The organism is Atopostipes suicloacalis DSM 15692, assembly GCF_900129085.1.
GTDB classification, from domain to species: Bacteria; Bacillota; Bacilli; order Lactobacillales; family Carnobacteriaceae_A; genus Atopostipes; species Atopostipes suicloacalis.
In genome coordinates, this window is record NZ_FQUF01000005.1 from 1 (window position 1) to 57,671 (window position 57,671).

Here is a 57,671-nt window from a genome sequence, read left to right on the forward strand (position 1 = left end):
CACGGAATTTCCCGTCCAGTCAACTGTGTTCTGAGTGTGGCTATCAAAATAAAGCCGTTAAGAATCTCACTATTCGTGAATGGAAATGTCCAGAGTGCCATACTCATCAGGACAGGGATATTAACGCAAGCATAAATCTGAAACAGGAAGCCTTAAGAGTTTTAGCTTCCAAGACCGTAGGGACTACGGGGTTAGCCTAATCAAAATCCGACCAGTAGGTTGGAGTTCTTAGGAATCTCCATCTTCAAAATCCAAAGGATTTAAGGTGGAGTAGTTCAAACTAGGGGTATGATATGAATGGGATCAGCAGAATGAAGGAAATTAAAATGACAGAAAATATTAATACAATATATGAAGACATCAACAATAAATTAAAACGATCAGGTTATCGATTAACACCTCAACGCCAGGTCACTGTTGAAACGTTAATTGAAAACAACAATGAATTATTGATTGCTGAAGAAATATTTATTAAAGTCAAAAATAGAAATCCATCTATTGGCTTAGCTACGGTTTATCGTACCTTAGATATGTTACAGGAATTAGATATTGTTAAAAAAATCCCTTATCGCGATGGGATGAGTCGTTTTGATTTAGTAAAAAGTTCTAACGAGTATCAAACATTTTATCTGCTCTGTCAAAATTGTGGGAAAATCGAAGAAATTCAAGAACCTATTTTAACAGATACAGAGAAAAGAATTGAACAAGAATATCGATTTAAAATTATGACTCGACAATTAACCTTTCATGGAATATGCCAAAAGTGCTTGAAAAAAGAAGGGTATCGAAGTGGCGAATAAAAAAATAGATCAAGAACCTTTAGCAGAATATTTAGTTCATATAAAAATCGAAAGAGACTTAGCTGAAAATTCAGTCAAAAGTTATCAAAGAGACATTCAACAATATATTCAGTTTTTGGAAGAACAGGGCATTTATGATTGGAATAAAATTGATCGTTATGATATTATCTTATTTTTACAAAAGCTAAAAGAACAAGGTAAATCTGATAATTCTATTATTCGAATGACATCTAGTCTACGTCAATACCACCAATTTATTCGGCAAGAAAAGATTACAAAAAATGATCCCATGCAATATGTAGAAACTCCCAAAAAAGCAGAAGTTCTACCGAAAGTATTGTCGTTAAATGAGGTTGAACAATTATTAGAAACCCCAGATGTTGAAACCTTTATTGGTTTGCGAGATCGAGCAATTCTTGAAGTCATGTATGCATCCGGTCTTCGTATTTCAGAATTGGTTCATTTGCGAATGGACGAATTGCATTTAACTATGGGCTTTATTCAAACGGTTGGGAAGGGAAATAAGGAGCGAATTATTCCAATTGGAGATGAAGCTAAAAATTGGCTCAATGAATATCTTGAAGATAGTCGCCCTATATTTGCAAGTAAGGTTTCAGAAGAATCACCATTTGTGTTTTTAAATGCGCGTGGTAGAGGATTAACTCGTCAAGGGGTTTGGAAAAATTTAAAACAGATTGTTCAAAAAGCTGGGATCAAGCAAAATGTCACTCCTCATATGTTGCGACATTCTTTCGCAACGCATTTATTAGAAAATGGTGCAGATTTGCGAATTGTTCAAGAATTATTAGGTCATTCAGATATATCAACGACCCAAATCTATACCCATATTACGAAGACCCGCATGAGAAATGTATATGAACAGTATCACCCTAGAGCTTTAAAGGAAGACTAAAAATATAAATTGAAAAGGTGGAAAAAATATGTATAAAAGAATTCATCTCGTCGTTTTAGATTCTGTAGGAATTGGAGAAGCTCCAGATGCGAAAGAATTTGGCGACGAAGGAGCAAACACATTGGGACATATTGCAGAAGTTGCAGGACTATCTGTGCCTAATATGCAAAAAATGGGATTAGGAAATATTGCTCCCTTAACAGGCATTGATCCAGTAGAAACTCCAAAAGCGTATTATACGAAATTAGAAGAACAATCTGTAGGTAAAGATACAATGACCGGTCACTGGGAAATTTCTGGCTTACGTATTGATACACCTTTTCGTGTTTTCCCAAATGGATTTCCAGAAGAGCTCATCCAGCAAATTGAAGACCATACTGGCCGGAAGGTAGTTGCTAATAAACCAGCTTCAGGAACAGCTATCATTGACGAATATGGAAAACATCAAATGGAGACAGGAGATCTGATTGTTTATACTTCAGCAGATCCTGTTTTACAAATTGCAGCACATGAAGAAATTATACCGATTGAAGAACTATATGAAATTTGTGAGTATGTCCGAGAAATAACTAAAGATGAACCTTACATGATAGGTCGTATTATTGCCCGTCCTTATGTCGGTCAGCCAGGAAACTTTACCCGTACAAGTAATCGTCATGACTACGCCTTAGATCCTTTTGGAGAAACTATGTTGGATCATTTACAAGAATCCAATTATGATGTGATTGGGGTTGGGAAAATACATGATATTTTCAATGGGCAAGGGCTCACCGATTATGTTCGCACAGAATCAAATATGGATGGCGTCGATAAATTATTAAAACGAATAAAAAATGAAGATTTTACAGGACTTAGCTTTACCAACTTAGTTGATTTTGATGCTTTATATGGTCATCGTAGAAATCCTGAAGGGTATCGCGATGCTTTAGAAGATTTTGATCAACGTCTTCCAGAACTATTAGAAGCTCTCCATGAAGATGATTTGTTAATGATCACTGCGGACCATGGAAATGATCCGATCCATGAAGGGACGGATCATACTAGAGAATTTGTTCCTTTGTTGGTCTATAATAAAAACTTTGAAACGTCTGGTCCACTTGACCAAGGATATTTTGCAGATATATCTGCAACAATTTTAGAAAATTTTGAGTTAAAACCGATGGAAAATGGTTCAAGCTTTTTAAATCAATTAAAATAAATGGAGGATTCCATATGGAAGAAATGCAGAAGAATGTCTTTACAAAAGCTAGAGAAGCAACAACTTATATAGAAGAAAAAGGTGTAAATCGAGTGGATGTGGGTCTGATTTTGGGCTCAGGATTAGGGGAATTAGCGGATGAAATTGAAAATCCTATTGTGATTCCTTATGAGGAAATCCCATCTTTTCCAGTTTCAACTGTTGCAGGACACGCTGGGCAATTAGTCTACGGGACGTTAGGAGATAAACAAGTTCTTGCTTTACAAGGACGTTTCCATTATTACGAAGGCTACGAGATGAATGAAGTAACTTTCCCAGTGCGTGTGATGAGCATGTTAGGCACTAAATCTTTAATTGTTACTAACGCAGCTGGAGGAGTTAATAAAAACTTCACTCCTGGCGATTTGATGTTGATTACAGATCATATTAATTCATTTGGAACAAACCCATTAATAGGACCAAATGATGATAAATACGGGCCTCGTTTTCCAGACTTAACTCAAGCGTATGATTTAGAATATCAACAATTAGTTAAAGAGGTTGCTTCTGAGCTAAATCTTACTTTACAAGAAGGAACGTATTATGGAACGACTGGTCCTACATACGAAACTCCAGCTGAAGTCCGTATGATTCAAACGGTTGGAGGAGATGCTGTAGGGATGTCGACTGTTCCTGAAGTAATTGTCGCTCGTCATGCAGGTATGCGTGTAATCGGAATTAGTTGTATTTCAAATCTTGCTGCTGGCATGGGAGAAGAATTGAACCATGAAGACGTCATAGCGATTACGACGAAAATTCGTTCATCTTTTAAACAACTTATTATCAATATTTTACAGAGAGTCTAATTTAAAAATAAAAAGCAATTTATTTTAAGGGGAGAAAGATGTCCTGAATAAATTGCTTTTTTTATTCGAAATATAAACTCAGAAATTTCATCTTTTTCAAGAGTAGACTTGATATTTACTCGGGTTTGTACTTATAATGGTAAATCGTGTATAATACTATATTGTAACTTAATGAAAAGAGGGCTAAGTTTGGGAAACAAAGATGAATTAGCAAAATTTACAGCTAGAGACACGATCCATATTAATGCTCGGAATCATTTAGAAATAGCAGGTGTAGATACCATTGAGTTGACTAAAAAATATGGAACACCTCTAGTGATATATGATATCCAGACAGTTCGAAAAAACATTCGCGAATTAAAAGAGGGGCTTGCAGATTACAAAGGGCAAACAGAAATTTCTTATGCAAGTAAAGCCTTTTCTTCTGTAGCCTTCTATCAAATTATCCATCAGGAAAACATATCAATTGATGTGGTTTCAGGAGGAGAACTCTATCTTGCAAAACAAGCTGGTTTTCCAGCGAAAAAGATAAATTTTCATGGAAATAATAAATCCTTACAAGAACTGACCGATGCACTAGACTATAATATAGGAAATATCATTGTTGATAATTTTCATGAATTAGAAATATTAAAACAGTTAACAGAACAGCGTCAACAAATGACAAATATTCTATTAAGAATTACCCCAGGAGTTTCTGCAGACACTCACCAATACATTATGACAGGCCAAGCTGATTCGAAATTTGGATTTGATCTCCAAAATGGACAGGCAGAAAAAGCTTTAGCAGAAGCTTTAGATGCCTCGTATTTAAATGTAGCAGGTTTACATATGCATATTGGTTCGCAAATTTTTGATACAGAAAGTTATACGGTATCTATGCATCAGATTCTAAACCATGTAAATAAGTGGCAGAATAAATATGATTTTCAACTAAAAGTCTTTAATATGGGAGGCGGCTTTGGGGTTCAGCATACCGTTGAAGAGGCAGAAAATTCGCCTGAAAATCAATTAAAAATGATTAGCCAGCAGTTTATGAATTTATTAGATGAATATGGCATGCCTTATCCAGAATTATGGATAGAACCAGGACGTAGTATTGTAGGAGAAGCCGGTTCAACGATTTATGAAATAGGCAGTCAAAAGAAATTACCCAATATACGTCATTACGTCTCAATTAATGGGGGGATGAGTGACAATATTCGACCAGCATTTTATGATGCTAAGTACACTGGTTTTGTCGCGAATCGAATGAATGACGAAGCAAACACAACGGTTTCCATTGCGGGTAAAGCCTGTGAATCAGGGGATATGCTAATCTTTGATTTACCTTTACCTGAAGTAGAAGCAGGAGATTTATTAGCGGTCATTAATACTGGAGATTATACTTTTGCGATGGCGAGTAATTATAATCGAATTCCACGTCCGGCTGTTGTGTTTGTCGAAGAGGGCAAAGATTTCTTAGCTATCCGTCGAGAAACGCCAGAAGACTTTATGCGATTTGAAAATGGCTTACCTGAGTATAATAATTGACAATAAAATAAATAGTAAGATTTATGAATCGTCAGTTAGGAGGGATTAAATGCTTGTTTCATTTAATAGTGATTATGAGAAAATTACAATGGGTTTATTTTCTTATATTTCTGATCTAAAAGATCCATCACGATTAGAAGAAGAGCTTAATTGGTATAATGCACAAGATAATCGTCAAATTTATCTGTGGCAAAGCGAAGAAACAGAAAATTTGATAGGTTTAATAGGGGTTGAAGAGGAAGAAGATATTGTTTTATTAAGACATATTGCAGTAGACCCATCGTTTAGAAATGAAGGATTAACTTATCGAATGCTGGATGAATTACAAAAGAAATATGATTCAAAAAATATTGTCGCTACGCTTGATACAGCCACAGTAATCTCCAAATGGCAAAAAAGACTCACAGATAAATAAAATTTTAAAAATGGGATATGGAAGAGAGGGATAAGATGAGTGAAGATATTCATTCGGAAGATAAATTACAAATAGAATTAGATAATTTTGAAGGCCCTCTAGATTTATTGCTTCATTTAATAAATCAATTAGAAATTGATATTTATGATATCCCGATTGCAAAAATTACGGATCAATATATGCGCTATTTGGAACATATGAAAGCTGAACAAATAGATGTCGCCAGTGAATATTTTGTAATGGCGGCTACATTAATGCGGATTAAAAGCGAAATGCTTGTTCCTCGAAATGAAAATCAAGCAGATTTAGAAGAAGATTTTTATGAAGAGGATGACCCGAGAAAACCTTTGATGGAATTGCTTCTTGAATACAAGCAAATCAAAGAAATTATTCCTGAATTCGAAGAGCGACAAACAGATCGGGCTGATTATTTTGGAAAGGATCCCTCAAATATTTCAGACTATAGTCAAACAATTGAATTGAAAGATCAGGGCTTAGAGGTATCTGATTTATCCACCATTTTTTTAGAAGTTTTGCAAAGACATGAATTACAAACCCCTCAACCAACAACAATTGAAACAGATGAAGTAACGGTTGTTGAAAAAATGAAGGATATTCACAGTAGAATTCTAACAAATGGCAACTATAAAGTACGATTTTCAGAACTTCTGCTGAAAACAACCAGGCAAGAAATTGTAGTCACCTTTCTTGCAATGTTGGAGCTGATTAAAGACCATCGGATATTTGTTGAACAAGATTCCATTCAATCAGATATTTCGATATCTATTGTTGAAGAAAATGAAGGACTAGAAAAGCAGGGATCAAATGAATGATATAGCAATAATTGAGGCATTATTATTTGTTGCGGGAGATGATGGTTTGTCTTTGGAGGAACTCGCTAAACTAACAGACAATCCATTAGATGTCATAGCGGCTAAGATACAAACTATTGCGGAAAAATATGATGCTGATGAAACAAGTGGCCTGAAAATTATTGAAACAGCCAATACTTATCAGATTGTTACAAAAAGAGAAGTGGCAGAGTATATTAAAAGGTATGCTCAATCTCCCTTTTCACAATTACTTAGCCGTCCTTTGTTGGAGACACTAGCTATTATTGCTTACAAGCAGCCAATTACTCGGGTTGAAATAGAAGAAATCCGAGGAGTGCAAGTGACGGGTAACTTACAAAAATTACGTTCCCGACAATTAATTGAGGAAGTAGGACGTCTAGATAGACCTGGAAAACCCTTATTGTATGGAACCACTGCTTTCTTTTTAGATTACTTTGGAATTAATTCAATCGAAGAATTACCTCCTCTGGCGGAAGAAAATAGTGATCAAGAAATGACGGATTTATTCTTTAAGAACTTTCAACAATCTTTTGATGATATTGAACAAGAAAATTTTTAACATTAAAATAACTTAAAAAAGGAGGCTGATGAAATGGAACGCTTACAAAAAGTAATGGCACATGCGGGGGTTGCTTCTCGTCGAAAGTCTGAAGAAATTATTGAACAAGGCCGCGTTAAAGTGAATGGTGAAGTCGTTAAAGAATTAGGAACAAAAGTTTCAAAAAACGATTCAATTACCGTCGACGATGTTCTTATTGAACGCGAACAATATGTCTATGTTCTATTAAATAAACCACGAGAAACAATTTCTACGACGGATGATCCCAAAAATCGGGAGACAGTTGTTGAGCTGATTCAAGGCGTTGAAGAACGTATTTATCCTGTCGGTAGATTGGATTGGGATACAACGGGAGCTTTATTATTAACAAATGATGGAGAACTCTCCCATAAATTAACTCACCCAAGTTTTGAATTTCCAAAAACCTATGTCGTAAAGACAAAAGGACGTATCACTAAAAAGTTAGGAAACGAACTTGCTCAAGGGGTTATGCTAGATGGACAAAAAACAGCACCTGCTAAAGTAAATATTTTGAGTTATGACCGACCATCAGATACAACGATAGCTCGAATTACACTTCACGAAGGTAGAAACCATCAAGTAAAGAATATGTTTGAAAGTATTGGGCATCCAGTAGAAAAGTTAACACGAGAGCGTTTTGGGTTTCTTTCTACAGATGGTTTGCAATCTGGAGAATGGCGCTTTTTAACTCCTCACGAAGTAAAACAACTTGAACAAATGGTTAATGACTAAAAGAATGAGGATATATTCTAAATACTTGCAAAACATTAAAAAAAAGATATAATAGATTTAAATAAAAAACGATTCGTCTTCAGGGGCAGGGTGTAAATCCCGACCGGTGGTAAAGTCCACGACCTGTATTTAAACGTACAGCTGAACTGGTGTAAATCCAGTACCGACAGTATAGTCTGGAATGAAGAAGATGGAGCTTTATACGTTTGTGCTTTTAATGTACATTTGTAGCTCTATTTATTATCCTGTAGATAATAAATGGAGTTTTTTTATTAGCTCTACCTCAATAGATGAATCCTTTTTAATTCAAACTGATTTTTAATCAGTAAAAATTATAGGAGGATTTTCAATGATTGAACAAAGAACGAAGAAGGTAACAATGATTGGTATATTGGCAGCTGTAGCGTGGGTGATCTCTCAATTTTCTTTTCCAATATTGTATTGGGCGCCATTTTTAAAAATTGACTTTAGTGATATCCCTATTTTATTAGGAATGTATGTTTTTGGTCCCCTTTCTGGTGTCGCCATTGCAGCCATCCGATCTTTACTTTCATATATTACCTCTGGAGGGGAAGCAGGCTTTCCAATCGGAGATACAACAGCTTTTATTGGTACATTATCTCTAACACTTCCGATATATTATGCGATTAAAAATAAAGGTTCAAACAAGAAAAAATCTATTTTAGCTGGAAGTATAGCAACAGTATCTTTAACGATAACGATGACTATTCTTAATTGGTTAGTTGTTGCTCCTTTATATATGAAAGTGATGGGATTTAGTGTAGGACCCATGCGTGAATATCTAACGCTTTCTGTTATTCCATTTAACCTGGTTAAAGGAATACTCGTTTCGCTTATATTCTTCATCGTATTTTATCAAATACAGGGTTATTTAAATAAGCTAAAAAATAAAAATAATCCAATTGATTTAAATATTTCAGAAATAAAATAATCAACGATTAAGAAGACTGGCTACCTTAGCTGGTCTTTTTTGTTTGGTTTTGATGTTGGTATTCCTGCTTGAGTGTTGTAAAATAAATGAAAGAATCATAAGAAAGAGGGAGAGGACTTGAAAGACAATTATTTATTCTATTATATATTAAGTTATTTTGATTTAGAAAACGTGGTCACTCTCTCGCAAATTCTTCATGTGTTTCATGCGAAAAGAACACCTTCCATGTTTTATTTGGTAGAGATTAATGATTGGCACCATGGTTTTTCTCTCGCACAACAAATGACACGAGAATACCTATCAAAAATCATTCAAAAGCTTTTAAATCAAGAATATCTTGTCGAAGAGGGAAAGGGTTATCTTTTAACTAATAAGGGACAAATAGTTTGCGAGGAATATTTTAATGAACATTACTATCCCAAAAAAATAGAAAGTTTTACCTATACGAATGTTAGGGCACCTTTCTGGAATAGTTATCAATTGTTGACACAGGTTTTTTCTGAACTTAGCTATCAGAACAATAAATATATTCCCATTGTTAAACATCCTTCTCATCAAGAAAATGTTCGACAATTGTTCCAACCGTTTCAGTCAAATAAAAAGAAACTTTTAGGCCATTGGTTCAAAGAACAAGAATTTTTATTCAATCAAATGGATGAAAATTCTGCAGATGTATTAGCTAACCAACTTACAGGCCATGAATTTATCGGTAAGACAAGAATGCAGCTCTCGCAAAATTATGAAATGACAGCTCTTGAATTCGATTTTTATTTTAAAGATATATTAGAAGAGGCTTTACAAATCATCTATACAAATAAAAAAGATTTTCCTTTAAATAATGAAATACTAAAAAAACTTCATCAAGAAACTCATTATGGACTTTCAGCAAGTACCTACGAAACCTACAAGTTATTGGAAAAAGGAAGGACTATCATGGCGATTGCGAACCAAAGAGCTATCAAAGAAAATACTGTAAGAGAACATATCTTAGAAATAGCCTTTGTTTTTGAATCTTTTCCATATAAAGCATTTATTCCTTCAAATATTTATGAAAAACTCCATCAAGGATTTGATCAAGGAGAAAATTTTACTTATCAAGAGGCGATGAACGGAATTGAACAATTGGAATTTATGCATTATCGATTAGTGGAATTAGAAAGGATGCGATTGAAATGAGTACTCAAATAATGCAAATTTTGCATGAAAAATTTGCATACTCATCCTTTCGAACAGGACAAAGAGAAGCGATAGAATCTGTTTTAGATAAAAAGGATACATTAGTAATGCTACCCACCGGCTCTGGGAAATCATTATGTTATCAACTACCTACCTACTTAACAGATGGGGTCACATTAATTATTTCACCGCTACTTTCTTTAATGCAAGATCAAGTCGAACAGCTTCATTTAAGGGGAGAAAAAAGGGCGGTTGCTTTAAATAGTCTCACTTCTTTTTCTGAGAGAAAACGAATTTTTAGACAAATCAAGCAGTATAAATTTATTTATACTTCCCCGGAAATGTTGCAAAATCAGCAAGTTCTTGAGGTTTTGAAAAAAGCTCATATCCAGTTATTTGTTGTAGATGAAGCGCATTGTATTTCTCATTGGGGAACAGATTTTAGACCAGATTATTTAGCTTTGGCTAATATTCGAAAAAGTCTAGGTTCTCCTACGACTATGGCTTTAACAGCGACGGCTACAAAGCAAGTCAGAGATGAAATTATTCATTTTTTAGGATTAGATATTAAAGAGACAAATCAAATCATTGAGTCCGTTGATCGAAAAGAAATTAAATTTTTTGTGGAAATTTGTGAAGGAAATAAAAACGAAAAGTTAATTGAAATAGTAAAGAAAATGACCGGTGCTGGGATTATTTATTTTACAAGTAAAAAAATGGCGGATGAATGGGCAAATAATTTAAGTAATGAATATGGGCTCAGAGCAAGCAGTTATCATTCGGACTTAGAAGCAGATGATAAAATAAAAATCCAACAACAATTCTTAAATAATGATTTACAAATTATTTGCGCAACAAGTGCATTTGGAATGGGATTTAATAAAAAAGATATACGTTTTATCATTCACTACCATCTTCCAAGTTCCCCTGAAATGTACCTACAAGAAGTAGGGCGTGCTAGTCGAGATGGCAAACTAGGGTTAGCTATTTTATTGTACCAGCCTGGGGATGAATATATTCAACAACGATTCATTGAAACATCCCTACCTTCCAAAGAGATTCTGACTGCTGTTTATAAAAGAAAACAAACACAATTATCGGAGTCGGATGCTATGGTTAAACTTGCCTATTATTTTAAAGAAACTTCAATAAATTTAAACGATGCCCTGCAAGCTATTGAAAAAAGAAAGAAAATAAAATATCAACAACTTTCTTTTATGATGCAATATGTATATCAAGAGGATTGCAAACGGAGTTATTTATTGAACTATTTTTGTGAGAATAAAAAAAGTTCCCTTAATGAATGTTGTTCAAGTTGCGGTTTAGATCAAGAGGAATTGATCGCTAAATTAAATAAGATGACTCAATCTTACAAAGAAGAAGAAGCAAGAAAGAGAGTTTTACCTTGGAAAGAAGTCTATAACAATTTGTACAATAATCTTTAATAATGAGTAACGACTCATTAAAATATATGCTACAATGATATAGATAGCACAGATGGAAGGAAGAAGCTTATGAGTAAAAGAAACCGGTCATCAGATGAGAAAATTTGGTCTAAACAGTTTAGCGAAGACTATGATGATTTAGAATACGTTTCAAGAAGTGAACGTTCTAGAAGTGAAAAAAATCGGAATAATGATGGGGTTTCACCCATGCTAACAGGAACAGTGATATTCCTTGCCTTACTTATTCTTGCAATGATTTTTTATTATCTTTGGTACTCAAATCGACCAATTGAAGAGCAAAAAGTTTCAAAAGATTCTGATGTTGAAAATGTAATAGATATGAGTAAAGAAGAAAAAGAGGAAGAACCTGAAGAAGAACCCGAAAAAGAAGAAGAACCGGAGCCAGAGCCTGAACCGGAGCCAGAGCCCGAACCAGAACCAGAACCTGAGCCTGAACCAGAGCCAGAGCCTGAACCAGAGCCCGAACCAGAACCAGAGCCGGCACCGGAGCCCGAACCGGAACCCGAACCAGAAGTTCCAGTAGAAAGTGGCTCGACTTATACCGTTCAAGCTGGAGATAATATGTATCGGATTGCACTAAATCATGGGATGACTACGGATGAATTAATGGCATTAAATAATTTGTCTAGCGAAACAGTTTATGAGGGCCAAGTTCTAAAAGTAAAATAAAAGTTGACTAAATAAAGGTAGGATAAATATTGAAGGATAATAGAATACAAATTGCAATTGATGGTCCCGCCTCTTCAGGGAAAAGCACTATTGCAAAATTATTAGCGGACAAGTATCATCTTGTCTATGTCGATACAGGCGCCATGTATCGAACATTGACCTATTTAGCATTAAAAAATAATATAAACATAGATAATGAACGAGATCTTACAGCGCTTTTAAAAGAAATAAAGATTACATTTAAACGAAAACAAGATGGACAAGATGTCTTCGCAAATGGAGAAAATATTACAGATAAAATTAGACAACATAACGTAACAAATAATGTGTCGATTGTTTCTTCATTTCCAAAAGTTCGTGAAGAGTTGGTCCGCAGACAACAAGCACTAGCAGAAAAATCGGATGTAGTAATGGACGGAAGAGATATTGGAACCGTCGTATTACCAAATGCGGATGTCAAGATTTTTCTTATAGCAAGTGTTGAAGAACGTGCAGAACGCCGTTATTTAGAAAATCAACAAAAAGGGATAGAAACAGATTTTGCACGCTTAAAAGAAGAAATCGTTGCCCGGGATGAATATGATTCAAATCGAAAAGAATCCCCTTTAAAGCAAGCTGAAGATGCAATTTGTGTAGATACGACAGGTTTATCTATTTCAGAAGTTGTAAATAAATGTATGGAATTAATCAATAAAAAAATAAAAAATTAATATATATATGAATATTTTTAGCTATATTTATATAAAAATGACAACAAAATGAGAGATGTCTGTTTTAATTAATCGAAAATGTAGTTTTATCATGTAATATATAGTAGAATATGTTAAGATGTATATATTGATTGGTATTGGGAGGCACAGGAAATATGTCAGAAAAAGAAAACAAAGATTTAGAAGTAAATGGTGAAGTTGAAGAGACTATGGATGATACAGTAGAAACTGAAGAAACTGAAGAAACTGTAGAAGACACACCTGAAGAAGTTGTAGAAGATACAACTGAGGAAACTGAAGAAACATCAGAAGACATGCCAGATGAAGATAATGATATGGAAAGTATGTCTGAAGCTCTAGATGCATCAGTAGAAATTAAACCTGGTGACATTGTTGAAGGAGTTGTTTTAGCTTTTGATGAAGATAAAAATGTTATCGTAGGACTTGATACAGGGCATGAAGGATATATTCCAATCCGTGAACTATCTACTAGCCGTGTAGAAGACCCTTCAGAAGAAGTGGAAGTAAACGATAAAATTCGTGTAACAGTTCTTCGTGTAGTAAGCGACAAAGAACAAGGTAGCTACATTTTATCAAAAAAACGTGTAGACCAACGTGAAGTTTGGAACGAACTACAAGAAAAATTTGACAATGGTGAAACAGTTGAAGCTGAAGTAAACCGTGTGGTCAAAGGTGGAGTTACCGTTGATTTAGGTGTGCGTGGTTTTGTACCAGCATCACAATTAGATACTCGTTTTGTTCGTGATTTATCTCAATTTGAAGGCAATACGTATGAATTTAAAATCATCGAAATTGACCCTCAAAACAGACAACTTATTTTATCACGTCGTGAGTTGTTAGAATCTGAAGAAGAAGACAAACGTGCTCAAGCATTAGAAAATCTTGAAGAAGGAAGCACAGTTACAGGTACAGTCGTACGTCTAACAAACTTTGGTGCTTTCGTTGATTTAGGTGGAATTGATGGCTTAGTACATATTTCAGAAATCGCACATGAACATATTGATCATCCAGAAGATAAACTTTCTGTTGGCGATGAAATTGAAGTTAAAGTATTAAGTGTGGATAAAGAACGTGAACGCGTTTCATTATCTATCAAAGATTTACTCTTAGGTCCTTGGGATACTGTGGATGAAGAATTCCCAGCAGGTTCGGTTACAACAGGTATAGTCAAACGAATTGTTGACTTTGGTGCATTTGTTGAATTAAAACCTGGTGTTGAAGGCTTAGTTCACATTTCAGAAATGGCACACCGTCATGTTGAAACACCACATGAGGTTGTTAGCGAAGATGAAGAAGTTGAAGTTAAAGTATTAAACGTTGATCAAGAAGAACAACGTGTATCTTTAAGTATCAAAGCTTTAGAAGAAGCACCTGAAAGAGATGAACAAGAACAACCAGCTACTCAAAAACCAAAGCGTAAAGAACCTCGTCAATCTGTTCGTCAACCTTCACTAAGAGATGACGATGATGATTCGGCATTTACAATTGGTGACCAATTAGGAGACCAATTAAAAGGATTATTCGAAGACGATGAAGACGAAGAATAATTTACGTTAGGATTTTTTGAATATAATTAAAAGCACCCAACTTATTGGAATAGCCAAAAAAGTTGGGTGTCTATTATTGTATAGGAACAAATGATCATTAAAATTAAAAGAAAGATGGTGAAAAAATGTCAAAACCTATTGTAGCCATAGTGGGTCGCCCAAATATTGGGAAATCGACCATTTTTAATCGAATTGTCGGAGAAAGGATCTCCATCGTTGAAGATGATCCTGGAGTGACTAGAGACCGTATTTATGGGCAAACAGAATGGTTAGGAAAAGAGTTCTCGCTTATTGATACAGGAGGGATAACTCTTGAGGATTATCCTCTAGATGTCGAGATTAGAAGCCAAGCAGAGATAGCGATTGAAGAAGCGGATGTTATTGTTTTTATGGTAGATATCCGTAGTGGGATTACTTCTTTAGATGAAAATATTGCTAAAATATTATACCGATCCAATAAACCGGTTGTTTTAGCGTTAAATAAAGCAGATAACCCGGAACAACGCGAACGATTTTATGAGTTCTATTCATTAGGCTTAGGAGATCCTTTTCCAATTTCTGGTTCACACGGCCTAGGGTTAGGTGATTTACTGGATGAGGTTGTCTCACATTTCGAGGATGATTCTTTAAGTATATATGATGATTCGATTATTAAATTTAGTTTAATTGGACGCCCAAATGTTGGGAAATCTAGTTTAGTGAACAAAATTTTAGGTGAGCAGCGAGTGATTGTATCGGATATTGAAGGAACTACCCGTGATGCTATTGACACCCCCTTTGTAGATGAAGAAGGGCAAGAATATGTCATTATAGATACGGCTGGAATTCGCAAGAGTGGTCGTGTTTATGAAAATACAGAAAAATATAGCGTTTTAAGGGCCCTTAGTGCCATTGAGCGTTCGGATGTAGTCCTTTGTGTGATTAACGCAGAAGAAGGGATTAGAGAGCAAGATTCACGTGTTTTCAGTCATGCTCATGACGAAGGTAAAAGTATTATTCTCTTAGTTAATAAATGGGACGCAATTGAAAAAGATACTCATACTATGCAAGAGTTCGAACAAGATATCCGTACGCGATTTAGATTTTTAGACTATGCGCCTATTTTATTTGTCTCGGCTGAAACTGGGGAAAGGTTACAAAAGCTGCCTGAGTTGATTAAAAAGATCTATGAGAGCCGTATGCAACGCGTACAGTCTTCAATATTGAATGATGTCTTAATGGATGCTTTGGCGATGAATCCAACGCCTACAGTTAATAATAAACGATTAAAAGTCTTTTATATGACACAAGTAGCAGTGGGTCCACCGACTTTTATTGTTTTTGTAAATGATACGGAATTATTGCATTTTTCTTATCAGCGGTTTTTAGAAAATCAATTGCGTAAAAACTTTGATTTCCAAGGAACCCCAATTAAGATAATTCCTAGAAAAAGATCTTAAAATTATTGAATAAAAATATGATTATTTTATTATTTTTATTCAAAAAAGATTGCAGTTATAAGGGTTATGTGTTATCTTTTAAAATGAAATGTCTAAGTAATTGACAATTTCACCTATTTATTCTCAATAATGGGATTATAAAAGTGGAAGCTAGTATTATGCTAGAAGAAACTTTTTCGGGAGGTGTAGAATTATGGCAAATAAAGCAGATTTAATTGAGGGCGTTGTTACAAAAACAGATTTAACTAAAAAAGATGCAACTGCCGCAGTTGAAGCTCTTTTTGACGTCGTAACAGAAACTTTAGCAGATGGTGAACGTGTACAAGTTATCGGTTTCGGTAGCTTTGAAGTTCGTGATCGTGCTGCTCGTAAAGGACGTAATCCTCAAACAGGGGACGAAATTGAGATTCCTGCAACAAAAGTTCCAGCATTTAAAGCTGGTAAAGGATTAAAAGACGCAGTTAAAAACTAAACACTGTATTTTTTAATAAACATATGCAATATTTCATTGCGAAATAACCGATTGTTCCTGCTTTAACGCAGAAACAATCGGTTTTTTAGTTTTACTGGTGGCTAAACTGTTTTGAGACCAATATTTCAAATTTATTGGTGCGTAATCGTTTTTGGCACCAGTATTTTAATTTTATTGGTGCGTAATCGTTTTTGGCACCAGTATTTTATTTTTATTGGTGCGTAATCGTTTTTGGCACCAGTATTTTAATTTTATTGGTGCGTAATCGTTTTTGGCACCAGTATTTTAATTTTACTGGTGCGTAATTGATTTAGGCACCAGTATTTTAGTTTTATTGGTGCGTAATTGATTTAGGCACCAGTATTTTAGTTTTATTGGTGCGTAATTGATTTAGGCACTAGTATTTCACATTTATGGATGCGTAACTGATTTAAAACAATGACATCGGTTTATTAGCATTCAATTTATTTTATATCGTTAAACTTATATTTCATCGTAGTTAGAAATTTCGACAAAATGATAATTTTAAATGAATGCAATATATTTTATTATGTACTAAAATAAAATAAGAGTAGAGAGGGTTTTCATCGGAAGAATCATACTAAAAAGGAAAGGGAATCATGGCTAAATTAAAAAGAAAAAAATTTAAGCGATCAACAGGAGTTAAACATGACATTATTATAAAGATTGGTAATTTTGAATTGTATTTTGAAAATATCTATTCCATCTATTCTTTAATTAACGATCTGCTTATTGGTATTTTATTTATTGGTGGTAGCTTGGTTAGTCTATTAGATGGACCAGCTCTACTTGGACAAATTCTATACTTTATTGGCTCGATTGCTTTGATTTTGCGTCCCTTAATTAAAATTATTCAAAATACTCATGTGTACAGGCAACGTAATGAAGATAAAAAATCTCAAATAGAAGAAGAAATATCCAAAAAAATAAAAGAAGAAGAAAAAGAAGAAGAATGAGAAGAATTATTTTTTGTCTCCACAAAACTTTTTACGACTAATGAATGCTGATGACTCTTTTTAATTCATCAGCATTTTTTTAATTGTGCTCCCGCCCTTATTCATAATCAAAAACAAAATCAAAAGCATAATCATAATCAATTCATATTCATATTCATAGTCATAATCATAATCAAGACTCGTACTGTACGACTCGTACGGTACGAGTCGTGTAAGACGAATCGAGTAACGAGTCGTAAACAAATGAAAACACTTAAAATGTGCACAAGATTGGGCATTTATCGCTTTAAAAGTATGTTAAAATAAGATCAACAACAAATATAAAAATATATTAGACTCAAAAAGAACTAGAAAAACCAATGAACACTTAATTGCTACATACATAAATGATATAATAAAAATAATTCATGAAATTGAAACCAAAAATTGCTTTTGGATAAACAAACTAAATATTAAAATTTAATACATACTCAGGAGGAATTGAATTGCCAATTAATTCAGCAGATTTAGGTTTTGAAAAGAAAATCTGGAAAGTAGCCGATAAGTTACGAGGGAATATGGATGCTTCAGAATATAAACATGTAGTCTTAGGGTTAATATTTTTAAAATATATTTCAGATAGTTTTGAAGAGAAATACATAGAACTTGTAGAAGAAGGAGCAGGGTTTGAAGAAGAGAAGGATGAGTACCTAGCTGAGAACATATTTTACGTTCCCGAAGAAGCTCGTTGGTCTTATATTTCTAAACATGCAAATCAACAAGAAATTGGACAAATAATTGATAATGCTATGGTTGCGATTGAAAGGGAAAACACTCGTTTAGCGGGAATTTTACCAAAAACTTTTGCACGACCTGAATTAGATAAAAGACGACTTGGAGAAGTTGTCGATTTATTTACAAATATACCAATGGTTGATTATCGAGACAAAAAAGATATTTTAGGGCGTACATATGAATATTGTCTAGCCATGTTTGCAGAACAAGAGGGAAGAAGAGCGGGAGAGTTCTATACACCTTCAAGCATTGTTAAAACATTAGTTGAAATATTAGAACCATATAACGGTAGAGTTTATGACCCAGCAAGTGGCGCGGGCGGTATGTTTGTTCAGTCTGCTAAGTTTGTAGAGAATCATCATGGAAATATCCAGGATTTATCTGTTTTTGGACAAGAAGCTAACCCAACAACTTGGAAGTTAGCTCAGATGAATTTAGCCATTCGTGGGATAGAAGCTGATTTAGGAGAAGCTCATGCGGATACTTTCTTCAATGATCAACATCCAACTCTCCGAGCTGATTTCGTATTAGCAAACCCACCTTTCAACATGTCAGACTGGGGTGGAGACCAGTTAGTGGATGATAAGCGTTGGAGATATGGGACACCACCAAAAGGTAATGCAAACTTTGCATGGATGCAACACATGATTCATCATCTTTCACCAAAAGGAAAGATAGGATTGGTTCTTGCGAATGGATCTTTATCCAGTCAAACAAGTAATGAAGGCGAAATACGTAAAAATATTATTGAAGATGATTTAGTTGAAAGTATTATTGCAATGCCTAGTCAATTATTCTATTCAACAGGAATCCCAGTATCACTTTGGATTTTAAATAAAGACAAGAAACAAAAAGGAAAAACATTGTTTATTGATGCACGTAATATGGGGGATATGGTAACTCGAGCACATCGAGAACTGAAAGAAGAAGATATCAATAAAATCGCTAATACCTATAAAGACTTTGTAAGTGGGGAGCTTGAGGAAGTGGATGGTTATTCTGCTTCAGCTACCATAAAAGAGATTAAAGGAAATGACTATATCTTAACACCTGGACGTTATGTGGGAATTGAAGCAATAGAAGATGATGGCATCCCATTTGAAGAAAAAATGGAAGATTTAACAATGGAGCTTTCTGAATCATTCCAAGAAAGTTATGAATTAGAAGATGAAATTAGAGATAGATTGCAGGTGATTGGTTATGAGTTATAAATTACCTGAAGGTTGGGAAGAAACCAGTCTAGGAGAAATATTTGACTATAGATCAGGTTTGTCTAAAGGAAGAAAATATTTCGGATCTGGATATCCATTTTTAGGTTTCAAAGACATATTTAATAATTTTTTTGTACCAGAAAATCTCAATGAATTTGTAGAGAGCACAGAAAAAGAAAGAGATAATATGTCAATAGAAGAAGGGGATGTATTTTTAACAAGAACAAGTGAAACTTTTAATGAGTTGGGTATGAGTGCGGTTGCTTTAAGGGATTATAACAATGCCACATTTAATGGATTTACAAAAAGGTTAAGACCAAAAGATAAAGAGATTTTATATCCTAAGTTTTCAGCTTATTATTTTAGAAGTAATATATTTAGGAATCAAGTAGATGCAATTGCAACTATGACTACAAGAGCCAGTTTAAACAATTCCATGTTAGATAGTATGTCTATAATAATACCTCCTTTACCAGAACAAAAATCTGTAGCAGATACCCTGTCAATCTTAGACGATAAGATAGAGCTAAATAATAAAATAAACAAAAATTTAGAAGAGCAAGCTCAATTATTATTTAAACATTGGTTTGGAGATTTTGAATTTCCTAATGAAGAAGGATTACCCTATAAATCAAATGGCGGAGAAATGATCGATTCAGAATTAGGAATGATACCTAAAGGTTGGGAAGTAAATAGTTTAGGAAAAAGTAATTTAGGAAAATTAAAAACTTCAGGAATTGAAGAATTTGAAGGAGAAAAAATCTATTTAGCGACGGCTGATATATCAGATACTCGAATCGTAAATGAAAGCACAAAAGTTACCCTAAATGATAAGCCTAGTAGAGCCAATATGCAGCCTACACCAAATACAGTCTGGTTCGCAAAAATGAAAGATAGTAGAAAACTTATATTAGTAGATGAGAATGATTACAGATTACAAAACAGATATATATTATCAACAGGGTTTGCTGGGATTCAAGCTACGAAATTATCAGTTTATTATTTATGGACCTACATTCAAAGCGAAGCTTTTGATGAAATTAAAAACTTATATAGTACTGGTACCACTATGCAAGCAATTAATAATAAGAATATCAACCAAATAAAAATTCCTATTCCAAATGATGAAATATTGAAACAGTTTAGTCAGGTAGTAGAGCCAATGTATAAAAAGATAATAAACAGTCGAATACAAAATCAAAAATTATCTGAGATACGAAATACATTATTACCAAAACTAATGAGTGGAGAGGTTCGAATACCTTTAGATTAACCAGAAAGGAGGGCTAGGATGCAAATTACAGAAGATGTTTATGAAGAATCTGTTTTAGAGGTTATTGAAGAGCTAGGTTATACTTTTATTTCTGCGGGAGATATTGAAAGAAAAACGTATAAAGATCCCTTATTTATTGAAGATTTAGCGGAGAGTTTAAATCGCATCAATCCAGATTTATCTTTTGACGTAATTGATAAAGCCATTTTTAATTTGCAAAATATTGATGTGGGTAGTTTAATTCAGAGGAATAAACAGTTTACCGACTGGCTTCAAAATGGTATGGAGATTAGCTATATGGAGCTAGGAGAAGAGAAAACGTCAATTGTTTATTTAATGGATTATGAAGAGATTGATAATAATTCTTTTGTAGTAACTAATCAGTGGACAGTCACTGGAAAAGACCAAAATCGAAGACCGGATATCGTAGTATTTGTAAATGGTCTTCCTTTAATTGTCATTGAATTAAAGTCAGCTTCTTCTGCATCAGCAGATATTTCTTCCGCATACCGCCAAATCCGAAATTATCAAAAAGATATCGAAGAATTATTTGTTTATAATGCATTTAATATTATTTCCGATCATACATATTCCAAAGTTGGAACAATTTCTTCGAATGAAGAGTGGTATAAAGAATGGAAAACAATAGACGGGTCTTATGAAGATACACGCTTTGCAGCTTATGATGTTTTATTTAAAGGCATATTAGAAAAAAATCGTTTATTGGATTTAATTCAGAATTTTATTATGTTTGAAAGCAATACACCAGAAGATATTAAGATTATGGCACAGTATCATCAATATTATGCAGTAAGAAAAGCAGTAACTTCCACCTTAAAAGCAACAGAAACGGATGGTCGGGGAGGCGTATTCTGGCATACTCAAGGTTCTGGTAAATCTCTTTCAATGGTTTTTTATGTGCAACTATTGAACCGATACTTAGATAATCCAACTTATGTCATTATTACAGACCGAAATGACCTAGATGAGCAGTTATATGGTCAGTTTTCTCGTGTCCAACATTTTCTAAGACAATCTCCGCAACAAGCTGAATCAAGAGCTCACCTGCGAGAAATCCTTGAAGGACGACAAGCAAATGGTATTTTCTTCACTACAATGCAGAAATTTTCAGAAGCTGACACACATTTGAGTGATCGAAAGGATATTATTGTCATTGCGGATGAAGCTCATCGTAGTCAATATGGGTTAAAAGAAACGATGAGAGAAGATGGTTCTATTCGTGTAGGAATGGCACGAATTATTCGAGATTCATTACCTTGCGCCACATATATTGGTTTTACAGGCACACCAATCAGTTCAACAGATAAAGATACTCAAGAAGTTTTCGGTAGTTATATTGATGTTTATGATATGACTCAAGCTGTGGCAGATGGGGCAACAAAACCAATCTATTATGAAAATCGAGTAATTAATTTAGGTTTGAATGAAAGTATTCTAGATGAAATAGATGAAGCTTATGAAAAACTCTCACAAAAAGCTAGTGAAGAAGATATTACCAAAAGTAAAAGACAGTTAAGCCAACTAGAAACTGTTTTAGGCTCGGAACCGGTTCTCGATGCCTTAGTTAAAGATATCGTACACCATTATAAAAATGAGAGAGCACATTTACTAACAGGAAAAGCAATGATTGTTGCTTATAATAGAAATATTGCAATGCAAATCTATCAAAAGATTTTAGAGCTAGAACCATCCTGGGATGAAAAAGTTCATGTAGTAATGACAGGGAACAACAACGACCCTGAAGAGTGGAAAGATATCATTGGCAATTATCAACATAAAAGAGAATTAGGGACTCGCTTTAAAGATAATGATGACCCGATGAAGATTGCGATAGTTGTTGATATGTGGCTAACAGGGTTTGACGTTCCGAGTTTGGCGACAATGTATGTGTATAAACCAATGAAAGAACATAATCTAATGCAGGCAATCGCTCGAGTAAATCGTGTCTTTGAAGATAAAGAAGGCGGTTTAATTGTTGACTATATTGGGATTGCTAAGGCATTAAGAGATGCGATGAATGATTACACTGTTCGAGATCAAGAGAATTTCTCTAATCCTGATATTCGAGAAGAAGTATATCCAACTTTTCTAGAAAAGCTAGAAGTTTGTCGGAATGAGTTCTTCTATAAATTTGATTATTCTAATATTTTAAATGAAAATATTACAGATAGACAACGCTCCGATTTAATTACAGAAGGTATAAATCATATTTATGTATTTAATGAAAATATGCAAGAATCTTTTAAAGAGCAAGCTTATATGCTAAAACAAGCCCATAGTCTATGTTCATCCATCACTTCTAAAGATGAGCAAAGGGAAGCAGCATTTATTGAAGCTGTTCGTATTGGTGTTAGTCGAATTAAACAAGATGGACATTTTTCATTAGCAGAAATTAACGAGCAAATTGAAGAATTACTTCAGAATAGTATTCATTCAGAAGGAATCATTAATCTCTTTTCTGATGCAGATACTGAATTTTCATTATTCAACGAAGAATTCTTAAATTCAATTGCGAATATGAAACAGAAAAATTTAGCTATTGAATTGATGAACAAGTTGCTTAAAGATGAGATTAAATTATATGCAAGAACAAATATCATTAAAGCAGAGGATTTTTCTAAGCGGATGCGACAAATAATGGAAAGATATAGACAGAATCAAATTGATAATGCTGAAAGTTTAGATGAGTTTCTAACTGCGTACCGTGAAGCTGAAGAAGACAAAATTATTTCAGAACTACTTGGCATGGCTAAAGATTTAGTTGATGCAGATAACGAAGAAGCAAGTTTAGGGTTAACTGTTGAAGAATCATCCTTTTATTATGCTATTTCTTCTCCTAAAGAAGTTAAAAATATTTATGAAGATAAACAACTTGTTGAGATAGCAAAGGAATTAACTAAAGAATTAAAGGAAAATGAATCAATAGATTGGCAACATAAACAATCCGGACGAGCAAGAATGAGAACGGCAGTGAGGAGATTACTCAGAAAATATGGCTATCCACCAGAAGAACAAAGAGAAGCTTTGGAGATAGTATTGAAACAATGTGAGCATTGGACCGAAAGGCGACAGTAATAATTAAATAATATTGCTTCATTTCTTGAAGCAGTAGACGAATTAGAAAATCCAGTAAATCGATTGAAATACAGAAGGCTTATCCGCGAGGGCTATAAAGAATTAGTCGAACAGAAAATACTACCGTATTTAGTAGAATAAAGGAAAAAACCAAGTTATTTAACTTGGTTTTTTTGTGATCAAAATAAAGTCGAGTGAAAGAAGGGTTAACACCCAAAGTAAGGATAGAGATATTACCCTACCAAGTAAGCCAACTTTTTTAGTCAACTCGTTAGGATAAAGGGGTTATCCTATTAAGTGAGCTGATTTATACAGTCAACTTGTGAGGATAAAAGGTTTATCATGACAAATTAGCCTATTTTTAATTAAAAAATTGAAGAATATCTTATTTTAGAATGCCCAATAAAAAAGCAGGTAACCTATAAACATAAGGTTAACTGCTTTTTTCGTTATTATCTACGTACCTGGAGGGATTCGAACCCCCGGCCGTTCGCTTAGAAGGCGAATGCTCTATCCTGCTGAGCTACAGGTACATTATCGCAACAGAAATTATTATACCGAGGAAGGATAAATTTGTCAATGCTACAATTTCATTTTAATAAGATTTTTAGGGAAATAAAGCTATAATAAGAAAAATCGACGAAATTTAAAGATTCTATAAGAAATGATAAAAGAATATGTTACAATCTACAGTGAAGTAATAAAAATGTTTTGTTCATTAAGAACATTTATTATAAGCTATTAAATAGTTGCTAAACTTATACTGAAAGTAGGACATAGGTTGATTAAAAAAGAAGACTGGTTTACGATACCAAATATTTTATCTTATCTCAGAATTGCAATGATTCCTTTATATATTTATTTTTATGTTAGAGCGGAAACAATTGAACAGTATTATAGGGCAGCGGGTATTTTAATTTTTTCAGGAATAACAGACTCACTTGATGGGATTATTGCTCGTAAAACCGGGCAAATTACCAATTTAGGTAAAGCGTTGGATCCTTTAGCTGATAAACTAACTCAAATTGCAGTAGTCGGTGCTATGTTAATAGATAGGCCGTACATTTTACCGCTGTTGGTTCTTTTTATAGTTAAGGAACTTTATTTATTAATTAGTAATGTATTATTATATAAAAAAGATATATTTATGGATGGCGCCATGTGGTTTGGGAAATTAGCAACAGCTTTTTTCTATATTAGTATGTTAGTATTAGTGGTATTGCCACATTTAAATCAAAGTGTTAGTCTACTAATTATAAATATAAATATTATGTTACAAATTGTTGCATTTTTAGGTTATGGACGATGGTTCTTTACAAAATTTAAAAAGCATAAAGAAATAAATAAATAGAAGATTATAGAATGGATGGACAAATGATGAAAAGGGAAGAAGAAGCTCTTAGAGTACTAACAATTCTTTTACGTGCTTCGGGCAGTGTTACAAATATGTTGAAGAAAGATATGCTGACATACGGTATGAATCCAACTGAATTTGCCGTATTAGAAGTACTCTTTAGTTTAGGGAAACAGCCCATTCAAATTATAGGAAAAAAAGTTCTTTTAGCATCAAGTAGCACCACGTATGTTATTGATCAACTTGAAAAAAAGGGTCTAGTTGAGCGTGTGCAAAGCGAAGATGATCGACGAGTAACTTTAGTTTCCTTAACGGACGAAGGTCAAGAATTGATGGAAAGTATCTTTCCACAACATAGTCAGGTGATCAAACAATTATTTGAAGAGCTATCGGATGAAGAATTATACGAATTAGGGGAATCTTTAAAAACAGTCGGTTATAAAGCAGTAGATTTGTATGATACGATAGAAGATGAAGCTTAATTATCGCATTATTGTTGTAAATTTGTTATAATAATGAATGACAAAAAATGAAGAGGTTGATAGTGTTGACAGAAGAAAAAATTACACCAAAAATTCAAGAACTTGTAGAGACGGAACTTCGTAAAGGTGCAAGTAACTCACGTATTGCAAATTTATTAGATTTGCCATACAAAGAAGCTGTTGAAATTATCGATACAATTAAAGAAAAAATCCGACCACAAGTAGGAGAAAATATTGCCTTTAAGTTTCGTGGTGAGCACATGGAAGGAACCATCGAAAAACTACTGACAAATAGCGCAATAGTAAATATCGATTGGGACAATTCACCTAAACATCTGTATGATCTTATGGAAGAAAAAACAGTTGTAAACTTTAAAGATATTGATGCATTTCTTAAAACGTTTAATATGGAAGATATGAATATTGAAGATACCGAAGAATAATTTTACGGCCTGCTGCAGTCTATTCTTATAACTGCACAGGTTTTCTTTTTTGTTAATCCATTTATGGAGGTGAAACTAGTGGGAGATAAGATTGACTTTCCATTCAATAATCAAATGTATTTGGCTCAAGCAACAGCCTGCATTGAAAAAAATGATTTTGAACAAGCATTAATTTATATAGAAAAAATATATGCCACAGAGAAAACTTATGCAATAAATTATTTTTATGCATCCATCCTTTTTTCTTTAGAAAGGTATGAAGAAGCTTTAGAAATTGCGGATGAATACAAAGAATCGTATTTAAAAAGCGATGAATATATTCTTATCTATACTTTATTGCTTATTAAAAATCATCAATTCTTAGAAGCAGAAGCGATTATCCAAAAGAAGAAAGATAATCCATTACTCTTCCATGAACAAGAGTGGCAAAATATCCAACAAGAGCTCGAACATGAGCGTAAATCATTTCAGATAGATTTGGATTTGAAAAGGAAAGAAATAAAAAACAAGCTTTTACAGATGGATCATTTCTCTTTAATGGAGCAAGTTCAATTAATCGAAGCCTCTCAAATTTTGGAATTAGAAGATTTACAAGAGGTTGCCGATCAATTACTGAACCATCCATATATTCCAGGACAAATCCAAAGAGGCTTTTTAGAAATTCTTATCAAAAAGGGTGATGAGAAACACTATCCATTTTCTTGGTTTAATCAAATGAAAACAATCTGTCCGAAAGACTTAAAGACATTTAACGAGCTTCCAATTCTTCAAGAAATTGAATCTATTTTAGAAGATAAACTTCAAAAGAATCCGAGTCTGTTTCAAGTGATAAAAACTGAAATTATCAATGATCTTTTAATGATCTATCCCTTTGTTGAAGAAACGATCACAGATACTTCTTACTGGGTAGATTTATATATTGCTTATTTTGGAGATTTAAGCTCATCTGATATAGAAAAATCTCCCATTAATTCTGAACAAGAGAGCTTGAAACAATGGTTTCACCAATTAAATCAAATTGCTCAAAGAAAGTAATGGAAGAATAGAAGTTATATAAAAAGGCGTAAATGAATCTACTTTGATTCATTTACGCCTCATTATTCTATCCCTTTAAGGTTTTCTTTGGCTTCGTAATGATATGCAAGGCTAAACCAGTTAGTAAACTTCCACTTAAGAAATTCGCGATTGTAACAGGGATCTGATTCCACAACCACCAATCAGAAAAACTAATATCAGCTCCAAGCATCATGCCAGTAGGAATAACAAACATATTAACGACGGAGTGTTCAAAACCTTGCGCAAAAAAGATAAAAATTGGCAACCACATAGCTGCAATTTTTCCAATGGTAGATTTTGATGTAAAATTCATGACAACGCCTGTTGTAACCATCCAATTACAAAGAATAGCATTGACAACTAATACAATCATTCCATCTATTCCGTCTGCTTTATAACTTAACGTTTTAGCTTCTGCAACCGCAATAATTTTTTCAATCATTAGCGAATCTGTTACATGGCCGAATTTGGTGACAGAGATGGTATAGAGAACAGCATAAAATAAACAACCAAATAAATTACCGATAAATGCCCATGTTAGATTTCTAAACAGGAGTTGAGTAGTTGTTTTTTCTCGAAATTTAGCAAGCGGTAGAAGAGCAAAAGATCCTGTAACAAGTTCTAAACTTAATAATAAAATCATTACAAAACCAGCGGGAAAAATAAGTGCACCAACAATGTCTAAACCAGTTTGTGTGGACCCAGTATATGCAAGGGTTGTAGCAAAGCTTAAAAATGCGCCGGCTAGTCCACTTTTTATTAATATATTACCAACTGAAAGTTCAGCCTTGCTTTTCCCCGCATTAGCCATTGAATCAACAACATCATTTAAATTTACATAGTCCATTTGAAATCTCCTTATAATATATAATTAGTGATATGAATCACATGACGAGTTAAATTATAGCATAAATGAGTACAATTTGTATAAAATGGTTATTAATCAGATAAAATTTTGTATGGTACTGGGAAAACCTAGAAACTATAGATTATTCATTTACAATTCATAGGAAATATAGTATCCTTACAAGGTATGTAAAGTCTGTATGGGACTTTTTATGAAAATTAATACTTATATATCGGAGGCAAATAATAAATGACAATTAATTTTGAAAAAACAGGGCCAGTTACAGGTGAATTGAAATTCTCCATTGACCGTGAAAATGTAGAAAAAGGTTTAAATAAAACATTTAATCAAGTAAAAGGTTCTCTACAAATTCCAGGGTTTAGAAAAGGACGAGTACCACGTAAATTATTTAACCAAATGTATGGTGAAGAGTCCTTATATGAAGATACATTAAACGATATTTTCCCTACTGCTTATGCAGAAGCATTAGAAGAAGTTGATGAAGAAGTTGTTGGACAACCTTCAATTAAAGATATTTCATGGGAATCTGGAAAAGATTGGGAATTAGAAGTAGAAGTTTCATTGAAGCCTGAAGTTGAACTTGGTCAATATAAAGATTTAGAAGTTACAAAAAATGACCGAGAAGTAACAGATGAAGATGTAGAAGAAAGCTTAGAAAACCGCCGAACACAATTTGCAGAATTAGTTATTAAAGAAGATGCTCCTGCAGAAGAAGGCGATACTGTGGTTATTGATTATGAAGGATCTGTAGATGGTGAAGTATTTGAAGGCGGATCAGCTACAAATTACTCACTTGAATTAGGTTCTGATTCATTTATCCCTGGTTTTGAAGACCAATTGATTGGTGCTGAAACAGGTTCTGAAGTGGAAGTTAAAGTGACTTTCCCAGAAGATTATCAAGCAGAAGAATTAGCTGGAAAAGAAGCTATCTTTAATGTAACGGTTCACGAAATCAAAACAAAAGAATTACCAGAATTAGACGACGAATTTGCTAAAGATGTCGATGATGAAGTAGAAACAATTGATGAATTACGTGAAAATATTCGTGAAGAATTAGAAACGACTCGTCAACAATATGCAGATGAAGCTCGAGATGAAGAAGCTATTCGTAAAGCAGTAGAAAATGCTGAAATTCCTGAAATTCCACATGACATGGTTCATGAAGAAGTTCATCGTCAAATGGATATGTTCTACAATAACTTACAACAACAAGGTATGACACCTGAAATGTACTTTAATATTACACAAACATCAGAAGCTGACTTACATGATCAATTTGAAGTTGGTGCTGAAGATAGTGTACGTACAAACTTAGTTATCGAAGCAATTGTTGAAGCTGAAGGTTTGGCAGCAACTGAAGAAGAACAAGAAAAAGAAATTAACGAACTTGCAGAACAATATAACTTATCTGTTGAACAAGTTCGAGAAGTACTATCACCTGAATTATTAACACGTGATATTGCAATGAAAAAAGCTGTTGACTTAATTAGCTCATCTGCTAAAGAAGTATTAGAACCTGTTGAAGATGAGGACGCATCTGAAGAATAATATAGGTAGCTGTTTACTTTTATAAAATAAAAATTGGTCTGCGAAGTTAGCTGCAGACCAATTTTTGTAGTGTCTAATAATTGATGGAATGTTAATTATTGGTACTGAATTACAACCTATGTTATGATTACTAAACGTCAAGGGAATTAGATAGAAGGTGAATATAAAAATATGTACAACAACGATGAAAATATGAATATATCTTGTTCTTTTTGCGGTAAATCTCAAGACCAAGTGAATAAAATTATTGCTGGTCCAGGAGTATATATTTGTGATGAATGTATTAATCTAAGTAAAGAGATCATTGATAATGAATATATTTCTCAACGAACAGCTGAATTTGATGACATTCCAAAACCTCATGAAATTTATGACGTTCTAAATGATTATGTTATCGGTCAAGAAGCAGCAAAACGTACGTTATCAGTAGCTGTTTATAATCATTATAAACGAGTGAATCATGTCTTACAGGTAAAATCTGAAGAGGATATTCAATTGCAAAAAAGTAATATATTACTAGTGGGACCAACAGGCTCAGGGAAAACATACCTAGCCCAAACGATGGCTAAAATATTGGATGTCCCATTTGCAATAGCAGACGCTACAAACTTAACGGAAGCTGGTTATGTCGGTGAGGATGTAGAAAACATCTTACTAAAATTACTTCAAGCTTCTGAATTTGATGTAGAACGTGCGGAACATGGGATTATTTATATTGATGAAATAGATAAGATTGCTAAAAAATCCGAAAATGTCTCAATCACTCGTGATGTAAGTGGTGAAGGGGTACAACAATCTTTATTAAAGATTTTAGAAGGTTCTGTCGTTAGCGTTCCGCCAAAAGGTGGTCGTAAACATCCACAACAAGAAATGATTCAAATTGACACAACAAATATTTTATTTGTGGTCGGTGGTGCTTTTGCAGGACTTGATGATATTATCAAGAATAGAGTTGGCGAGAGAGTTATTGGTTTTGGTCCATCTAATGAGAAAGATCCAAAAAAAGATATGAAAAATATTATGCAGGAAGTTCTTCCTGATGATTTACAAAAATTTGGATTAATTCCAGAATTTATCGGTCGTTTACCTGTAGTTGCCGTCTTAAATGAATTAGAAGAGTCAGATTTAATTGATATTTTGACGAAACCTAAAAATTCTTTGGTTCGACAATATGAGGTGTTATTAGAGCTTGATAATGTTGAATTAGTATTTGATGAAGAAGCACTTAGTGTGATTGGAAAACGTGCGATTGATCAAGGAACAGGAGCACGTGGCTTAAGAACAATTATTGAAGAAATTATGCTCAATATCATGTTTGATATTCCAAGTCGTGATGACATTCAAAAAGTGGTCATTACAAAACAAGCTGCTGAATTTTCAAATGATCCTTTATTTTATGATGATGAAGGACAACTTGTAAGCTAAACTAAAATAGATCATTAGCAGTAAGAAATCATTGGTTAATCCAAACTCGGATTAATCAATGATTTTTTCATTTTAGTATATTTCAATTGTATAGATTATGTAAAAATATTTGAAATATATCTGTAATATGTTATGATTTTAAGGCAACCAAAAGTAGATTTTGTGATTTTCTTTACGAAAGAATTTTTTAAGAGTGATAAACAAAGAAATGCAATTTTTTAAAAGAGGGTGAATAGATGAAATTTCCAATTCAAAAAGCAGATATTATAATTAGTGCTGTGCAAGAAGAACAGTATCCAGATTCCGTTTTACCAGAAATAGCTATTGCCGGTCGATCGAATGTTGGAAAGTCCTCTTTAATTAATAAGTTATTGAATCGAAAAAAATTAGCACGAACATCTAGTAAACCAGGCCGTACTCGAACGATCAATTTCTTTAATATAGAAGACGAATTAATCTTTGTTGATGTGCCGGGGTATGGGTATGCGAAAGTTTCAAAAAAAGAGTTAGAAAAATGGAACCATATGATGGAAGAATATTTTTCAACGAGAGAGACTTTATCGAAAGTCGTCCTCATTACTGACTTACGACATAAACCTACACAATTAGATGTTCAGATGTATGAATATTTAAAATATTTAAATATTCCTGTACTGATTGTTGCAACTAAAGCAGATAAAGTAAAACGAGGTGTAAGAACCCGTCATTTAAATGACGTTTATACTACTTTAAATGTTATTGAAGGAGATGCAGTCATTCCATTTTCATCAGAAACCGGAGAAGGAACAGATGATGTGTGGAATAATATTTTAATGGATTTAGGGATTGAGCGACAATGAAATTACTAATGTATGGTGTAAATAAAGAAACCATCATGAAAGAGGATGTTAATAAGTATCGATTGTTTGGAGAACAGAAAAAAATTCAAATGAATGATATTAGAAAAATTGATGGTGTTGAAGAAATCATTATCTTAACGAATGATTTTAGAAATGAATATTATTTGTATGTAGATGAAACAATCTTCAGTCATGGCGATTTTTTAAGGTATATTGCAGATAAAACAGATAAGAACTTGCAAGAAATTATTTTAGAAACTTATAGTATGTTTAACGAAGATGTTTTGCGTCATTTATATGAAATTACGTGTGGTTATCTTTCAGAACCTGTGGGCTCTTTTGATGTATTGAATTCTGTTGAAAAAGCAGTAAACTATGCAAATCGACTACACACAGGCGGAGAGATTTTATATAAATTGTTTGAGGAGGCTATTCAGCTTTCTTATTCTTTTAAGTTAAATGACGAAACACAACCCTTAAATATGAGTGAAATTTCAAAATATCTTTATTTATTGAAAAAGAAAATGAAAACTTTAGCGAAAAAAGATTTCTTAATTTCTGGAAATCCTTTTGAAATTGGCTACTTAACCAAACTTCTTTTATTAGCTGATGCTCAAACGATTACTATTCTTCAAGAAGATGAAAAAGATAGTTTAAAACAAGTTGAAAGACTGTCTACCCGTTTAACAGATGCAGAAGCAGCTAAAGTATTTGCAGCAACATCGAAGTCTCTTTATTATCGATTATCTAAAACAGATGCTGTTATTTGTGATTTTTCCAAAATAGATTTATTTAATAAAAAGATGGTGGAAGAAATTGCTATCATGAGACAGACAAAGAAAATTCAATATCTAATTGATACGAGTAAACAACCAATTAAAGAAATGACTAAAGATAATCTAGACATTCATGTGATAGATCCTACTATAAATGTATCTTATAATGATGAACAATTGAACAATGCGATTATAGTTTTAGAGGAAGAAATCCAAACTAGGATTGAAAAGTTTATGAAACATTTCGAGGAATTAAGAATGGATAAAGAACAAAAAATTACACAATAAATGTAACTCAAATAAAGCTAAACACTTTATTTGAGTTTTTTCATGGTTTTTTTAATATAATTACCTAAATGTAGTAGAGGATAACGATTAATGTTTATTTCTTATAAAAAATACGGTACCATGATAATGAATGGAATGTGAAAGGAGGAGATAGTATGTTTGTTGACCAAGCAAATATATATATAAAAGCCGGCGATGGAGGAAATGGAATGGTCGCTTTCCGCCGTGAAAAATATGTCCCAGATGGAGGACCAGCTGGGGGAGATGGTGGAAATGGAGGTGATGTAGTCTTTGTAGTTGATGAAGGATTACATACCCTCATGGATTTTCGTTATAATCGGCATTTTAAGGCAGATAAAGGACAAAATGGTATGTCCAAAGGAATGCATGGCCGAGCAGCAGAAGATCTATTTATTCCAGTGCCACCCGGAACCGTGATTAAAAATGAAGATACAGGCGCTGTTTTAGCAGATTTAACGGAAGAAGGCCAAAAATTTATTGTTGCTAAAGGTGGACGAGGTGGAAGAGGAAATTCCCGCTTTGCGACCTCTCGTAATCCTGCACCAAATATTTCTGAAAATGGAGAACCTGGTGTTGAATTAAATTTAACTTTAGAATTAAAACTATTAGCAGACGTAGGTTTAGTAGGATTCCCTTCAGTAGGAAAATCTACGTTCCTATCTGTTGTGACAGCGGCCAAACCTAAAATAGCTGCTTATCCTTTTACAACTTTATCTCCAAATATTGGAGTGGTAGAATTAAAAGATGGGCGAAGTTTCGTTATTGGAGACATGCCTGGTATTATTGAGGGTGCTGCAGAAGGTGTTGGGTTAGGATTACAATTTTTACGTCATATTGAACGTACAAAAGTTCTTTTGCATGTGTTAGATATGAGTGGTGTCGAAGGACGAGATCCTTTTGAAGATTATCAAACCATACAAGCAGAATTAAGAGATCATGATCCGAATATCTTAAATAAACCGCAATTAATTATTGCGAACAAAATGGACATGCCAGACGCAGAAGATCATTTAACTTTCTTTAAAGAACAAATGGCAGAGCTAAATGGGGATTATGAATTATTTGAAGTTTCAACCATTAAAAATCAAGGCATTGACCCGGTTCTTTACCGAACGATAGAGTTAGTAGAAGATTATGAAACATTAGAAATGGAAGAAGAAACACCGATTGAAATGGATAGTCATGTCGTTTACACGCATGAAGAAAAAGAAGAACCTTTTAAAATCACACGGGATCCAGATGGAGTATGGGTTCTTTCAGGTGAAGAAATTGAAAGACTGTTTATTATGACAAACTTAGATCACGAAGAATCTATGATGCGTTTTTCAAGACAGTTACGTACAATGGGTGTCGATGAAAAACTACGAGAACGTGGAGCTAAGGATGGAGATTTAGTTTCTTTATTAGATTTCACGTTTGAATTTGTTGAATAATAAAGAAGAATTGAAATTACACTCGGAATATTAGATTGAGGGAAAATATGGAATTGCTATTTTTAGGAACGGGTTCTGGAGTTCCGTCTAAACAAAGAAATGTGAGTAGTCTAGCTTTGAAGCTCTTAGATGAGCGAAATAGTATCTGGCTATTTGATTGTGGAGAAGCTACACAACATCAAATTTTACAAACGACTTTAAAACCTCGAAAGATTGAGAAAATATTTATTTCCCACATGCATGGGGATCATATTTTTGGACTTCCTGGCTTATTAAGCAGTCGAGGTTTTCAAGGAGGAATAGAACGTCTAACAATCTATGGGCCTGTTGGGATAAAAGGCTTTGTTTTATCGAGCTTAAAATATGCGGGGACTTATCTGAGTTATCCAATAAATTTTGTGGAATTTAAAGAACCTGGAATCATTTTTGAAGATTCTCAATTCAAAGTGAGTGTAGGCAAACTTAAACATGGAATTCCTTCCTATGGCTTTCGAGTGGAAGAGGCTGATCATGAGGGAACTTTAGATGCCCAGAAACTGAAAGAACTAAATATACCGCCAGGACCTCTTTATGGAAGAATAAAAAATAAAGAAATTGTTGAATTAGAAGATGGACGGATTATTAATGGAGAAGATTTTGTGGGACCGCCCCAAAAAGGACGAATTGTAACTATTTTAGGAGATACAGTAGAACATCCAAATAGTATCCAGTTGGCGAAAGATGCGGATGTATTAGTCCACGAAAGTACTTTTTCTTCTAACGAAGCAGAGCTAGCGAGACAATATAATCACTCAACAACCATCCAAGCTGCCCAAATTGCTAAAAAAGCAGGAGTAAAAAAATTATTATTAACTCATTTCAGCTCTAGATATATGCATAAAGATATGAAACAATTAAAAAAAGAAGCAAAAGCTATTTTCCCAAATACTTGTTTAATGAAAGATTTACAAGAAATTTCAATCAATCGAGAAGGTTGTGAAGAATGAGTTTACGATTCGAAAACCAAACGATTTTAATTACTGGAGCGTCTTCAGGTATTGGACAACAAGTAGCTTATGAAGCAGCCCGAGCAGGAGCTCACTTAGTTTTATGTTCTCGTCGAATCTCTAGGCTAGAACAAGTTAAAAAAGAGTGTGAACGTCTTGGTGCTTTAGCTGTGACTATTTTTTCTTTAGATATAGGGAATCTTGAAAGCATCCAATCTCTTGAATGTTTTTTAGTAGATAAAAATATGCAAGTTGATATATTAATAAATAACGCTGGTTTTGGTCAAGATCAACCGTTTTTAGAAATGGAAATACAGCAAGTGATTGATTTATTTAAAGTGAATGTCTTGGGGTTAATGTTTCTAACTCAAAGGATTGCTTTAAAGATGGTTGACCAGAAAAAAGGTCAAGTTATAAATATTGCCTCACTTGCTGGAAAAGTTTCGACGCCCAATTATGCGGTCTATGATGCGACAAAAGCAGCGGTTATCAGTTTTAGTAATGCATTGCGAATGGAACTTAAACCGCTTGGAATACAAGTAACTGTGGTAAATTTTGGCCCTGTAGACACCCCATTTTTCGATAATGTGGGCAGCGCACGTAAAGAAAAAACAATGAGCAGTCCTTTTACTTTATCCCAAGAACAAGCCGGAAAAATTGTCGTAAATACCGTGGGAACAAAGAAACGTGAAGTTAACCGACCCGTATTACTCGCCATAGGATCAAAAATATACTCTTTTGCTCCTCAATTAGTCGACTATGTATTATTAAAACATTATAATAGATAAAAGAGTTAACGAGAGGATGTTTCTTTATGAAAAAGCAATGGAGTATTGTGTTATTAATTACCTTAATTTTACTTGTCGTCGTATTTTCAGTAATGAACGTAGATCCTGTAGCGATTAATTTTGGCTTTACCATGATTAGAGTGCCCTTGGTGGTTGTTATTATTGTTACTTTGTTGATTGGTGTTTTAATCGCCGTAATTTTATCAACGACCATGATTTTACAAAATAAAAGTGAACAAAAGAAATTGAATAAACGTTTAGTAGAATTCGAAGAAGAGTCAAAAAAAGATAAAGATGAATTAAAGACTCGTCATAAAAAAGAAGTAGAATCTTTAAAAGAAGATAAAGATAAAGCTCAAACAAAAATTCGTGAACTCGAACGACACATTCAAAATATACAAAAAACAAATTCTACACAGGGGAAAAACGAAAATATATAGTTAAAAAGAGTTTGAATTTTTCCTATGTACTAAATGAAGAAAGAATAACTTTTAATAAAAAAAGTGGGAGCAGAAGTTCCCATTTTTTTATTGATAAAGATATTAGAGGTGATAAATTGGTTACCCTATCAGAAAAAAAGTGGACAAATGAGCAACAAGTAGTAGAAGAGAAAGTGAAACAATTATCTAAAGAACTCGATGTGTCGGAACTATTTATCAAAGTGTGTCTACAAAGAGGTTTAACAAATTCAGAAGAAATCAAAAGGTTTATAACGTTAGATGAAAATTGGTTTCATGATCCCTTCTTACTCCATGATATGAATAAAGGAATGGAACGTATTGCCACTGCCCTTGAAAATAATGAAAAAATAACGGTTTATGGCGATTATGATGCAGATGGGATGACAAGTACGGCACTATTAGTAGAAACGCTTGATTCTCTAGGTGCGAATGTAAGTTATTATTTACCCAATCGTTTTGTTGAAGGCTATGGCCCGAATACAGAAGCTTTTGATAAAATAATCAAAGAAGGAACTTCTCTGATTATAACCGTAGATAATGGAGTGGCTGGTCATGAAGCCATTGAATTTGCTAAAAAGCAAGAGGTAGACGTTATTGTAACAGATCACCATGAGTTACCGGAAGAATTACCGGATGCTTATGCGATTATTCATCCAAAACATCCAGAGGGAAACTATCCGTTTACTGATTTAGCGGGGGTCGGCGTTGCATTAAAAGTGGCTACCGCTTTAACTGGAGAATTACCAGTAGAGATGCTTGATCTAGCAGCGATTGGGACAGTTGCTGATTTAGTATCATTAACTGATGAAAATCGTGCGATTGTATCTTTTGGTCTACAAATGTTAGAAAATACTCAAAGAGAAGGCTTATTGCAATTATTTAATGTAATGGGTAAAGATCCAGAAGAAGCTTCTGAAGAAACAATCGGCTTTCAAATTGCTCCTCGCTTAAATGCAGTGGGTCGATTGGGAGATGCAAGTCCATGTGTTGAATTGTTGACCACACATGAAATAGAAGAAGCACGTCAGCTTGCTGAGTATGTAAATGAACAAAATGAAGAGCGGAAAAAAATTGTCGACGAAATAACAGTTGATGTGTTAAATAAATTAAATCAACAAGAAGATGCAGAAGTGGTTGTACTTGCAGATGAACATTGGCATCCAGGAGTTCTAGGAATCGTAGCTAGTCGGGTGGTAGAAAAAACACATAAAGCCACACTACTTTTTACGATTGATTCGGACACGGGGATAGCTAAAGGATCAGGGCGTAGCATTCCTTCTGTTAATTTATATGAAGCGCTTTTAGAAATTGAGGATTTATTTACACAATTCGGTGGTCATCATATGGCTGCGGGGATGAGCGCAGAAGTGGATCAATTACCTTATATTTATAAAGGATTAGCTGAGTATATAAGCCAATTAGAAACAACAGACAGTTATCAAGAAGTTGATGCCTATATTCCTATAAAAGATTTATCGATTGATTCAATAAAAGAATTAGATCAGTTAAGACCTTTTGGAACAGATAATAGTAAACCAATCATTGCCTGTACTGAAGTTAATGTACTAGAAAAAAGAAAAGTAGGAGCAGAAGGTGACCATTTAAAACTATTAGTGGGTCAAGAAAATCACCAATTGGATATTATTTCTTTTCAAAATGGAAAAGTAAGCGATGTGTTATATGAACAACAAGTAATTTCTGTTGCAGGATATGTAGAAGTGAATGAGTGGAATGGCTTTTCTAAACCACAAATGCAAATGCTTGATATTCAACTTCCAGGTCCAGCTATTATTGATCAGAGAACGAGCGAATTAACAAAAGATCATTTTAAACAGCAAGCCGCAGATTATATCTTTTTTAATAAAAATCTATATGATAAAGCACAAACTTTGATTCCTGATTCTTCTCGAGCAATTTTACTTGAAACGGAAGAAGAAGCACTCGCTTATAAAGCGATTCAAGAGATGATTATTGTGGATTGTCCGTTGTCTATCCGTCAATTCAAAGAAACCATTTCAGGAAATATCGATTTTGTTGTTCGATGTTTTTTCTATAAAAAGAATCATTATTACTTAATGGGCTTACCCAGTCGAGAGGATTTTGCGAAAACATATAAATATTTTGCAAAACATAAAAATATTGATTTACAAAATGAAGGGCACCTCTTAGTTCAACAATTAAACATGGAAAGTGCGAAAGTATTTTTGATAGTTAAAGTGTTTTTAGAGGCAAAGTTTGTTATAATCAATAATGGTATATTAAATATAATAAACAGTCCAGAAAAGAAAGATCTTCAAAAAACTAAAACTTTTTTAGAGACAAAACAACAAATAGCAGCAGAAGAGTTATTTCTTTATAGTTCATTTAAAGAAATCATTCTTTCAATTAGTAAATAATTATTTTGTTTATTTATTGTGAAACTATTTATAACGAGGAGAAAACAAATGGATTTAAGTAAATATATTGCTTCAGTACCAGATTATCCTGAAAAGGGAATTACTTTTAGAGATATTTCCCCTTTGATGGCTGATGGCGATGCATACCGTTACGCAACAGAACAAATTGCAAACTATGCGAAGGATAAGAATGTGGATGTAATCATAGGGCCTGAAGCTCGCGGCTTTATTGTAGGTTGTCCAGTAGCTTATGCGCTTGGCGTGGGTTTTGCTCCAGCTCGAAAAAAAGGAAAATTGCCCCGTGAAACGGTCGAAGTAACTTATGGATTAGAATATGGAGAAGACACCCTTCAATTGCATAAAGATGCAATTCAGCCGGGTCAAAGAGTGTTGGTTGTTGATGATTTATTAGCAACAGGGGGAACTTTAGCGGCAACGATCGAGCTTATTGAAAAGCTAGGCGGAGAAGTAGTGGGGACTGCTTTCCTTATTGAATTACTTGAGTTAAAAGGACGAGAAAAAATAAAAGGGTACTATATTTATTCCCTATTGAAATATTAGACAAAAAAACCTTAAGTGGTTGAAAAGATTTTTTTCTTTTCAATCCACTTAAGGTTTTTAATATACGAATTAATAAACATGCGTACGGTAAAGAGAAATGACTCTACCAAGTATTTTAACATCTGGCAAAATAATAGGGTCAAGTTCATCATTTTCAGGCTGTAAACGAATATGTGAGGTTTCTTTATAAAATCTCTTACATGTTGCCTCGTCTTCCTGTGTCATTGCAATGACTACATCTCCATTATTGGCTGTTTCTTGTCTTTTGACAATGACTAAATCGCCATCCAATATTCCAGTATTAATCATACTATCTCCTCGGATAGTTAACATAAATAAATCATCGGCATTATATTGAATATGATCAGGAGTTGGAAAGAAATCTGTAGCTTCTTCTACAGCCAGAATAGGTTCTCCTGCGGTAACGACTCCTAATAAAGGAATCTGTCCTGAGTTTTGATTAATTCCTAACTTGTTGAGCCCATCTTCAGTCAATTCAATTGCACGAGGTTTTGATCGGTCACGAATAATAAAACCCTGATCTTCCAAGCGGGACAGATGACCATGTACAGTAGATGTAGAAGCTAACCCTGTTGCATTACATATTTCACGAACAGTTGGGGGATAACCACGATCTGAAACTTCTTCATGTATAAACATTAAAATTTCGTGCTGCTTCTCTCCTTTTCGACCTCTTTTTGCCATGAAAACACCTCTTTATTTCATTAATATTCTAATTAATAAGTTCATAAATTATTATAGCATATGAAATTAGGAGATTCAAACGTTTGTTCGTAGAAATGTATGTTCGTATTCCTTAAGTTATTCAATTACTATTATTTTTGTGAAAGTGTTTTATTTATTTGAGATTAATGCTTTTTCATGCTAGTTATTTCTCAAAGTATTTGGTAAGATTAGAGACGTAGTAATTTTAAAGGAGCTGAATTAAATTGTCAGAAGAATTAATTAATAAAATTAATGCTCTTGCTCAGAAAAGTAAAGAAGAAGGATTAACTGAAAGTGAAAAAGAAGAACAAAAGAAATTAAGAGAAGAATATTTAGAGTTAATTCGAGGACAAGTTAAAAGTCATTTAGCGGGAATAAAAATAGTAGACGAAGAAGGTAATGACGTTACTCCCAAAAAGGCTAAAGAGTTAAAGAAAAATAAAAATAATAACAATAATGTTTAAATAATGAAAGGATTGAAAGAATGTTTGATAAAACAGATCAATTAGCAGTAGATTCAATTCGTACTTTAAGTATAGATGCCGTTGAAGCGGCTAATTCAGGCCACCCGGGTTTACCTATGGGGGCAGCACCAATGGCTTATGCATTGTGGGCCAAGCACTATAAAACGAATCCGAAAAGCTCACAGTGGTTTAACCGCGACCGCTTTATTTTATCTGCGGGACATGGTTCAGCCATGTTATATAGCTTACTTCATTTATCCGGTTTTGATGTTTCGATAGAGGACTTGAAAGATTTTCGTCAATTAGGAAGTAAAATGCCAGGACATCCAGAGGTTCATTTAACAGATGGAGTTGAAGCGACGACTGGGCCATTAGGTCAAGGTTTCGCAAACGGTGTAGGAATGGCGATGGCAGAAGCTCATCTTGCAGCCACTTACAATAAAGAAGACTTTCCTGTTGTTGATCACTATACATACGTTTTAGCCAGTGATGGTGATTTACAAGAAGGAATTTCCCATGAAGCAGCAAGTCTAGCCGGTCATTTGAAATTAGGAAAATTGATTGTTTTATATGACTCTAACGATGTTCAATTGGATGGACCGACAAACAAAGCATTCAGTGAAGATATCCAAAAACGATTCGAAGCTTATGGATGGGACCACAGCTATGTAGAAGATGGCAATGATTTAGAAGCAATAAATGAAGCTATCGATGCAGCTAAAAATGTGACCGCTAAACCAACTATTATTGAAGTTCGAACGGAAATTGGTTATGGTGCGCCAAATGCTGGAACATCAGCTGTACATGGAGCCCCCCTTGGAACAGAAGGAACAGAAACGGCCAAGAAAAATTATAATTGGACCCATGAAGCCTTTGAAGTACCGGAAGAAGTTTATACTCGCTTCAAGGAAAATATAATTGATAAAGGGACACAAGCAGAAGAAAAATGGGAAAAGCTAGTCGAAGAATATGTGAATAAATACCCTGAACTCGGAGAAGAATTTAAATTAGCTTTATCTGGAGAGCTTCCAGAAAATTGGGAAGATAACTTGCCAAGTTATGAAGAAAATCAAGATGGACCAGCTAGTCGTGAAACTAGTGGGGAAGTTTTAAACGCTATTGCTGAAGTCGTTCCTAACTTTTGGGGAGGATCAGCCGATCTATCTGGATCCAATAAAACGATGATTGATGATGTAGGTGATTTTGCGCCAGATCACTACGAAGGAAAGAACATTTGGTACGGAGTGCGTGAACATGCGATGGCTTCTGCCTTAAATGGGATTTTACTTCATGGCGGAACGAAATCCTTTGTATCGACTTTCTTTGTTTTCTCTGATTATTTACGCCCAGCGGTTCGTTTAGCAGCACTCTCTGAAATTCCAGCCATTTATGTATTAACTCATGACTCTGTAGCTGTGGGTGAAGATGGACCAACGCACGAACCGATCGAACAATTATCTAGTTATCGAGGAATGCCAAATGTAACGATGATGCGACCAGCGGATGCGAACGAAGTTGCGGCAGCATGGAAAGTGGCCTTAGAGTCTAAAAACCGTCCGACCTTATTGGCTCTAACGCGTCAAAATCTACCGGTACTCCCGAATACAGAAAAGCTCGCATTAGAAAATGTTGAAAAAGGAGCTTACGTGTTGTCTCCAGCAGAAGGAGACGCGGAAGGCTTGCTTCTAGCTACAGGATCTGAAGTGCAATTAGCTGTTAGCGCACAAAAAGAATTGCGTGAAAAAGGACATGACGTAGCAGTTGTTTCTATGCCAAGTTTTGAGTTGTTTGAGTTACAATCTGAAGAATATAAAGAATCTGTTTTACCAAAAGATCTTACAAAGCGTGTAGCGATTGAAATGGGTGCACCATTTGGTTGGGATCGTTATGCAGGGACAGATGGAAAGATTATGGCGATTAATCGCTTTGGCGCAAGTGGTAAAGGCGAGGAAGTTATTGAACACTTAGGATTTACCGTAGAGAATGTTGTTGATGAATATTTATCTTTAAATCGTTAATCCATCATCTTTAAATAATACGATGAAAAGAATGATGAACAGCTGACTTTTTGTCAGCTGTTTTACATTCTGTTATTCTTAGCCATTTAAATTGTTGAGGTTAGATAAATATGAGATAAATTTAATCTGTCTTCGTTTTATGGTTTTACTTTCGATTCATTTTAGGTAAAATAGTAGTTGTGTATAAATTGAAAGATTTAAATAATAGAAGATTGGAGTGAAGAAATATGAAATTAGGTTTAGCAATATTTCTAATTATATTGGCATTAGTTGGTGGTTTAGCAGCTGGATTTTTCCTTGCACGTCGTTACATGATAAAGTATTTTGAAGAAAATCCACCGATTGATGAAACAATGATACGTACAATGATGCTTTCAATGGGGCAAAAACCATCTGAACGAAAAATCAACCAAATGGTTAGTCAGATGAAAGGGCAAGCTAAGAACAAAAATAAAAATAAGTAATCTAAGAACGAACAGTCATTTAACTTTTAAAAGCTGTTCGTTTCTTTGAATTTAAAAAACAAATAGCCAAATAAGAGTAGGTGTATGGATGGGAATATATAAGAAACTAAGTTGGTTTTTTAAGGATAAATGGAAATCTTATTTCATTGCAATTATCGCTTTATTGTTTGTAGCCATCTTGCAGTTGATTCCTCCACGTATTATTGGCGTGGTCATAGATGAAATTGCAACGGATGTGATTACAACAAACTCGTTAATGAGGTGGTTAGTCATCTTAGTTTTAACGGCAGTTGCTCAATATGCTTTACGTTATGTATGGCGTGTAAATATATGGGGAAATGCTCAAAGATTAGAAAAAATTATGAGAAACCGCTTATATAAACATTTTACAGAAATGGATAGCGAATTTTACCAGAAATATCGTACGGGAGATTTAATGGCACATGCTACCAATGATTTAAGAGCTTTACGTATGGTGGCCGGTGGTGGGATAGTCACAATGGCAGATTCTTTAAGTATTACTGTGATTACTATAACTGCTATGTTTGTAGTTGTTGATTGGCGTCTAACATTGTTGGCGATTATACCTTTGCCTTTCTTAGCGGTAGCTTCTAGGTATCTAGGAAGAATGTTACACACTCGTTTTCGAGGTGCACAAGATGCTTTCTCACAAATGAATAACAAAGTACAAGAAAGTTTACAAGGAATTAAACGAATTAAAACATTTGGCCAAGAAAAAGAAGACATCGAAGAATTTCATGAACAAACAGATAATATAGTCGCCAAAAATAGAGAAGTTTATAAAATAGATTCGTTATTTGATCCTGTTTTAGATTTAATTATCGGGAGCTCTTATGTGATTGCTATCATTGTTGGTGGACATTTAATTTTAGATATGGAAATCTCAGTGGGAGAATTTGTTACTTTTATCAGTTACATAGGAATGTTGGTTTGGCCAATGTTTGCAATTGGACGTCTTTTTAATATTATCGAAAGAGGTTCAGCAAGTTATGAACGGATTGAATTATTATTAAGTGAAAAGTCAGCGATTGTCGAAAGAAAAGGTGCTGCTAATGAACCGCCTGCAGGTGATATTGAGTTTAAGGTGGATTCATTTAAGTATCCAAACAGTGAAGAAGTTGCCTTAAAAGATGTTTCTTTTAATATAAAGAAAGGAAATACTTTAGGGATTGTCGGAAAAACCGGGGCAGGAAAAACAAGTATCTTAAAACTTTTATTGCGTGATTATGATCATTATGACGGCGAAATAAAATTTGGTGATAACGATATTCGAAACTATACATTGGATGCTTTATTGCAAAGCATTGGTTATGTACCACAGGATACCTTTCTATTTTCCACGTCTATTCGAGACAATATTCGCTTCAGTGATCCTACTCTTTCACAAGAAAAAGTTGAAATTGCTGCAAAAATATCAGACATTCACGATGATATTGTGTCAATGCCAAATGGCTATGATACACAAACAGGTGAACGAGGGGTGTCTCTTTCAGGGGGACAAAAACAACGTGTGTCTATAGCTCGTGCGTTAATCAAAAACCCTGAACTCATGATATTGGATGATTCTTTGTCTGCTGTCGATGCAAAAACGGAAGAAGAGATTCTTCGAGGATTAAAAGAATTAAGAGAAGATCAAACGACAATTATTGTTGCTCATCGTATTAGTTCTTTAATGCATGCGGATGAAATCATCGTACTGGATGAAGGAAAGATTACTGAACGTGGGACACATGAAGAGCTAATCGAACAAAATGGTTGGTACAATGAAATGTACAATAAACAACAATTAGAACAAAAGATACCTGAACTTGGGGAGGAAGGTGAGTAGACATGGAAAATAACGTTGAAGATGAGTCACAATATCGTTCAATACCAATAAAAGAACAAATGGTTACTTTAAAGCGAATATTAAAGTTTATTAAACCATATATTAAACAATTCGCAGCCGCTATTTTTCTTGTCATCTTTCTAGCAGTAGTTAATGCGGTTCAACCGCGTATCATTCAAACATTTATTGATGATTATTTAGCTACAGGAACAGCTACTCGTTCAACTGCTGTTATGTTTGGTGCTATTTATTTTGGATTGACTCTTGTAAAGGCTATTGTTACCTTTTTTGAGCTTTATTTATTTAATACAGCTTCAGAAAAAACGATTCAAAATGTAAGAAATCAACTATTTGCTAAAGTTCATCGTTTAGGTATGAAATTTTTTGATAATACTTCTACAGGCTGGATTGTTACCCGAGTAACCAATGACACTGAGGCGTTAAAAGATTTTTGGAATGTTTTATTAAATATTGTCCAAAGTTTATTAAGTATTTTAACTACGTTTGGGGCAATGCTTTTGTTAGATTGGAAAGTTTCCCTATGGATATTAGCTTTTGTACCTATATTGATTGTTGTTACTCGCTTTTATCAAGTGTATAGTTCTAAAACTTACTCTGAAATGAAAAGTAAAAACAGTATGTTAAATACACAATTAGCTGAATCGATTAATGGAATGCCTATTATTCAACAATTTAGACAAGAGAAACGGATGATTAATGAGTTTGAGGAAGTGAATGATTCTTATTTTCAATCAAACTTCTCAATGACTAGAATAAATGCTATTTTATTAAGTCCAATTATTAATTTGCTTTATACAATAGCTATTGTCGCTATTCTTGGCTTATTTGGTTATGATGCCTTACAAGGATCGGTTGAGATTGGTGTAATTTATGCCTTTACCTCCTATGTTAACTTATTCTTTCAGCCATTAACTCGTTTGATGGATAATCTAAGTCTCTTTCAAGATGGGGTAATCTCAAGTAGTAGAATATTAAATGTAATGGATGATGAAACCTATAATCCACAACAAGAAGACACACAAGATTTAAAAATCAGTGATGCAAAAATCGAATTTAAAGACGTCACTTTTTCATATGATGATGAACATGATGTTTTAAAAAATATTTCATTTATAGTAAATCCCGGTGAAACAGTTGCCTTAGTCGGTCACACTGGAAGTGGTAAATCTTCGATCATTAATATTCTATCGCGCTTTTATGAATTTCAAGAGGGTGAAATTTTAATTGATGATCAATCTATTAAAAAATATCCAATGGAAGAGCTTCGAAATGAAATTGGCTTAGTTCTGCAAGATTCCTTTATGTTTTATGGAACGATTAAAGACAATATTCGTTTACTCGATGACTCCATTACGGATGAAGAAATTATCCGAGCAGCTCAATTTGTTCAAGCGGACCGTTTTATTGAAAAATTACCAGGAAAATATGACCATAAAGTAGTAGAGCGTGGAGCGGGCTTTTCAAGTGGAGAGAAACAATTATTATCATTTGCTAGCACTATCGTAAAAGATCCAAAAATTTTAATTTTAGATGAAGCAACCGCGAATATTGATACTGAAACAGAAGTATTGATTCAAGAAGGTTTAAATCGAATGCGTGAAGGCCGCACAACTTTGGCTATTGCACATCGATTATCCACCATTCGTGATGCAGATCAAATTCTCGTCTTAGAAGACGGAGAAATTGTAGAGCGTGGAACGCACGAAGAATTAATTAAGCTTGGTGGACGTTACAGTGAAATGTATGAGCTACAAAACTTAGGATATACTCGTTCGTCTCATAAATAATTTCGATAAATAAAAAAATCCTTGCCTTTTTAAGGCGAGGATTTTTTGTTAGTGATTTGAAGACTCGTCAAGTTCACTGAAAGAATCTTGAATGATGTTGGAATAATATTCATTGATATCATCCACTCCTTCAATCTTTCGTTTAACTTCAAAAGGTTCTCCGAATTTTACGGTCGCTTGTTTGCGCATTAATAAATCTTTCATAGTAAGTGGACCAGAGTAAACAGCTGGAACGATTTTACTTTTTCCTAAACGCGCAATCGTAACTGCTCCACCTTTTAATTCCGTGGAATGGCGGCTACCAGAAGGAAAAATCATTACATTTAATTCATCATTTTTTAAATAATTTACTGGTGTTTTAATTGCACTAACTCCTGGTTTGTCGCGATCGACAGGAAAAGCATTCAGATGACGAATAATCCAACTTAAAATAGGAATTTTGAATAGTTCTTGTTTTGCCATAAAGGAAAATCTAAATGGATAAGACATTACAGCAATATAAACAGGATCTAAATAAGTACGATGGGGAGCAACTAGAACGAATTTCCCATCTGTAGGGAGATTTTCTTTACCCACAACTTTAGTTCGCCCGTTTAATATAAATAATAACCCTTTAATTAAATTAAATATAAATGTATAAAACAAAACATCACCTCAAGTCAATGATAAAGATAGTATGCTTTAATTTTAATTAGAGTGCAAGTTTTATTTGATATTTATCAACGTTTTCTGTATAATACTTGACGGTGCTAAAGCATCAAATTTCACTCGACTGGATTGTTCAACTGTTGCTCCTATTGCCAGGAGTTGTTTGAATATTTGAAGGTTGGGGACGAAAAAAACAAAAATGGAGGAATTTATAATGGCAGTAGTAACTATGAAACAATTGTTAGAAACTGGTGTTCATTTTGGTCACCAAACACGTCGTTGGGATCCAAAAATGAAACCTTATATCTTTACAGAAAGAAATGGCATCTACATCATTGACTTACAACAAACAGTCCGTGCAATCGAAGAAGCTTATAAACTTGTTCGTGAAATTGGTGAAAATGGTGGAGACATTCTATTTGTAGGAACTAAAAAACAAGCAGAAGAATCAATTAAAGAAGAAGCTGAACGTGCAGGAGTTCATTACATTAACCATCGTTGGTTAGGTGGAACCATGACGAACTGGGACACAATCAGTAAACGAATTGACTATTTAAAAGAATTAGAAGCTATGGAAGAAGATGGAACATTTGATGTTCTTCCTAAAAACGAAGTTAGCTTATTAATTAAAGAAAGAGATAAATTACAACGTACACTTGGAGGAATTAAAGACTTGTCTGGAACTCCAGATGCTTTATTCGTTGTAGATCCTCGTAAAGAATATATTGCAGTTAATGAAGCAAATAAATTAGGCATCCCTGTAATTGCTATGGTAGATACCAATACAGATCCAGATAACATTGATTATGTTATCCCAGCAAACGATGATGCTATTCGCGCAATTAAATTAATTACTTCAGTAATGGCAGATGCATACATTGAAGGAAATCAAGGTGAATCTCAAACAGCAGCTGACGAAGAAAAATCAGCTTCTATTGAAGAAATGGTTGAAGCTGTAGAAGGCGACAACGAATAATATTTAATTCGCAATAAAAAAGACCACAAATATAATTAATTTATTTTAAATCAGGGGGAATTATCTTGGCAAAAATTAAAGCAGCTCAAGTTAAAGAACTTCGTGACCGTACAGGTGTTGGAATGATGGATGCAAAAAAAGCATTAGTTTCAGCAGACGGTGACATGGATCAAGCAATCGATATTTTACGTGAAAAAGGTGTAGCTACAGCAGCTAAAAAAGCAGATCGTATTTCAGCAGAAGGATTATCTTATATCCATGTTGAAGGAAACACTGCAGCTGTTGTTGAAGTCAATAGTGAAACAGACTATGTAGCGAAAAACGAACAATTTCAAACACTTGTAAAAGATATTGCTAAAGCCATTGCAATAAATAAACCTGCTTCTGTTGATGAAGCAAAAGATCTTAAAATGGACGATGGTGAAACAATTAGCGACAACATTACAAGTGCAATTACTACAATTGGTGAAAACATCACTCTTCGTCGTTTCGAATTAATTGAAAAAGAAGATAATGAAGTATTCGGCGCTTATGAGCATATGGGCGGAAGCATTTCTGTTTTAACTTTAATTGAAGGTGGAAGCGAAGAAGTAGCACGTAATGTAGCTATGCATATCGCTGCCTTAAACCCTCAATATTTAAAACGTGAGGATGTTCCACAAGAAACGCGTGATCATGAGTTAAATATTTTATCTGAACAAGCTAAAAACGAAGGAAAACCAGAACACATTGTTGAAAAAATGGTTGAAGGTCGTTTAAACAAATGGTTAGCTGAAATTTCATTAGTTGACCAACCATATGTTAAAGATGGAGACAAAACTGTTCAAGAATATCTAAATGATCATAACGCTTCAATTAAATCATTCACTCGTCTAGAAGTTGGCGAAGGAATTGAAAAACGTGAAGAAGATTTTGCTGAAGAAGTTAGAAATCAAATGAACCTTTAATTTTAAGATTTAGACAGGAGCGTCTAGCGTTCCTGTCTTTTTTTAGGTTATTATAGGGTTAAATATATTTTTAACGAAATAGAGTGAGAAATACCTGACAAATAAGTGACTCATTCTTTGAAATATGCTAATATTAATATGTAAACCTAGGAGGACTAAAGATGGCAAAGCCTGAATATAAAAGGGTTATTTTAAAATTAAGTGGAGAAGCAATTGCCGGCGAAAAAGGGTATGGGATTGATCCAGCAACTATAAAGGATATCGCTGAAGAAATTAAAGAAGTACATGCATTAGGTGTAGAACTTGCAATTATTGTTGGTGGGGGAAACATTTGGCGCGGACAAACTGGTGAGACCATGGGAATGGAGCGCGCACAAGCGGACTATATTGGAATGCTAGCCACTGTAATGAATGGTTTAGCCTTACAAGATGGACTAGAAAATGTAGGGGTACCTACTCGTGTTCAGACAGCAATTAGTATGGCTGAAGTAGCAGAGCCTTATATAAGAAGAAGAGCTATCCGTCATTTAGAAAAAGGTCGTGTGGTCATTTTTACTGGTGGAACAGGAAGCCCATATTTTTCAACAGACACTACTGCAGCGTTACGTGCCGCGGAAATTAATGCTGACGTTATTATGATGGCAAAAAATAATGTAGATGGTGTTTATTCAGCGGATCCAAATGTGGATAAAACGGCTACAAAATATGAAGAATTAACTTATCTTGATGTGATTAATAAATCACTTAACGTAATGGATACCACTGCATCTTCTTTAAGTATGGATAATGAAATCCCACTCGTTGTTTTCAAACTGAATGAAAAAGGAAACATTAAAAAAGTTGTCCTTGGCGAAAAAATAGGAACAAATATTAGGGGGAAGTAAAATGAGTCAACAAGTACTTAATAACACACAAAAAGATATGGATAATGCTTTACAAGCTTTTACTCGTGAATTGGGAAGTATTCGTGCAGGCCGTGCGAATGCGAGTTTACTCGATGGCATTATGGTCTCATATTATGGAGCCAATACACCGTTAAACCAATTAGCTCAAATTTCAGTACCTGAAGCACGAATGATTGTAATTACACCTTACGATAAAAATATTTTAACGGATATTGAAAAAGCAATTAATAAATCAGAAATTGGGATTACCCCATCAAATGACGGTTCAATTATACGTTTAATTGTTCCGCAATTAACAGAAGAACGCCGTCGTGAGATTGCTAAACAAGTTGGAGAAGAAGCTGAAAATGCGAAAGTTTCTATCCGAAACATTCGCCGCGCTGCAATTGATGATTTGAGAAAATTAGAAAAAGATGGCGATCTTTCACAAGATGAATTGCATAGATTTGAAGCTGAAGTGCAAAAATTAACGGATGATGCTGTAAAAGAAGCCGATCAAATAGCAGCAGAAAAAGAAAAAGAAATCATTGAAGATTAATCGTTAAAGAATTAAAAGATTAATGGTTATCTATATTGTGTATTAAATCTATAGTTAAAAGATATAGACACTCTATACATATGACCAGTTGATTAAAGGTTAAATCTTATTTTTTATAGATTAAAACAAATCCGCTAGAACACTATTTGTTTTGGCGGATTTATATTATTTTAGGAAATAAAAGGATAATGTTTAATAGATGTGGTAGTTTGTACATATTTTCAATATAATAGAGTGTAGAAAAAAATAAGGAGGACAATCATGACTAATAATAACTCTACCCACGATATCCAAAATGGTTTAGTTCCCGATCATGTAGCTATAATTATGGATGGGAATGGACGTTGGGCGAAAGAAAGAGGGTTAGATCGGTCTGAAGGACACAAAGAAGGTGTTGAAGCCATACGACGAGTTGCTTTAAGTGCTAATCAACTTGGTGTTAAAGTCTTAACTTTGTATGCTTTTTCTACCGAAAACTGGAAGCGTCCCATTAAAGAAATCCAATATTTAATGGCTTTACCTGGAAAGTTTTTCAAAAGGTTTGTTCCAGAACTCAATGAAAATAATGTAAAAGTGATGGTTACGGGCTTTGAAAAACAAGTCCCAGATATTACCAAACGAGCGATTTTTAAAGCGGTGGAGGAAACGAAAAATAATACAGGAATGATTTTAAATTTTGCATTCAATTATGGAAGCAGAGCCGAAATTGTCCAAGCTGTTCAAGAAATTGCTCAAGAAGTAAAGAATAAAAAACTAAAACCTGAGGCTATCAATGAAGAAATGATCGCTTCACATCTATTAACGGCACAACTAGGTGAATTTCAAGAAGTAGATTTTTTAATTCGCTCGAGCGGAGAAAAACGTTTAAGTAATTTTTTGCTCTGGCAGAATGCTTATAGTGAATTTTATTTTACTTCTGAATATTGGCCTGATTACAACGAAAAATTATTTGAACAAGCAATTTTAGAATATCAAAATAGAAACCGTAGATTTGGTGGAGTTTAATTTACGGAAAGATAAAATCCTAGGAGGGGATTATTGTGCGTCAACGCATAATCACTTCTATTGTCTTGTTAGTGGTACTTGTCCCGACGATTATTATAGGTGGTTGGCCTTTTAATATTGTCATGGGTCTTATTGCATTATTAGCAAGTATAGAATTAATTCATATGGCAAAGATTAGCCGAAAATTATTGCCATCTATTGTTACATATCTTGGTACGTTGTCGATTGTATTTTTTGACTATATAGCCGTCTATTTACCAGATAATTGGAGTAACAGTTTTACGCCTGTTTTTTCATTAATGTTTTTATTAATTTGTACGGTGCTTATTCATGACTATGATTTTACTAAAGCAGGTATCTCAGCGTTGACTATGTTTTATGTTGGTTTAGGTGGGTACGCTGCTGTGACAATCCGTGAATCTAATTTAGCCTTATTTTTATTTATCTTATTGGTCGTCATGAGTACGGATATTGGTGCTTATTTTATAGGCTCTCAGATTGGTAAAAATAAATTAGCGCCTAAGCTATCACCAAATAAAACAATAGAAGGATTTATAGGTGGTATTATCTCGGCTATAATTGTAGCCTCTATTTACTTAATCTTTTTTGACTTTATCTATTCCAAAGGTATAATGCTTTTGGTAGCTGGAATTTTATCTGTGACCGGACAATTTGGTGATCTATTAGAATCTGGCTTTAAGAGACATTTCTCAGTAAAAGATTCAGGAAATATATTACCCGGCCATGGTGGAATATTGGATCGTTTTGATAGTGCGTTATTTACATTAAGTATGGCATTTATATTGGGTGTTGTTTAATAAAGATGAATTTGTAATGGAGTAGAAAGGAGTTGTGTTCTATGCAAACAATATTAGCATTTATACTGGTTTTTGGAATAATTGTTATTGTACACGAGTTTGGTCATTTTTATTTCGCAAAAAAATCAGGCATTTTAGTTCGAGAATTCGCTATTGGTATGGGACCAAAGTTATTTCAAACGCATAGAAATGAAACAACTTACACAATCCGTATGTTACCATTAGGTGGATATGTGTTAATGGCCGGTTATGAAGAAGAAGAGGATATCCGATTAGGGATGCCTGCTTTATTAGTACTTGATGAAAATGAAAAAGTATCTGAGATTGATTTAAGTAAGCAATCCATGTACACAAAGGGTGTTCCTATTGATGTGTTGGAATATGACTTTAATGAGAAACTCTATATTAAAGGCAATATGTCAGATAATACAGAAGAAACGGTTACCTATTCAGTCAATGAAGATGCGATACTGATTAAAGAAGATGGCACAAAACTACAAATCGCACCGGCTAACCGTCAATTTCCTAATGCTCCCTTATTTAATCGCATACTAACAAATTTCGGGGGACCTCTAAATAATTTTATCCTGGCTATTGTTGCTTTTATGCTAATGGCTTTCATGCAAGGAGGAATTCCTTCATCTGAACCTATAATTGGTCGAATAGAAGAAAATACACCAGCAGCTGAATCACAACTAGAAACAGGCGATCGTGTTTTAGCTATTGAAGATGAAGAGGTGTCTTCATTTGTAGAGATGGTGGAGATTGTAGGACAACATCCAAATGAAACTTTGACTTTTGAGATGGAAACCCCTGAAAAAAATCAATACACTGAAGTGATTAAACCAGAAGCAAGAACAGTTAACCAAACAGAAGTGGGTCGAATTGGAGTAGAAGTCTCTATGAAAACTTCTTTTATGGATAAAATCACTTTTGGTTTTACAGAAACATGGTCGACCATCAAAATGATTTCTCAAAGTATTGGCATGTTATTTACGGGGCAATTTACTGTAGATGATTTAGGCGGACCGGTTGCAATTTTTGAATTAACGGGAGAAGTAACCAAAACATCTGGTCTTATTGGGATTATTAACTTCATTGGTTTTTTAAGTATTAACCTAGGATTAATGAATTTATTACCTATTCCAGCACTAGATGGTGGAAAGTTACTTTTAAATATTGTTGAAGGAATTCGCGGAAAGAAAATAAGTGAAGAAAAAGAAGCGATGATTAATTTAATCGGTATGGTATTATTATTAATTCTTATGTTAGTAGTAACATGGAATGACATCCAAAGATTTTTTTTCAACTAACGATAAAATGAATATAAAGGAGTTTGATACTGAATGAAACAATCCCAAATTTTTATCCCAACATTACGAGAAACCCCAAGTGATGCTGAAGTAGCTAGTCATCAATTAATGTTACGTGCGGGATTTATTCGTCAAATATCAGCAGGCATATATACGTATATGCCATTAGCATGGCGCGTAATTAAAAAAATAGAAAATATTATCCGTGAAGAATTAGACGCTGTTGGAGGTACAGAAATGCTACTTCCTACTTTGATTCCAGCGGATTTATGGCGAGAATCTGGTCGGTTTGAGACGTATGGCCCAGAAATGATGGAATTGAAAGATAGACACAATCGAGACTTTTTATTAGGGCCAACCCACGAAGAAACATTTACGAAATTAGTTCGTGATGATATTAAATCGTATAAAAAATTACCCCTTCATTTATATCAAATTCAAACAAAATATCGAGATGAAAAACGACCTAGATTTGGTTTGTTACGAAGTAGAGAATTTCTTATGAAGGATTCTTATACTTTTCATGATTCTTATGATAGCTTAGATGATATGTATAATGATATTTGGCAAGCTTATGATAATATCTTTACTCGAATTGGACTAAACTATCGCTCAATAATTGCCGATGCAGGAGCAATGGGGGGCAAGGAATCGATAGAGTTTATTGCGATGTCAGATGTAGGAGAAGATACCATTGCTTATTCAACAGAAAGTGAATATGCAGCCAATATCGAAATGGCGAGCAGTAAATTTAAAGAACGTACGAATACAGAAGTTCAACTTCAAAAAGAATTAATCGACACGCCCGATACAAAAACAATTGATGAATTAGCGGAGTTATTATCCATTAGTAAAGCTAAAATATTGAAGAGTGTTCTTTTAGTTGCGGATGGTACGAAGCCAATAATGGCTATTATAAGAGGAGACCATGACGTTAACGAAATTAAAGTACGTATGGCAGTGGGTGCTGAAACCATTGAACATGCTACGGAAGAACAAATCAAAGAGTTATTTGCTGGACTCCCAGCTGGTTATGTTGGGCCACTTGATCTAGGAGAAGAAGTAACGATTGTGGCTGATTTATATGTAAAAAATATGGTAAATGCTGTTGCGGGAGCCAACCAAGAAAACAAGCATTATATTAATATAACCCCAAGTCGTGATTTTGAGCCGGATACGTACACAGATATCCGAATGGTTCAAGAAGGAGATTTGTCACCGGATGGACAAGGTACTCTTCAATTCACTACAGGAATTGAAATAGGGCACATTTTTAAATTAGGAACTCGCTTTAGTGAAACGATGGGAGCGAACGTCCTAGATAAGAATGGGAAACCGACCCCAGTAATTATGGGAAGTTACGGAATAGGAATTAGCCGCCTACTTTCCGCAATTTCCGAACAATATTTAGATGAACGAGGACTCGTTTGGCCAGATGCTGTAGCACCTTTTGATGTGCATATCGTTCCAATTAATTATGGAAATGAAGATCAAAGAATATTGACTGACGAGTTAAATGAATTATTTACGGATGAAGGGTTTGAAGTTTTAATCGATGACCGGAAAGAAAGACCGGGCGTTAAATTTACGGATGCTGAATTAATTGGAATTCCTATTCGAATTACAGTAGGTAAAAAAGCCGAAGATGGAATTGTTGAAGTTTCTTTCCGACGTACGAATGAAATGGTTGAAACGCGAAAAGAAGAGATTATCGATACAATTTCCATTCTTAAAACAACCCAAGAAAATATTTAATGCGTTTATTTATATAGATTAAAAAAAGGAGACAGCAAGCTAAATGCCTGCCTCCTTTTCTTTCATGTAATATCTTTTAAGAAGGAAGGATACTAATGGCTAAAGACACAAAAGCTTTATTTCAAACATTATTAGAACAAATAAAATTATCCCCCAATGAAGATGAGAAAGTCTATTTGGAAGATGGTGAAATAAAGTCTGTTAAAGTGCATAAAAATGAAAAGAAATGGGAATTTCATTTTACATTTGCTGATATTTTACCTTTTAAATTATTTAAAGAGTTTGAAGAGGCTTTATCGATTGCTTTTTCAAAAATAGCAAAAATAGAGCTAGAAATTGAAGTAACTAATCCTACAATAAACCAACAGTTAATTAGTGACTATTGGCTTTATGTCTGTCGACAAAGTAGAGTAGATTCACCAATTTGTAATGAATTATTTAAAACAGGAACTCCTATTTTAAACGGCAATAAAGTCACTTTTTATATTGAACATGAAGTGACATTACCAAAGTTCAATGAGGAGTTTTTCCCACCTATTGTTGAGGAGTATAAGAAACTAGGTTTCCCAAAGGATTTGCGTATTCTACCTGAGGTTGATGTTACTGCTGCAGAAAAAGTAACAAAAGCGGTGATGGAAAAAAACGAATCCGAAAATGCAATGCTCACAAAAAAATTAACTGAAAAACATCAACAAAATGCCCAAAATGGGAATGGAAGAGGAAATGGAAGTATTAGTGGACCGATTAAAATGGGTCGTAGTATTTCGAATAATTCCCCTATTATGCAAATGGAAGATATTTTGGATGAGGAGCGTAGCGTAGTCGTAGAAGGCTATGTTTTTGATGTAGAGATTAGGAAACTACGATCAGAACGCGAATTGATGATTTTAAAACTTACGGATTATTCTTCTTCTCTAACCGTTAAAAAATTCTCTAATAATGAAACAGATGAAGCAATGTTTGCAAATATTAAACCGGGTATGTGGTTAAAAGCCCAAGGATCTATTCAAGAAGACACCTATACGAATGAATTAGGAATGATGGCACAAAGTTTACAGGAAACTTTTCATGAATCTCGCAAAGATCAAGCGCCAGAGGGAGAAAAGAGAATTGAACTTCATGCTCATTCGAATATGAGTATGATGGATTCAACGGTAGATGTTAAAGATTTAGTAAAAACAGCGGCTGACTGGGGTCATGAAGCTGTGGCAATCACTGACCATGCGGGGGTTTATTCTTTCCCAGATGCGTATCAAGCCAGCAAAGAAAATGATATACAAGTGATTTATGGTTTAGAAGCTGACCTTGTTAATGATGGTGTTCCGATTGCTATGAATATTTCAGACATTGAGCTAAATGAAGCTACTTACGTTGTTTTTGACGTGGAAACAACCGGTTTATCTGCCATCTATGACTCTATAATTGAGCTAGCAGCGGTTAAAATGTACAAAGGAAATGTGATTGAAGAATTTCAAGAATTTATTGATCCTGGAAAAGAACTTTCTAGTTTTACAACACAATTAACCGGAATCACAAATGAAATGGTTAAAGGATCTAAGCCAGAAAAACAAGTGTTGTCTGAATTCCAAGAATTTACGAAAGATACGATCCTGGTAGCACATAATGCTCAATTTGACGTAGGGTTTATTAATAAAGGTTACGAAAAAAATGATTTGGCTATATCAACTCAATCAGTAATTGATACACTAGAACTATCACGTTTTTTATATCCACAATTTAAAAGCTTTGGTCTAAGTGCATTAGCTAAACGTTTTGATGTTGTTTTAGAACAACACCATAGAGCTATTTATGATGCGGAAACAACGGGTAGATTATTAGATATTTTCTTAAAAGAATTAACTAGCGAATATGAAATTACAAATCTAAAACATATTAATGATTATATTGGGCAGGGCGAAAGCTATAAACGTTCACGCCCCACTCATGCTACATTATTGGTTTCTTCAAATGAAGGATTGAAAAATTTATATCATCTCGTATCAATTGGTTTAACCGAGTATTTCTATCGAACTCCTCGCATTCCTCATCGAGTCTTAAA

At 34.1% G+C, this 57,671-nt stretch carries 53 protein-coding genes, 1 tRNA gene and 1 riboswitch (1 of these 55 running past the window's edge); of the genes, 50 read left to right on the forward strand and 4 right to left on the reverse strand.

Annotation, left to right across the window (positions count from 1 at the left end):
• The 22 genes from BUB96_RS01840 to BUB96_RS01945 all read left to right on the forward strand — a co-directional run.
• Positions 1–200, forward strand: a 200-nt coding sequence (locus tag BUB96_RS01840) for a zinc ribbon domain-containing protein (RefSeq protein ID WP_143274255.1), incomplete at its 5' end; no start/stop codon positions are given.
• A gap of 93 nt (positions 201–293) precedes the next feature.
• Positions 294–800 carry a Fur family transcriptional regulator gene (locus tag BUB96_RS01845; RefSeq protein WP_084136665.1) on the forward strand — a complete coding sequence of 169 codons (507 nt, stop codon included), beginning with the start codon at positions 294–296 and terminating at the stop codon, positions 798–800.
• Positions 790–1,713, forward strand: coding sequence for a site-specific tyrosine recombinase XerD (gene xerD / locus BUB96_RS01850; RefSeq protein ID WP_234945774.1), 924 nt, complete (start codon positions 790–792; stop codon positions 1,711–1,713). Before BUB96_RS01845 ends, xerD begins: the two co-directional genes overlap by 11 nt.
• A 28-nt stretch (positions 1,714–1,741) precedes the next feature.
• On the forward strand, positions 1,742–2,911 hold the full coding sequence (deoB, locus tag BUB96_RS01855) for a phosphopentomutase (RefSeq protein WP_073295465.1): 1,170 nt from the start codon (positions 1,742–1,744) through the stop codon (positions 2,909–2,911).
• A 14-nt stretch (positions 2,912–2,925) separates the two neighbouring features.
• Complete coding sequence (locus tag BUB96_RS01860) at positions 2,926–3,756, forward strand: purine-nucleoside phosphorylase (protein ID WP_073295470.1); 831 nt, start codon at positions 2,926–2,928, stop codon at positions 3,754–3,756.
• A 189-nt stretch (positions 3,757–3,945) separates the two neighbouring features.
• Positions 3,946–5,289 (forward strand): diaminopimelate decarboxylase, encoded by a 1,344-nt coding sequence (lysA, locus tag BUB96_RS01865; RefSeq protein ID WP_234945775.1) that lies wholly within the window; start codon positions 3,946–3,948, stop codon positions 5,287–5,289.
• Positions 5,290–5,338: 49 nt separating this feature from the next.
• Positions 5,339–5,704, forward strand: coding sequence for a GNAT family N-acetyltransferase (locus BUB96_RS01870; RefSeq protein WP_073295473.1), 366 nt, complete (start codon positions 5,339–5,341; stop codon positions 5,702–5,704).
• 35 nt (positions 5,705–5,739) lie between these two features.
• A complete protein-coding gene (locus BUB96_RS01875) occupies positions 5,740–6,537 on the forward strand; it encodes a segregation/condensation protein A (protein ID WP_073295476.1) in 798 nt (265 codons plus the stop codon).
• Positions 6,530–7,117, forward strand: coding sequence for an SMC-Scp complex subunit ScpB (gene scpB, locus BUB96_RS01880; protein ID WP_073295480.1), 588 nt, complete (start codon positions 6,530–6,532; stop codon positions 7,115–7,117). The genes BUB96_RS01875 and scpB overlap by 8 nt, the downstream gene beginning before the upstream one ends.
• A gap of 33 nt (positions 7,118–7,150) precedes the next feature.
• Positions 7,151–7,870, forward strand: a complete 720-nt coding sequence (locus tag BUB96_RS01885) for a pseudouridine synthase (protein ID WP_073295483.1) — start codon at positions 7,151–7,153, stop codon at positions 7,868–7,870.
• 71 nt (positions 7,871–7,941) lie between these two features.
• Positions 7,942–8,066: riboswitch (FMN riboswitch) on the forward strand.
• A gap of 153 nt (positions 8,067–8,219) precedes the next feature.
• Positions 8,220–8,822, forward strand: a complete 603-nt coding sequence (locus BUB96_RS01890; RefSeq protein WP_073295487.1) for an ECF transporter S component — start codon at positions 8,220–8,222, stop codon at positions 8,820–8,822.
• Between the two features lie 117 nt (positions 8,823–8,939).
• On the forward strand, positions 8,940–9,998 hold the full coding sequence (locus tag BUB96_RS01895) for a helix-turn-helix domain-containing protein (RefSeq protein ID WP_073295492.1): 1,059 nt from the start codon (positions 8,940–8,942) through the stop codon (positions 9,996–9,998).
• Positions 9,995–11,443 carry a RecQ family ATP-dependent DNA helicase gene (locus tag BUB96_RS01900; RefSeq protein WP_073295496.1) on the forward strand — a complete coding sequence of 483 codons (1,449 nt, stop codon included), beginning with the start codon at positions 9,995–9,997 and terminating at the stop codon, positions 11,441–11,443. Before BUB96_RS01895 ends, BUB96_RS01900 begins: the two co-directional genes overlap by 4 nt.
• 69 nt (positions 11,444–11,512) lie before the next feature.
• Entirely contained in the window at positions 11,513–12,133 is a 621-nt protein-coding gene (locus BUB96_RS10445; RefSeq protein ID WP_073295499.1) for an SAG1386/EF1546 family surface-associated protein, read from the forward strand.
• Positions 12,134–12,162: 29 nt separating this feature from the next.
• A complete protein-coding gene (cmk, locus tag BUB96_RS01910; protein WP_073295503.1) occupies positions 12,163–12,843 on the forward strand; it encodes a (d)CMP kinase in 681 nt (226 codons plus the stop codon).
• 155 nt (positions 12,844–12,998) lie between these two features.
• A complete protein-coding gene (rpsA, locus tag BUB96_RS01915; RefSeq protein WP_327020639.1) occupies positions 12,999–14,411 on the forward strand; it encodes a 30S ribosomal protein S1 in 1,413 nt (470 codons plus the stop codon).
• A 125-nt stretch (positions 14,412–14,536) separates the two neighbouring features.
• Positions 14,537–15,850, forward strand: coding sequence for a ribosome biogenesis GTPase Der (gene der / locus BUB96_RS01920; protein WP_073295506.1), 1,314 nt, complete (start codon positions 14,537–14,539; stop codon positions 15,848–15,850).
• A gap of 193 nt (positions 15,851–16,043) precedes the next feature.
• Positions 16,044–16,322 carry an HU family DNA-binding protein gene (locus tag BUB96_RS01925; RefSeq protein WP_073295509.1) on the forward strand — a complete coding sequence of 93 codons (279 nt, stop codon included), beginning with the start codon at positions 16,044–16,046 and terminating at the stop codon, positions 16,320–16,322.
• A 620-nt stretch (positions 16,323–16,942) separates the two neighbouring features.
• Positions 16,943–17,299, forward strand: coding sequence for a YrhK family protein (locus BUB96_RS01930; RefSeq protein ID WP_073295512.1), 357 nt, complete (start codon positions 16,943–16,945; stop codon positions 17,297–17,299).
• Between the two features lie 485 nt (positions 17,300–17,784).
• On the forward strand, positions 17,785–19,284 hold the full coding sequence (locus BUB96_RS01935) for a class I SAM-dependent DNA methyltransferase (protein ID WP_073295515.1): 1,500 nt from the start codon (positions 17,785–17,787) through the stop codon (positions 19,282–19,284).
• On the forward strand, positions 19,274–20,557 hold the full coding sequence (locus tag BUB96_RS01940) for a restriction endonuclease subunit S (protein WP_073295518.1): 1,284 nt from the start codon (positions 19,274–19,276) through the stop codon (positions 20,555–20,557). Before BUB96_RS01935 ends, BUB96_RS01940 begins: the two co-directional genes overlap by 11 nt.
• Before the next feature lie 18 nt (positions 20,558–20,575).
• Positions 20,576–23,653 (forward strand): type I restriction endonuclease subunit R, encoded by a 3,078-nt coding sequence (locus BUB96_RS01945; protein ID WP_073295520.1) that lies wholly within the window; start codon positions 20,576–20,578, stop codon positions 23,651–23,653.
• Positions 23,654–24,112: 459 nt separating this feature from the next.
• Here BUB96_RS01945 and BUB96_RS01950 read toward each other — a convergent pair.
• A tRNA-Arg gene (locus BUB96_RS01950) sits at positions 24,113–24,186 on the reverse strand.
• A gap of 248 nt (positions 24,187–24,434) precedes the next feature.
• On the opposite strand from BUB96_RS01950, the gene BUB96_RS01955 reads away from it, so the two are divergent.
• The 4 genes from BUB96_RS01955 to BUB96_RS01970 all read left to right on the forward strand — a co-directional run bounded on the left by BUB96_RS01955 (position 24,435) and on the right by BUB96_RS01970 (position 26,967).
• Complete coding sequence (locus BUB96_RS01955) at positions 24,435–25,004, forward strand: CDP-alcohol phosphatidyltransferase family protein (protein WP_084136674.1); 570 nt, start codon at positions 24,435–24,437, stop codon at positions 25,002–25,004.
• Positions 25,005–25,030: 26 nt separating this feature from the next.
• Positions 25,031–25,489, forward strand: a complete 459-nt coding sequence (locus BUB96_RS01960) for a MarR family winged helix-turn-helix transcriptional regulator (RefSeq protein ID WP_073295732.1) — start codon at positions 25,031–25,033, stop codon at positions 25,487–25,489.
• 65 nt (positions 25,490–25,554) lie between these two features.
• Positions 25,555–25,932, forward strand: coding sequence for a DUF2187 family protein (locus tag BUB96_RS01965; RefSeq protein ID WP_234945776.1), 378 nt, complete (start codon positions 25,555–25,557; stop codon positions 25,930–25,932).
• 78 nt (positions 25,933–26,010) lie between these two features.
• Positions 26,011–26,967: a CDC27 family protein gene (locus BUB96_RS01970; RefSeq protein ID WP_073295523.1), complete on the forward strand. Its 957-nt coding sequence runs from the start codon at positions 26,011–26,013 to the stop codon at positions 26,965–26,967.
• Positions 26,968–27,034: 67 nt separating this feature from the next.
• On the opposite strand, the gene BUB96_RS01975 is transcribed toward BUB96_RS01970, so the two are convergent.
• Positions 27,035–27,835 carry a formate/nitrite transporter family protein gene (locus tag BUB96_RS01975; RefSeq protein ID WP_073295525.1) on the reverse strand — a complete coding sequence of 267 codons (801 nt, stop codon included), beginning with the start codon at positions 27,833–27,835 and terminating at the stop codon, positions 27,035–27,037.
• A 249-nt stretch (positions 27,836–28,084) separates the two neighbouring features.
• Here BUB96_RS01975 and tig point away from each other — a divergent pair, with 249 nt between their 5' ends.
• The 10 genes from tig (at position 28,085) to BUB96_RS02025 (ending at position 39,378) form a co-directional block, all read left to right on the forward strand.
• The gene (tig, locus tag BUB96_RS01980; protein ID WP_073295528.1) at positions 28,085–29,404 is read left to right on the forward strand and encodes a trigger factor; all 1,320 of its coding nucleotides are present in this window, start codon (positions 28,085–28,087) and stop codon (positions 29,402–29,404) included.
• A 171-nt stretch (positions 29,405–29,575) separates the two neighbouring features.
• A complete protein-coding gene (gene clpX / locus BUB96_RS01985) occupies positions 29,576–30,829 on the forward strand; it encodes an ATP-dependent Clp protease ATP-binding subunit ClpX (protein WP_073295531.1) in 1,254 nt (417 codons plus the stop codon).
• Positions 30,830–31,065: 236 nt separating this feature from the next.
• Positions 31,066–31,668 (forward strand): ribosome biogenesis GTP-binding protein YihA/YsxC, encoded by a 603-nt coding sequence (gene yihA / locus BUB96_RS01990; protein WP_073295534.1) that lies wholly within the window; start codon positions 31,066–31,068, stop codon positions 31,666–31,668.
• Complete coding sequence (locus BUB96_RS01995; RefSeq protein WP_073295537.1) at positions 31,665–32,732, forward strand: Rossmann-fold NAD(P)-binding domain-containing protein; 1,068 nt, start codon at positions 31,665–31,667, stop codon at positions 32,730–32,732. The genes yihA and BUB96_RS01995 overlap by 4 nt, the downstream gene beginning before the upstream one ends.
• 155 nt (positions 32,733–32,887) lie before the next feature.
• Positions 32,888–34,186: a GTPase ObgE gene (gene obgE / locus BUB96_RS02000; RefSeq protein ID WP_073295540.1), complete on the forward strand. Its 1,299-nt coding sequence runs from the start codon at positions 32,888–32,890 to the stop codon at positions 34,184–34,186.
• Positions 34,187–34,233: 47 nt separating this feature from the next.
• Positions 34,234–35,172 (forward strand): ribonuclease Z, encoded by a 939-nt coding sequence (rnz, locus tag BUB96_RS02005; RefSeq protein ID WP_073295543.1) that lies wholly within the window; start codon positions 34,234–34,236, stop codon positions 35,170–35,172.
• Positions 35,169–35,960 (forward strand): SDR family NAD(P)-dependent oxidoreductase, encoded by a 792-nt coding sequence (locus BUB96_RS02010; protein WP_073295546.1) that lies wholly within the window; start codon positions 35,169–35,171, stop codon positions 35,958–35,960. Before rnz ends, BUB96_RS02010 begins: the two co-directional genes overlap by 4 nt.
• A 26-nt stretch (positions 35,961–35,986) precedes the next feature.
• Complete coding sequence (locus BUB96_RS02015) at positions 35,987–36,400, forward strand: LapA family protein (protein ID WP_073295550.1); 414 nt, start codon at positions 35,987–35,989, stop codon at positions 36,398–36,400.
• A 116-nt stretch (positions 36,401–36,516) separates the two neighbouring features.
• Complete coding sequence (recJ, locus tag BUB96_RS02020; protein ID WP_073295735.1) at positions 36,517–38,817, forward strand: single-stranded-DNA-specific exonuclease RecJ; 2,301 nt, start codon at positions 36,517–36,519, stop codon at positions 38,815–38,817.
• Positions 38,818–38,865: 48 nt separating this feature from the next.
• Positions 38,866–39,378, forward strand: a complete 513-nt coding sequence (locus tag BUB96_RS02025; RefSeq protein ID WP_073295553.1) for an adenine phosphoribosyltransferase — start codon at positions 38,866–38,868, stop codon at positions 39,376–39,378.
• A 69-nt stretch (positions 39,379–39,447) separates the two neighbouring features.
• On the opposite strand, the gene lexA is transcribed toward BUB96_RS02025, so the two are convergent.
• The gene (lexA, locus tag BUB96_RS02030; protein WP_073295556.1) at positions 39,448–40,083 is read right to left on the reverse strand and encodes a transcriptional repressor LexA; all 636 of its coding nucleotides are present in this window, start codon (positions 40,081–40,083) and stop codon (positions 39,448–39,450) included.
• Positions 40,084–40,328: 245 nt separating this feature from the next.
• On the opposite strand from lexA, the gene BUB96_RS02035 reads away from it, so the two are divergent.
• From BUB96_RS02035 to BUB96_RS02055, 5 genes are all read left to right on the forward strand, one after another.
• A complete protein-coding gene (locus tag BUB96_RS02035) occupies positions 40,329–40,568 on the forward strand; it encodes a DUF896 domain-containing protein (protein WP_073295561.1) in 240 nt (79 codons plus the stop codon).
• Between the two features lie 20 nt (positions 40,569–40,588).
• Positions 40,589–42,586, forward strand: a complete 1,998-nt coding sequence (gene tkt / locus BUB96_RS02040; RefSeq protein WP_073295565.1) for a transketolase — start codon at positions 40,589–40,591, stop codon at positions 42,584–42,586.
• A 227-nt stretch (positions 42,587–42,813) separates the two neighbouring features.
• The gene (locus BUB96_RS02045) at positions 42,814–43,050 is read left to right on the forward strand and encodes a YneF family protein (RefSeq protein WP_073295567.1); all 237 of its coding nucleotides are present in this window, start codon (positions 42,814–42,816) and stop codon (positions 43,048–43,050) included.
• 88 nt (positions 43,051–43,138) lie between these two features.
• Positions 43,139–44,899: an ABC transporter ATP-binding protein gene (locus BUB96_RS02050; RefSeq protein WP_073295570.1), complete on the forward strand. Its 1,761-nt coding sequence runs from the start codon at positions 43,139–43,141 to the stop codon at positions 44,897–44,899.
• Between the two features lie 2 nt (positions 44,900–44,901).
• Positions 44,902–46,707 (forward strand): ABC transporter ATP-binding protein, encoded by a 1,806-nt coding sequence (locus tag BUB96_RS02055; RefSeq protein ID WP_073295573.1) that lies wholly within the window; start codon positions 44,902–44,904, stop codon positions 46,705–46,707.
• Positions 46,708–46,755: 48 nt separating this feature from the next.
• On the opposite strand, the gene BUB96_RS02060 is transcribed toward BUB96_RS02055, so the two are convergent.
• On the reverse strand, positions 46,756–47,352 hold the full coding sequence (locus tag BUB96_RS02060) for a lysophospholipid acyltransferase family protein (protein WP_073295576.1): 597 nt from the start codon (positions 47,350–47,352) through the stop codon (positions 46,756–46,758).
• Between the two features lie 217 nt (positions 47,353–47,569).
• Here BUB96_RS02060 and rpsB point away from each other — a divergent pair, with 217 nt between their 5' ends.
• The 9 genes from rpsB to BUB96_RS02105 form a co-directional block, all read left to right on the forward strand.
• Positions 47,570–48,331: a 30S ribosomal protein S2 gene (gene rpsB / locus BUB96_RS02065; protein WP_073295580.1), complete on the forward strand. Its 762-nt coding sequence runs from the start codon at positions 47,570–47,572 to the stop codon at positions 48,329–48,331.
• Between the two features lie 65 nt (positions 48,332–48,396).
• The gene (tsf, locus tag BUB96_RS02070; protein WP_073295583.1) at positions 48,397–49,278 is read left to right on the forward strand and encodes a translation elongation factor Ts; all 882 of its coding nucleotides are present in this window, start codon (positions 48,397–48,399) and stop codon (positions 49,276–49,278) included.
• Between the two features lie 161 nt (positions 49,279–49,439).
• Entirely contained in the window at positions 49,440–50,162 is a 723-nt protein-coding gene (pyrH, locus tag BUB96_RS02075) for a UMP kinase (RefSeq protein WP_073295586.1), read from the forward strand.
• Between the two features lies 1 nt (position 50,163).
• Positions 50,164–50,721, forward strand: a complete 558-nt coding sequence (gene frr, locus BUB96_RS02080) for a ribosome recycling factor (protein WP_073295589.1) — start codon at positions 50,164–50,166, stop codon at positions 50,719–50,721.
• Between the two features lie 261 nt (positions 50,722–50,982).
• The gene (locus tag BUB96_RS02085; protein WP_073295592.1) at positions 50,983–51,726 is read left to right on the forward strand and encodes an isoprenyl transferase; all 744 of its coding nucleotides are present in this window, start codon (positions 50,983–50,985) and stop codon (positions 51,724–51,726) included.
• Between the two features lie 35 nt (positions 51,727–51,761).
• A complete protein-coding gene (locus tag BUB96_RS02090; protein WP_073295595.1) occupies positions 51,762–52,544 on the forward strand; it encodes a phosphatidate cytidylyltransferase in 783 nt (260 codons plus the stop codon).
• Between the two features lie 41 nt (positions 52,545–52,585).
• A complete protein-coding gene (gene rseP / locus BUB96_RS02095; RefSeq protein WP_073295598.1) occupies positions 52,586–53,857 on the forward strand; it encodes an RIP metalloprotease RseP in 1,272 nt (423 codons plus the stop codon).
• 33 nt (positions 53,858–53,890) lie between these two features.
• The gene (locus tag BUB96_RS02100) at positions 53,891–55,612 is read left to right on the forward strand and encodes a proline--tRNA ligase (protein ID WP_073295602.1); all 1,722 of its coding nucleotides are present in this window, start codon (positions 53,891–53,893) and stop codon (positions 55,610–55,612) included.
• 95 nt (positions 55,613–55,707) lie between these two features.
• Positions 55,708–57,671: the start of a PolC-type DNA polymerase III gene (locus BUB96_RS02105; RefSeq protein WP_073295606.1), read on the forward strand. The gene runs 2,368 nt beyond the window's last position; 1,964 of the gene's 4,332 nt are visible here — the first part of the coding sequence; its start codon is at positions 55,708–55,710; its stop codon lies off the right edge, out of view.

What these genes read in the sequence shown, in the direction of transcription:
- BUB96_RS01845 (WP_084136665.1), top strand. Translation starts at nt 294, where the DNA reads ATGAATGGGATCAGCAGAATGAAGGAAATTAAAATGACAGAAAATATT.
- deoB (WP_073295465.1), top strand. Translation starts at nt 1,742, where the DNA reads ATGTATAAAAGAATTCATCTCGTCGTTTTAGATTCTGTAGGAATTGGA.
- BUB96_RS01860 (WP_073295470.1), top strand. Translation starts at nt 2,926, where the DNA reads ATGGAAGAAATGCAGAAGAATGTCTTTACAAAAGCTAGAGAAGCAACA.
- BUB96_RS01870 (WP_073295473.1), top strand. Translation starts at nt 5,339, where the DNA reads ATGCTTGTTTCATTTAATAGTGATTATGAGAAAATTACAATGGGTTTA.
- BUB96_RS01875 (WP_073295476.1), top strand. Translation starts at nt 5,740, where the DNA reads ATGAGTGAAGATATTCATTCGGAAGATAAATTACAAATAGAATTAGAT.
- scpB (WP_073295480.1), top strand. Translation starts at nt 6,530, where the DNA reads ATGAATGATATAGCAATAATTGAGGCATTATTATTTGTTGCGGGAGAT.
- BUB96_RS01885 (WP_073295483.1), top strand. Translation starts at nt 7,151, where the DNA reads ATGGAACGCTTACAAAAAGTAATGGCACATGCGGGGGTTGCTTCTCGT.
- BUB96_RS01890 (WP_073295487.1), top strand. Translation starts at nt 8,220, where the DNA reads ATGATTGAACAAAGAACGAAGAAGGTAACAATGATTGGTATATTGGCA.
- BUB96_RS01900 (WP_073295496.1), top strand. Translation starts at nt 9,995, where the DNA reads ATGAGTACTCAAATAATGCAAATTTTGCATGAAAAATTTGCATACTCA.
- BUB96_RS10445 (WP_073295499.1), top strand. Translation starts at nt 11,513, where the DNA reads ATGAGTAAAAGAAACCGGTCATCAGATGAGAAAATTTGGTCTAAACAG.
- rpsA (WP_327020639.1), top strand. Translation starts at nt 12,999, where the DNA reads ATGTCAGAAAAAGAAAACAAAGATTTAGAAGTAAATGGTGAAGTTGAA.
- der (WP_073295506.1), top strand. Translation starts at nt 14,537, where the DNA reads ATGTCAAAACCTATTGTAGCCATAGTGGGTCGCCCAAATATTGGGAAA.
- BUB96_RS01925 (WP_073295509.1), top strand. Translation starts at nt 16,044, where the DNA reads ATGGCAAATAAAGCAGATTTAATTGAGGGCGTTGTTACAAAAACAGAT.
- BUB96_RS01930 (WP_073295512.1), top strand. Translation starts at nt 16,943, where the DNA reads ATGGCTAAATTAAAAAGAAAAAAATTTAAGCGATCAACAGGAGTTAAA.
- BUB96_RS01940 (WP_073295518.1), top strand. Translation starts at nt 19,274, where the DNA reads ATGAGTTATAAATTACCTGAAGGTTGGGAAGAAACCAGTCTAGGAGAA.
- BUB96_RS01945 (WP_073295520.1), top strand. Translation starts at nt 20,576, where the DNA reads ATGCAAATTACAGAAGATGTTTATGAAGAATCTGTTTTAGAGGTTATT.
- BUB96_RS01960 (WP_073295732.1), top strand. Translation starts at nt 25,031, where the DNA reads ATGAAAAGGGAAGAAGAAGCTCTTAGAGTACTAACAATTCTTTTACGT.
- BUB96_RS01975 (WP_073295525.1), bottom strand. Translation starts at nt 27,835, where the DNA reads ATGGACTATGTAAATTTAAATGATGTTGTTGATTCAATGGCTAATGCG.
- tig (WP_073295528.1), top strand. Translation starts at nt 28,085, where the DNA reads ATGACAATTAATTTTGAAAAAACAGGGCCAGTTACAGGTGAATTGAAA.
- clpX (WP_073295531.1), top strand. Translation starts at nt 29,576, where the DNA reads ATGTACAACAACGATGAAAATATGAATATATCTTGTTCTTTTTGCGGT.
- yihA (WP_073295534.1), top strand. Translation starts at nt 31,066, where the DNA reads ATGAAATTTCCAATTCAAAAAGCAGATATTATAATTAGTGCTGTGCAA.
- BUB96_RS01995 (WP_073295537.1), top strand. Translation starts at nt 31,665, where the DNA reads ATGAAATTACTAATGTATGGTGTAAATAAAGAAACCATCATGAAAGAG.
- obgE (WP_073295540.1), top strand. Translation starts at nt 32,888, where the DNA reads ATGTTTGTTGACCAAGCAAATATATATATAAAAGCCGGCGATGGAGGA.
- rnz (WP_073295543.1), top strand. Translation starts at nt 34,234, where the DNA reads ATGGAATTGCTATTTTTAGGAACGGGTTCTGGAGTTCCGTCTAAACAA.
- BUB96_RS02010 (WP_073295546.1), top strand. Translation starts at nt 35,169, where the DNA reads ATGAGTTTACGATTCGAAAACCAAACGATTTTAATTACTGGAGCGTCT.
- BUB96_RS02015 (WP_073295550.1), top strand. Translation starts at nt 35,987, where the DNA reads ATGAAAAAGCAATGGAGTATTGTGTTATTAATTACCTTAATTTTACTT.
- BUB96_RS02025 (WP_073295553.1), top strand. Translation starts at nt 38,866, where the DNA reads ATGGATTTAAGTAAATATATTGCTTCAGTACCAGATTATCCTGAAAAG.
- lexA (WP_073295556.1), bottom strand. Translation starts at nt 40,083, where the DNA reads ATGGCAAAAAGAGGTCGAAAAGGAGAGAAGCAGCACGAAATTTTAATG.
- tkt (WP_073295565.1), top strand. Translation starts at nt 40,589, where the DNA reads ATGTTTGATAAAACAGATCAATTAGCAGTAGATTCAATTCGTACTTTA.
- BUB96_RS02045 (WP_073295567.1), top strand. Translation starts at nt 42,814, where the DNA reads ATGAAATTAGGTTTAGCAATATTTCTAATTATATTGGCATTAGTTGGT.
- BUB96_RS02050 (WP_073295570.1), top strand. Translation starts at nt 43,139, where the DNA reads ATGGGAATATATAAGAAACTAAGTTGGTTTTTTAAGGATAAATGGAAA.
- BUB96_RS02055 (WP_073295573.1), top strand. Translation starts at nt 44,902, where the DNA reads ATGGAAAATAACGTTGAAGATGAGTCACAATATCGTTCAATACCAATA.
- rpsB (WP_073295580.1), top strand. Translation starts at nt 47,570, where the DNA reads ATGGCAGTAGTAACTATGAAACAATTGTTAGAAACTGGTGTTCATTTT.
- pyrH (WP_073295586.1), top strand. Translation starts at nt 49,440, where the DNA reads ATGGCAAAGCCTGAATATAAAAGGGTTATTTTAAAATTAAGTGGAGAA.
- frr (WP_073295589.1), top strand. Translation starts at nt 50,164, where the DNA reads ATGAGTCAACAAGTACTTAATAACACACAAAAAGATATGGATAATGCT.
- BUB96_RS02085 (WP_073295592.1), top strand. Translation starts at nt 50,983, where the DNA reads ATGACTAATAATAACTCTACCCACGATATCCAAAATGGTTTAGTTCCC.
- rseP (WP_073295598.1), top strand. Translation starts at nt 52,586, where the DNA reads ATGCAAACAATATTAGCATTTATACTGGTTTTTGGAATAATTGTTATT.
- BUB96_RS02100 (WP_073295602.1), top strand. Translation starts at nt 53,891, where the DNA reads ATGAAACAATCCCAAATTTTTATCCCAACATTACGAGAAACCCCAAGT.